Genomic DNA, 42,991 nt, shown 5'->3' with positions numbered 1-42,991 from the left:
AAAGTGGTCAACACATATCAGGGACGTACATATTTCCAATTTAAAATTCAACATATAGCATTCAACATTTTAATTTCGTTATTCGTTATTCGTTATTCGTTATTCGTTATTCAAAAATACTTTTACATTTAATATGTTACATTTTTAATTTGTTCTTTGTGGAATTGTGGAGTTAGTTGTTTGCTTATTTCTCAATACTCACTTCTCAATACTCAATACTAACTTCACACTTCAAACTACTAAAAACAAAAAAAGCATTGACACATGAACACGTATCAATACTTTTTTTATATGTAAGCTTATTTTATCTAAAAATGATATTTCCGTTTTTGGGTCTGCAACTTTCATATTCGGTAGGTGGTTGGGTGCTTGTTACTCCTCCATTGGTACTACAATCCGTAAAGTTTTGAGAGATGCATTGTAAAATGTTTGTTGGACAGTTTGTGGCATCTATTGTATTGGGAAGTCCAACATTGTTGTCCACTTGTGTTCCAAGAGTCTCCGTACCTCCTTTTGTACTGTGTAGCAGTGATAAATTGGAAATTCGGCTGGTATGCAATACTAGATTTTTTAGGTGCTTTTTTTTCATAATGATGTTGTTTAAAATTGAGTTAATTATAAAACATGAATATTTTGAGGAGATACTATATTGCTACTTCCTATCCACCAATACTATTTATATGACAGCCTTCGTACTCCGTTGGTGGTTCCGTTCTGTACGATCCGCCATTGGTACCACAGTTTTCTGGAATTTCAGACGGAGCTTCAGATGTTGTATTTGAACAATCGATAACGATTGATATGGTTCCTGGATTTGTTTCGCTAGCCGTTTCTGTGTCTGTTGTAAATATACCTCCTACTTTTTGATGCAATAACGCCAAGTTGGAAATTTTATAAGTGTGCAATTTTAATGATTTTAGCTTCTTTTTTTTCATACTAATTTTATATTAAATGTTAATGACCATGAAACAACAACATATAGCGCTAAAATAAAAGTTTGTGTATTGATGCTTTATGAATCATCAACATTTTAGGGTTCTTTTTTAAGGTTTTTCACATATTGAGAAGGATAAATTCCTGTGTATGCTTTAAAAGCTTTTGAAAATGTTTCTTGTCGTTTGAACCCAAATTCTTCTGCAATGGCTTGAATTGTGTATGATTGTATGGTTGTATCATTCTTAATTGTTACCAATGCCGTATTGATGCGTAATTCTGTGATGTAGGTCGTAAACGATTTTCCTTTGTATCGATTGATCGTTTTAGATAAGTAAGAAGTATTTGTCCCTAGTTGTTCTGCCATATATCCCAAACTACATTCTTGCTGTAAAAAGTATTCCTGTTTTTCAAACTCATTGATTTTCTCTAATAAGATTTTCATTTGATCGTCCGATACGTTTTGCTTCTTTACAACCGTTTTCTTTTCATCTTTTTGTTGTTCTAAGGTGTTGACTTTTTGTAATAGTATTTTGAACTTTTCTCGGGTGCGTTTTTCACGAATTCTATAATAAACAATACTACTTATAAATAATATCAATAACGCCAAGGAAGCAATGATAAAAGTATTCCGATTGCTGGTTTCTTTGGTAAGTTCTTTTCCCAATGTATCAATTTCTGATTGCAATGGAACTATGTCTACCAATTCATGGGTTTGATTGTTTATTTTTAAATCTTCTTCACTTTGTTTTTTCTCCAAGGCGGCATATTTTTTAAAGTGAAGAAATGATTTTTCCGCATTTCCGAGTTTATTGTAACCTAAAGCCAAATATTCGTGTAGTTCTTTTTCATTGACATCAACCTGTTCGGAAACGTTGATGCTGTCAATTGCTTTTTCAAGATATTGAATCGATTGTTGATAGCTTTGTTGTTTGTAAGCACTTTTACCCAAATAGAATAAAGTCGTTAGGTATAAGCTGGTTTTATGATTGGTTTCTGCGTATGTTTTTACGTCGTTTGTAATTGATTCACAAGCATCGTAGACTTCATTTTGATAGTGAATAATTGCGCTATTCATGAGTATTGGGTAATACATCCAAGCAGGTTGTTTGTCTGGACATAGTTCCAATGCGCTGTTATTGTATAGGGCAGCTTGCTCGGTATTTTTTAACCATAAATACGCATCTGCAATATTCATGAGCGCTGACAACTTGTAAATCTTTGTATTCTCGTCATTGGGAACTGTTTCAAGCTTTTGTAGAATTTCTTTGTTCAATGCTATAGCTTCCTGAAAATCTTTATGTACTTTTTTGATGAAGGCAATTCTAGACAATACAGGCAATTCATAAATTGGATTTTGTAGCATTTTTGCATATTCCATCGATTTTAAAAACCATACAAGTGCTGTGGAATCGTCTCCTAAGTCAGAATGGATACTGGCTTTTAAAAAATAGCTATTATACGCGGTAACCGTGTCGCGGAGTAATACACTTTTTGAAATTGCAATTTCTACTTCCGTGAGTGCTTTTTTATACGCTCCTAATCGGCTGTTCGACTTAGCAATATAATAATATGCCGTTGTCAATTGTTTTTGATTATTTTTAATCGTAGCAACTTCTTTAGCTTCCTGTATGTATGTCAACGCTTTGGAAGTGTCTTTGTACTGATATTTTTTATAGAGAGATAGTAATTCGTCATATGATTTTTCTGCGGAAGCATCTGTTTGACACACGGCAATACTAACAAAACACGAAAGAAAAAGGATCAATATTGATTTCATGAATAGATTCTTTTTAAGAAACGCATTAAATATACAGTTTTCATTAGAACACATCTACTTGAACGTTTGTTTTTCATAGTATTAAAACAATTGACTATTGTAATATCCCTTTCATAAAGATTTTTTTTTGGAAAAGGATGCATAAAAAAACCGCTTTACATGGTTGCAAAACGGTTTTAAATATATTATTTGTTGTATGATTATTCGCTTAAAAACATACTTACAATGTACCAGAATAGTAACATTAACGAAGCAAACAATCCTAAAGATGCTGCTACGTATTGATCTTCTTCATACTTATGAATCATGTTTGAAGTTTGATATAGTATAGAAGCTGCCGCTAATACGACCATTCCAGCGCAAAACCAGAATCCTAAGTGAATACCACCAATATAGGCTGCTAAAATAAGTCCGATAGCAATAAAACCGCCAATAGTAATAATTGATTTTAAGAATGAAAAGTCTTTTTTGGTAATGAATCCTACGACAGAAATTCCCGTAAATAAAGATAATGTTATTATAGCCGCTTGCCATAATACATTTTGGGTCGTTGCTTCTGAGTATTGAATTGCAATGTAAATTAAGGGTACAAATATCAAGGCTTCAAAAACCACATAGACGAACAATGCTAGGTATTGCGTGCTTTTGTCTTTAGATGTTGCTGCCATTCGTTCCACGAAGTTACTTGCAAACATGAATCCTCCTAAAACTAGTAACCATGCCCAACTTTGTATAAGCTGTATTCCTAGATTTACAATAAAATCTACTTGCAGTAATAAATATTCTACGACAATAAAAAGTAAAATTGCGAACGCTAGGTTGGTATATGTCTTTTTGTAAAAAGCTACTCTGCTGTCCTGATTTAAAGCACTTACAGGAACTGCTGGTTTAAATTCTTCCATGTGTTTTCGGTTTTTAATAAATTCAAATGTACTACTTAGTTTTTGTTTTTGCAATTTATATGTGGGTGTTTGGTTTTGGGCATTGGGCATTGGGTGTCTGGTCTTGGGTCTTGGGTTTTTGGGTTTTGGGTCTTTGTTTAGTTGAAATTGATCGTTTTACTTTTACATTTTTTATTTAGCATTTTACATTTATGATTAAAATTTGGGTCTTTGTTCTTTGTTCTTTGTTCTTTGTTCTTTGTTCTTTGTTCTTTGTTTAGTTGAAACTAATCTTTTTACATTCAACATTTATAATTTAAAATTTAAAATTCGGGTCTTGGGTCTTGGGTCTTGGGTCTTAGGTCTTGGCTCTTGGCTCTTTGTTCTTTGTGTAGTTGAAGCTGATCGTTTTACATTCAACATTCAACAATCAAATACATCATAAACGCAATTGCGACGTTAACGACATTCTCCGTATCTTTACAGAAAGAAATATAAAGAAATATGCTTACTTGGAAAGATATTATACATTATGCCACACACGGAAATAAAAAACCTGATACACGTGTAGAAAAAACTGAAGAAGAATGGATTGCACAGTTAACACCTGAACAATACCGAATTACACGTTTAAAAGGTACCGAACGTGCGTTTTCTGGCGAACATTGCAGTCGCTACGATCCTGGAGTGTACGCATGTGTCTGTTGCAATACTCCTTTGTTTGATTCGAATTTGAAGTTTAATTCAAGTAGCGGATGGCCAAGTTTTACAGAACCTGTGAAAGATAATGTCATCGATTACATCAAAGATACATCTTACGGAATGGTGCGCGTAGAAGTGACTTGTAGTACCTGTGATGCCCATTTAGGACACGTATTTCCTGACGGACCAGAGCCAAGTGGTTTGCGTTTTTGTATCAATTCGGAATCGTTGGTGTTGGAGGAATAGAAGACTGGACGTCTTAGATCTTTAGACGCACGTAAGTTTTTGATTATTAGATTTTGTCAATACTCTTGTGACATAAATCATTCGAACTAACACTTTAATGAGTTGTTGATTTGTTTATTTGTCAATTTATTATTCAATAGGTATAATAAGCATGGATTCCTGCCTACGCAGGAATGACAAAAGTGTATATGATAACCAAAGCGAAGCGAGCAAAAAGTAAAACGAGCAAAAAGCAAAGCGACCCAAGAGAGATTCCCGCCTTCGCGAGAACAGGCCCAAAAACAACTACCTAGGAATCTCAATAATAATGGAAGTTCCTTTGTTTTTGTAACTGTCAAAATTCATCGTGCCATGTATGGACTCAATTCTCTTTTTTATATTTCGAATGCCCAAGCCTTTGTCTTTTAAGAATACTTCTTCCGATATGCCAATGCCATTGTCTTCAACGATGATGGAAATCGTTGTTTTGTGTACTGTAATAGAAACATTCGCGGCTTTCGCTTTGGCATGCTTGATGATATTTGCCATTAGTTCTTGAATGATTCTGAATATAAAGATTTCCTTTGAAGCTTCTAGGCGCTGATCCAAGCCAAAATGTTGCAACTCAATTTGGATGCCATTGATTCCATTGTTGTTTTTAATGAGATTTTCAATGGCAGGTAATAGTGCTTTTTTTGCCATAATGCCACTGTTCTTCTGATATGCCATCGAATATACTTCATCATAGGCATTGTCCAATAGATTTTTAGTTTTGACAAATAGTTCTTCAACTTTTTTCTTGTCTTCACTTTCTAAACGTTCTGTAAGGTGTTCAAACTGCATTTTTGCCGCTGACAACAGTGCACAAACATTGTCGTGTAAATCGCTGGCAATGGCTTCTCGTTCTTTTTCTTGCCCTAAAATCATGGCATCAATAGCGGCGAGTTCTTGCTCTTTTTGGACTTTTTCAAGCTTCTGCCCTTCTATTTCCAATTGTTGTGCTATGATTCGTTGTTTGCGTTTTGTGTTTCTATAGTATAAGAAAACAATAATCCCACCAAGACTTAGCATGACAATCAATATGATAATGGCAAGCGATTGTTGTTTTGTTTTTTGATCTGAAATGACAAGCTTTCGTTGTTCTTCTTCTATTTCTGATCGCAATTGAAAATTTGTCAAACTAACTTCACTAACGCCAGATTTATTTTTTAAATCATTTGCTGCTAACAAGTCGCGGTACGCTTTTTCTGCATCTCCCAAACCTTCATAAAGTTTTGATCCATAATTTCTTATATGCATCCAACTTTTTATTGAATCGGATATATCGATATACTCTTTAGCCGTTTCTAAGTACTTAAGTCCTTCTGCAAATTTCTTTTCATTATGACTGATGGAAACTAAGTGAATGTAGGTTCTGAAAAATAAATATTTGTTTGTGGGAACTTGTTTTGTTTCCTTTAAAACCTTTAGATGATACGGTTTTGCTTTTGCTATCAATTTTTCGTTTTCGAGATAACTAGCTTTTATTGAATAGAAAATGACGTAAAAATTATGTCCTTTTTTTAACAAATTTGTGGCTTTTTCTAAGTCATTTATCAACACGTGTACTCTTCGTTCTTTTGGAAATACGTTTTCCAGCTTAAAATATGTACAATACCATAAGTACCAACAAGTTTCAATAGTAGTGTCTGCCAGTTTGCCAAATTCGTTTAGATAGGGTTCAAATTGATCTTGTGTTAATGAATATTGAAAGTGAAAAAACTCAAGCATGCCGTACAAACATAACTTTTGAAGTGATTCATTTTGAACCTGCTTTGAAGTATTGTATGCTTTAAAAAAGTATTTATAAGAATCTACCCTATTCGGATTGTGATACAATTCATCAAATCCTTTATGAAGCATTGCTATACAATAGACTACTGACTCTGACGCTTCTAATGTAGTTGTATATGGTGTATATATTTCTTCTTGTCCTGCATAATAAAGTGTATTTGCAAGCGATTGAAATTCTTGTACGAGTTGAGGATCATCAAAGTTTGAAGCAAAAGCATATGCTGACTTGTATTCTAAATTGAACACTTCGTCAACATATGTTTTGATAATTTTTTGATCTTGTCCAATTGCTGTTTGTATACAACACCAAAACACAAGAAATACCATGTTTTTATGCATTAAAATATAATTTTACTATACCCTTTTGGACATACGGCTCCTGGGGATCTTTTAATAGGTTCTGCACTATTCATTGCTATAATATTTCCGTTTACATCTAATAATTGACCTTGTGAATTTACAGTTGGATTTAATTTTTCTGCACTTCTATATTGTTTATGTTCTCCATCAAATTTATGAGGTGCTCTTAATCCATCACGATAATAAAACTCTGTATCAAAAACTCCCTTATCTCCAAAATTAATTCCTCTATTAGCTAAAGATACTAGTTTCCTATCAATTTCAAGATAGATACTTTTTTTATCAGTTTCTTTAAGATTGTAAGTAGGATTTATATCTAGCTTTATAGTATCGTTTGTATGTAAAGCTTTTATTTCTACATCAAAAGAAAGTACTCTAATAGTTTTGAAGCCAAATGGGACATCATAAATACTTGCATATTCCCTGGTGTAGTTCAATTTAACATTTACTAGGCCCAAATCAATTGCTCCTTTATAATTGAATATCTTAAACTCAACGTGCATTAACATATTAGTTGTTGAATCAAAATCGAATCTCCCATATATTTGAAAAAATGTCCCATATAAAACGCTTGAATATATAGTTTGCCAGCGTATTTTTGATTCGGGCTTAAAAGTAACTGTACTCGAAATACTTAATTCGTTCATAATATTTATTTTTTTGTTTGTAGTAACAAATATATGTTTGACAATATTTCAATAAAATCCTCTTTAATGGGTATTTTTTATATTGGATAGCTTCCATAGTTTTGATTAAAAATATTATTATAATGAAAAAAGCTATTTTATTATCTGTAGAATCTTATGGTAGTCAGCCTATCAGTCATCACTTAGAAGGTTGCCATAATGATACCCGTGAATGGGAAAAAGTTCTAATTGATTTTCAATTCGAAACCAATATAAAAAGGGATTTAACGGTATTTCAAGCATTAAATGAAGTAAGAACATTCATAAAAGAACTAAATGACAACAATGTAGATACTGGTGTCATTGTATTTTCAGGGCATGGATTTTCTCTCGCTGGGGAAGAAGGATTGATATTCTCTGACAAGGAAATATATGATTATCATATTTTGGGAGAACTAAAACGTTTAAACGAATCAACAAAAATGACAATTATATTAGATAGTTGTTATGCTGCAGGTGTACCGTACGCAACTAGACCATATATGCAACTTCTAGGCTATTCAGAAGAAATGACTAAAAAATTACCTGATGAAAACATTTTGCTTCCTTATCATTTATATAAAAAAGTTGCTGATTACAATATTACAAAAGCAAGAGAATCCAAAGCTCAAATATTAGATGCCATTATTGTTTATTCTCCAAAAGAACATCTTACATCATTAGGATATATAGACGAATCGATAAGAGAATTATCAGACGAAAAGACTCTATTGCCTTATCTTGCGTACGAAGAAATTGTAAATTTCCATACAATAAATATACAAAGGAAAAGTTCAGAAATTATTAACGTTGTTAAAGAGGTGCAAAAATCATCATTAGGAGTTATTGGTAATACAAGTTATTTTTCTCCAACTATAAAGTCACCGACTTTATTATCTCAAGAAAAAATGCAGATTGATAAAAATCGTATTCAAGAGAAATTTAAAGAAATAAAAGATATTACAGATGAAAATTCAAATATTACTTTTATGTTGGCTGTTGAAGATGCATCATATCAAGCATATGAAAGACTTTTTGAAGATGGAAATCATTATGGCATTTTCAGTTATTATACAACAAAAGCTATAATGAAAAAGAAAGATAGTACGTATAAAGAAATTGTTGAAATAGTAAATAAAACTATTAGTGATAATGAATTATTTGATACTACTAAAAAGCAACGCATATTAGTTTATCCATATGATGAAAACTCTTTGAACCGCAAACTATTCACATAAATCACCTTCCAAAAACTTTAAAACCTCAATCACAAAAGCCTATAAGATGATTGAGGTTTTGTGTATATTTTAGTTTTAAGTTGATACATCAAAGTTTATATTTCCAAAAAGCGAAGGTGGATTCCTGCTTACGCAGGAATGACAAAAGTGTATATAATAACCTAAGCGAAGCGACCCAAAAGCGAAGCGACCCAAAAGCGAAGCGACCCAAAAGCGAAGCGACCCAAAAGAGAAGCGACCCAAAAGAGAAGCGACCCAAAAGAGAAGCGACCCAAAAGAGAAGCGACCCAAAAGAGAAGCGACCCAAAAACAACCTCAAATCATTTAATTTTTGAATCTTTAAATTGAGCGAAGCGAAAAATTACGCCATTTCAAAAGCCTTCTGATAGATAAACTCATACACAGGCACAATTTTATTGATGTCAAACTGTAATGCTTGCTCCTTTGCTCCTTTTTTAAATTTTTCTAATTCAGCAGCGTCTTTTAGAATTTTTAATGCGTTTTGCGACATGTCTTGCACGTCTCCCACATCACTTAAGTATCCCGAAACGCCATGCACATTTACTTCTGGAATTCCTCCCGTATTGCTCGATATAACTGGAACTGATGAAATCATTGCTTCCAAAGCCGCCAAACCAAAACTTTCCGTTTCTGATGGCAATAAAAATAAATCAGAGAAACACAAAATTTTATCAATTTCGTTACTATTTCCAAAGAAGATGACTTTGTTCGAAATTCCTAATTCTTCACACAGCAATTCTGCGGATTCTTTTTCTGGTCCTTCTCCAACCATCATTAACTTTGCAGGAATTTCTTTTTGTATTTCATTAAAAATTTTAACCACATCACTGATTCGTTTTACTTGTCTAAAGTTACTGATATGCGTGACGATTTTCTCGTTTTCAGTGGCCATCAAACTTCGTTGACAGTCCGTAAAACCATGATCGTATTTTGAAGCATCTATAAAATTGGGTACTACATCTATTTCACGTTTGATATCGAATAAACGAAGTGTATCTTGCTTTAAGCTTTCAGAAACTGAGGTTACCACATCCGATTTGTTAATGCTAAACGTTACTGCCGATTTGTAAAACGGATGACTTCCCACAAGGGTAATGTCGGTTCCGTGCAACGTAGTTACCATAGGAATCGTAATGCCTTCTTCTGCCAACATTTTTTTTGCCATATATCCTGCATACGCATGCGGAATGGCATAATGTACGTGTAACAATTCTATTCCATATAGTTTTACCATATCAACTAACTTACTTGATAGTGCCAATTCATATGGTTGGTAATGAAATAATGGATATTCGGGTACAAATACTTCGTGAAAGTGAATGTTTTCGCCTAATAATGCCAAACGAACAGGCTGTTTGTAGGTAATAAAATGTACTTCGTGTCCTCGATTTGCTAAGGCAATTCCGAGTTCGGTAGCTACTACACCACTACCGCCAAATGTTGGATAACATACTATGGCTATTTTCAAATCAGTTAGGTTTACTCTTCAATAGCTTCGTATATGAGCTTTTGAATTTTGGTTCGTATATCAGTTTTTATAAGTTTTCTATTCGACATGGTCGGATAGGTTCTGTTGGATAGGAATACATATACTATTTCTTCGTCAGGATCTGCCCATGTGTACGTTCCTGTAAATCCTGAGTGTCCAAAACTTGTCATGGAAACACAACCACAAGTTGGTCCGACATCGCCGAGTTGCGGTTTGTCAAAACCTACGCCACGTCTGTTGTCATCAGCACAAAAATAACAGGTGTTGAACTTCGCTATCGTACTTGGATCAAAATATTTCTGATCGCCATAAGTTCCACCTTGTAAGTACATTTGCATCATTTTGGCAACATCATTGGCATTGCTAAACAATCCTGCATGTCCTCCTATTCCACCTTGCATAGCAGCGCCCATGTCATGAACGTAACCTTGCAATTTTTGATTTCTGTAATAGTCGTCTTCTTCCGACGGAACTATCATCCACTTTCCAAATTTTTCTAACGGATTGTACGTCGTGTAATGCGCACCCAACGATTTGTAGAAAAAATGTTGTGTAAGTTTGTTTAAATCCGATTTGTATTCGCCCTCTAAATAGTCTTTTAAGATGTAATATGGCAAGTCACTGTATTTGTAGCGATGCCTTTGTAGCAAATCACTATCAATAATACGTTGCATGATAGAATCTTTGTATTCTACATTCATAAACATATTGTTTGCCACTTTTATCGAATATTCTTTCGTTAGCGAATCACTGTACCATTTAGGTGACGGTTTTTTGGTAACACTATCCAAAGTATTTACATAGAAAGGAATCCAAGGTTTTAAACGTCCATAATGCGACAATACTTCTATGATGGAAAGTGTATCTTTGTTTGTGCCTTTGAATTTGGGTAGTATCTCTGCTAATTCCGTTTGTAATGTAATTTTTTTGTCTTCTTCCAATTTCATGACCAATGGCAACGTAGCGAGTATTTTAGTCATAGACGCTACATCATAGATATCTCGATCTTTTACACGGCGTTTTCGATTGTAAGTATGATAACCAAAATTTTTATTGTAGATGATTTTTCCTCTGCGCGCGACTAAAAGTTGTACACCTGGCGCCATTTTCTGAGAAACAACCAATTGGGCTAACGAATCAATTCTTTGTAATTTTTGCGAACTGATGCCAACCGATTCTGGTAAATCATATCCCAAACGTGGTAACACAGTCGTTTCAATGCCTGTTCCTACTGAAAATTCTTCCTTGATTGATACAGGCAATTTTCCCTGTGCTTTCAACGCTCCAAAAATAATTTGTGCCGAAATTTCCTGTGCTTCGTCACTGTTTTGATACGAAACTAAAATATTGTCAATATTGGTAAAGCTTTTGACTTGTAATAGACTGTATGGACTTGTAAATACATCTAAAATAACCGTATTGGTACGCGCAATTTCTTGCAACCAAACAATTTCTTTGTCTGTAAATTTGTAGCCTTTCCAAGGATTTGCATTCGATTTGTGAAAACCGACAATTACCGTAGTATATGGTTTTAATTTTGTGATTAAATCTGCTAAGTTTTTACCTTTTACAGATCGTACAGACGTATATTTTCGCAAGGTGTTTACAAACGTACTTCCATCTGCATCGCCCATAGATACATATGCAACTTTTTGTGTTTCTAAATTTTTGAGTGGTAATAAACTATCGGTAACTTTTACTGCTGTGATGGCATGTTTCAAAGCGTTTCTATGCAAAATATCATCTGCTACTGTGTGCAAATCTGCCACTAATGAATCTACCTTTATCGGTTCAAAAGTTTTGAGATTGTGTGTGTATTTAGCGCGTAATATATTTTTTACCGAATATGCCAATCGTTCTTCTGAAAGCGTTCCTAGTAATAATGCTTCTTCAAACGAAGCGACCGCTTTTGGCACATCTTGCGACATCAATAATACATCATTTCCTGCCAAGAATGCTTCTAATTCCACACTTACAATTGTAGAATCTTTCGCTACGCCAGCCATATTTAACGCATCTGTAAATACCAAACCATTATAGCCCATTTCGTGTCGAAGCTTTTTTGTCACAATATTATATGATAACGAAGCAGGTAATCCGTCATTGGCTTCCATACTTGGCACATTGAGATGCGCTACCATAATGCTTCCAATGTTGTCAGAAATGAGTTTTTTATATGGAAAAAGTTCAATACTATCAATTCGTTGTGCCGAAAACGCTACTGTTGGTAAGGTTTTGTGCGAATCGGAATCCGTATCGCCATGACCTGGAAAATGCTTTGCACACGCAATAACGCCTTCTTGTTGCATTCCACGTGTAAATGCTGCCGCTTTGTTGGCAACATTGATATAATCTTCTCCGTACGAGCGATTTCCAATAATCGGATTGTTTGGATTCGTATTTACATCTACTACAGGCGCAAAGTTGATATGTACGCCCAAGCGTTTGCAATGTGCGCCAACGCGTTTGCCAATTTGTTCAATAATAGAGTCGTTTTGAATCGCGCCAAGCGTCATATTCCAAGGATATTTGTAGGTTGAGTCGAGTCGCATCCCTAAATCCCATTCGGCGTCCATAGCGACCAAAAGTGGAATTTTAGCTAGTTTCTGATATGCGTTTGTCAGTTTCGCTTGTTTCGTTGGTGTTCCTTGAAAAAACGTTAATCCTCCAACATGATATTCCGTAATCATTTCTTTTACTTCGTTGACGTGCACCGAATCTTTATTGGAATATGCTGCAATATTAAACAGTTGACCAATGCGTTCTTTTGGCGTCATATTGTTGTACACACTATCAATCCATTGTTCTTGTACGGTGTAGTTTTGTGTATAAAACGGATGTTGCTGTTGTGCGCTTATTATAAATAGGGAAACGATTAAAACAATCGCTATCGTATAGTATTTCTTCATAGGGTAAAATCACGTTCATTGATATGGAGTTCCCAAACAACACCTTGCTACGCGGTGTTCTTCGGTCAGGCTATTCACTGTATCTTTTTGCTTGTTCTCGATACAAATTTGCGCTGCAAATTCACTCGAACTGACGCAAAAAGGATGCCGTTTCTATCCTTAACTCGAATATAGATTAAATGTACAGACTTTCTCGCATACAAAAAAGAGTTGATTGGATTTAAAAGATTAAAAAAGGAAAGATTGAATGATTTTAACATTCGTTAACAATTGTGTGTCGTGGATTTAGTTGTTGTTAGTTGTGTGTCATGGATTTGTTTTTTATGAAGGCGTATCAACTTAACAAACCACACATGCACAAATTAACGATACGGAATTTTAGATTGTGTAACGCTAACGTCTTTGTTGCCTTCTCTGGCGAGCATGGTTTTGTACCAAGCTACCCAATAACTTGCATTTTCAGCCTTTGGGCCAACCGTTACATTCCGAATACTTTTCAAGATACTATTTTGCACTTCAATATAGGTAGTTGGAGGCTCTAGGTTATTATCCCATTCTATTAATGGATAATCATCTTTTAACAATTCGTAATAACGAACTTCACGTTCTCCTTTATAAATAGCATTCTTAAATAAGTATTGAATTTCTACTACAGGTTCTAAGGCTTCTTCGTTTTCAATTTCTTCATTATCAATTAAAGGTTCTAATAAATTTTTAAGTTCATCAAGTTTCTTTTTTAAATCTTCCCTTACTACTCCATCTAACAAAATATTTTTATTATCATCTACATAAGCAATTCTATAAAGTTTACGTATATTTTTTTTACTATCGGAAGTTTCGCTACTGTTGTCATTGACTTCATTCTGCGTGTAAATATCTGTTAAAGCTTTCGTTTCCAAACAAAAAGAAAGACCTTTTCCATCAAGTCCATAAGCTCTCCATAACGGTAAAGCATTGTTATTATGACTTTCTACAAAACTTCCTATGAAGCCTGACAATCCTTTTCGTTCAATATCAGGCATGTTTAGAAAACTATACAATGTTTTTCCTTCTGTTGGGTCATTTACTAAGTTTGAATGTGAAAAGCGCAATTTACTTCCGTTACACAAAGCTCTAAACACCTCTATTTTAGTGTAATGACAGACTTGTTCTTCTTTATATTCTAGAAGTTCTTTAATGTCTTCAATAACCTGCGCAATTTCAGAACGTTTTTGATTTTGTTCATTTTTCTTTTGTTCCTCTAGTTCGGTTTCTGCTATTTCAATCCAATATTCTAAATCTTCTTTATAATCAGGTTCTAGTTCAATAGCTTTTTTATAGTCTTTAATTGCGTTATCGTATTCTTCTAATCTATAAAAAGTAAGTCCTCTATTATTATACGCTTTTACATAATTTTTATCTAAAACTATAGCCTTATCATACCATTCTAATGCTTTGTCATACTCTTTTAAATTACCATAAGTATTTCCTTTGTTATAATATACATGCAAATATTCTGAATCTAATGCTAGAGCTTTATCATACCATTCTAATGCTTTATCATATTCTTTTAAAGTATGATAAACAATACCTTTTCCATTATAAGCATGAACATATTCAGAATCTAATTCAATAGCTTTATCATAACATTGTAATTCTTCATCATAATCTATTAATTCATTATAAACATATCCCTTTATAGTAAAATAAAAATATTGCTCTTTTTCGGTTTCAATCAACGAACCACATTTTTTTAAAACTTCTTCATAATCTCCCTTAGATTCTGCTAACAACTGTAACATAAAAGCATATGGATTATTCAACTTATCATGCTCAATAATTGGTTGTACTAACTCAATTGCCTTGTCAAATTCATTGATTTTAATACATTTTTCTGCCTTTGTGCTTATTCTTTCAATCTCACTATACTTCATACCTACTTTTTTAATGGGAACTAAATGTATCATTTTTCCTTCTTAAATAAAAGTATTGTTCATGCAAAATGTAAGCTATTCAAATCATTGTATATACTAAATAAACACCTTTTTTGAATGACCTAAATCCTTTAATTTCGGGTAGCTTGTGTTTTTAATACCAATATTTATGCGTTGCTTCGTATCATTATTAACATAAAAATAAATTAAAATGAAAAAGAAATTCTCACGTTCATTATCGTTGAACAAAAAGTCAGTAGCTTCATTAGTAAACAATGCCAGTAACCGTATTATTGGAGGAAACAATAATGATACACGTAATGATACCATTTGTGAAACTTGTGAAATTAACTGTATTCCCGAAACCGAGTATCCTACATGCGGAGACACATGTCATACCGATTGTAATTGTACTGGAAGCTTTTGCTACTCAGATGGAGATCGAGGTTGGGGTTATTGCTCTTAAAAGAGTGCTAATTGCAAATAGAATAGACGCAATAAACCGTTGCGTCTATTTTTTATAATTATGAAAACAATCATCGTATATGCTGTAAAGGCTTTAAGAAGTTAGCTACGAATGTTAATTATGTGCTGTTATGAATTACAAATATTATTTACTGTTTTGAAAACGACCATGATTCCAAAAAAAGTACACGAAACAATTACTAATTTTGTTGCGAAACAGACTAAAGAAAGTACTGTGATTGGTATTTTTTTAGTCGGTAGTTATGCGACAGGTCAGTTTACGGAAACTTCAGATATTGATCTTAAAATTATCCTTAGTCCGTGTGTTCAAAAAAGAGTGAAAGGTGTTGAAATTAGCAATGGTTTTCATATTTCATATACAAGTTATTCTGTAATGGATGCGTATAATCATTTTTACACACAATTACGTACATATTCAAAGTTTCAAGCACGTATGCTCTCACAAGGAAAGATTTTGCATGATGCTACAGGAGAAATGAAACATTTGCAAAATGAAGCCACACTTGTAATGCAGCTCGATTTTATTCCACAAGCCAATACAACATTGCAATTGGAAGCGTATAATCTATGGAAATATAAAGATGCGTTGACACACACGTTTTTGAAACGATTTACTTTAAAAGAATTTCATGTGTTTTTGGATAAAATACTGATTTTGTATGCAAAACTTTTGGGTATAGAATGTGTGTTTCAGTATCCCTTTTTTAAGATGGAACAGTATATTTCTGATGCAACTTTTAGAGCCGCGTACGATATTCCTGAATTTCCAGATAAAGTATTTTTAAAAGCTTTCCAAAAAGGAATTACACAGACCACTAAAACGGATATAGCACATACAGTAATTTACCTTTTTGGTAGTATTGAAGCCAAGTTAGACATGAATTTTGAAGAATTTGAGATTGCTAATTAGTGAATTTATTTTTAACCATTATATCTAAATTTCCATAAATAGAAGTTTAGTCGTTCACTTGTGTTGAACAAAAAACGGTTGCTTCCTCAGCGAGCGACGTAAAAAAAATGTTGATGGAAACGATGGTTATATCAATGAAAGCTTTGGATAAATCGGATGGTAAGACTGTTCGTAATTAAATGTAACACCTAAATTATGTAGTCGCGATATATATTGTGCCTTTTTATATATGAAAGAAAAAATTTATCAACATTTAGAAAACATCTCTTTTTTCATACAATCATATCGTAATGAATCAGTTACGATAAATGGTGGTTTGCCTGGAATTATTATTTTCTATTTTCAATTGCATCAGGTTACTAAAGATGAGCAACAGTATGACATCGCTGTTCAGTATTTGGAAATTTTATACAATCAACTTGAAACCAAGATGCCAAATTCATATTTGTATTCACAAGGATTGGCAGGAATTGGATGGTTTTTAAATTATATTCAACGTTTTATAACGTTAGACAATGATTTTGATACGCCTGAGTTTGATACTGTTTTTTTCAAAATAGCTACTAATGAATTGAAGAGACGTAATTATGAATTTCTAAATGGTTTTAGTGGTATTTTATTGTATTTATTAAATAAAGAAAGTACAGCCGATTCGCTCCTTTCTTCCTTTGTTGATGCGGCACATACAGAGATTTTTCAATTAGAAAATCCTATTTCATTTTTTGAGCATACAGACGTAAGGCATAAATTTCCCAGTATTAATTTGGGTGTTTCACATGGAATTTACGGTTTTATTGCCGTATTGAATAAATTATATGCAAAAGGAATTAATTGCACAAAGTGTGAAGCTATCATGAGATTGGTTATCAATTTTACTTTTTTACATCAAAAAGATTTTACAACACATGGTACTTTTTTTCCCAATAGAATTGGAAATGGAATTACCGAAAGTACATTTAATAGATTGGCATGGTGTTATGGAGATTTGGGTATACTAACCGTATTACTTAACACAAGTATTGTTTTGAAAGATCTAAAACTAGAAGAAAATATACTTAAACTACTCATAAATACAACACACAGAAAGGATTTGCAAACAACCATGATGAATGATTTTTGGATCTGTCACGGTACATCTGGAGCGGCATATATTTTTCAACGCTTGTATAAAAAGACTCAAATTCCTGATTTCAAATTCGCTTCAAATTATTGGTATCTAAAAACATTGGAACAATTAGATCTTGGTTCCTCAGAAATTACACAAAATTACACTCAAATAGGAAGCTATGCTCGGAAAGACTTGACTGGTTTCTTGAGTGGTTATGCAGGATTAGGACTTGCCTTATTGAGTGCATTACAAACAGATGGTATGGATTGGGATGAAATGATACTGATGTCATAACAATCTATCTGTATATTTTACATTAAAAAAGCCTTACTAAAAGATAGCAAGGCTTAACTTTTATCCAACTAGCAGTAAATACTATAAATACTTTGATACCCACCCTAAATGGTATCAAACGCATAGATAGCTTTCCTTATAAACATATTGAGTGGGATAAAATTATACTTCGTGGCAAACGCGACACCCATTATGCCAAGTTCCAACTGCGGCACAAGTTTGATTAATCGTACGTCCACCTTTTACTTTTTCATATTCTTCATCAAAATTTGAGATTGACTTTTTGTTTAAGACTAAGTTTTTAAGATTTCTTTTTTTCATAGTTAAAATTTTTACATAAATATAAATGATATGATAATCAAACTGTTACGGTTTTACCATAGGAATGGTAATTGTAAAAGGGTTTTCGTTATGTTAAACGGGTTAAACTAAAACACCATGTCCTCCGCCAGCGCCACCTCTATCGTGTCTATCACGACGATCGAGCCAATCTTGCTTTTTCTTATCAGCTTTTGCTTGTCGTTTTTTTAATTTTAATTCCGCATTAATTTTAGCTAACTCCTGTTTGGTTTTGCCTTGTTTGCCTTTACTTTTGTCTCCGAAACCGTGTGCTATATTCGTTTTAACTTTTCTAGCTGCTTGTTGCTTCGCGGATGCATCTTTTTTAGAAGTTGTTTCATATTGTATAGATCTAAAAGCATTTCTATCCGCCCTACTTTGTTTTGATTTTTTTGCTGTAGCTGCTGCCCTTTTCTTTTTTTGTTGCTTTTTGTTGTTTTTACCAGTTCCTTTTCCTGAAAGTTGGGCAACTTCTGAACTGCTTTGATTCATCTGTTGAATCATTTGTTGTTGTATTACAGATTGAGGTCTATTGTCAACCAGTTGAAGTGTTGAATTATTTTTTGCTTGTGCAACAGGTGTTTGTGAAGTTTGTTTTTGCTTTTTTTCTACGTGTGTATTCATGTTTACTTAGATAAGTGAATTAGCAACAATGAATTAAGGTTAAGATAGTTTTGAGGAAAATACACACTGAATATACTGAAAAATAACGACAAAGAAGTGTTCTTGTATGAAAAAGAAGCTATCTGAAAAGTATAAGAACGCGTCATTCTGAGTTCAATTCAAAATCTCATTACACTGATTTTCAATGATGATGAGAAACCGAATCAAGTTCGATTTGACGAAAATTTAGCTTTTCAGACAGCCTTTTCTAATTTTTTAGAGTTGTGGACAATTACACGTCCAATCGCCTCGTGTTGGTGTTGGACACGGCCATTGTTTCGTAGGTCCTTGACAGTTAGAACAAGTGTCTTGTAATCCTGTACAAATGTCTGTTCTAAGTCCACCTTTAAGATTTTCTGTTTCTAGATTAGAGACTAAATCTTTTTGTAAGTTCAACTTTTTGTTTAAGTTTCTTTTTTTCATTGTACTAAAGTTTTGTGATTATGCATAGAAGTCTCATTACTTTAGTTTTGTTACCCATTGTATATGTAACTTTAATTTTTTAGTCCCAATTCTGTATTATTATTGCTGTTCACAAGCACTTTCACAGGATTCCCATTCGCTATACGCGCATTTTGGAGACGTTCCAAATCCGCCAAATAGCATTTGTACGTTGGTTGTTTCGGTAAGTTTTGAAATGATCGTTTTTCGTAGTTTGATTTTTTGTAGTGTTCTTTTTTTCATGAGATATTTTGTTTTGGTTTGAATTGAAGTTACGGAAAAAACGAATACCTGAAAAATTTATTAATACTAGCAACAAAAAAAGGCGTACTCATTAAAGTACACCTTTTATATATATGTTAATTGTTTTAGTTTAAGAAACGTCCGTGCCAGCTTTCTTTGGCAGGAACTTCCCAATTTTCTAAGAATTCCGCTTTAGTAGCTACCAAGTTGTTAAAAACGATTGTTTTTCCGGTAACAGCTTTGTCTTTTGCCATTTTTCGGAATGCTTTTAAGTCTTTATATGCAATGTATTCTCCTTGCTTGTACGAAACATTCATTTTGTCTAATAGATCGACATTGTACTCTTTTTCAAGTTGTTGAATGAAATGCACTGACGCATCAATAGAGCATCCTGTGGCAACTTGCTGCGTTTGATCTACCGAAAGGATTATGAAACGCTTGTATTTTATTTGAAAAGACGCCTGCAAGTCGCTTCCGTGTGCAGTCCATTGGGTGATGAAATTTGCCAATTTAGCATTGAGTTCTTCCAATTCCGTTTCGCTAAATGAACGATTCGCTTGGTAGATCCAAACTCTGGCTTCATCTGATAATTCATTAAATTCTACAAGCATAGTCTTTCTTTCTGTAATTTTTATAAGTTTTGTGCATTCGCAATCAGCTCTGCAATGTCTTGTACGATAATACTATCTTCTTTTTCTTTGAACTTAATTCCGTCCGTCATCATCGTATTGCAATATGGACAACCTGTCGCAATGATATCTGGATTGGTTTCTAAAGCATCTTCCGTACGTAATATATTGATATCTTTATCGCCTTTTTCAGGTTCTTTAAACATTTGCGCGCCGCCTGCTCCACAACAAAGTGCTGTTGATTTGTAACGCTTCATTTCTGTTAAGTTCGCATTTAATATGTTTAATACATCACGCGGTGCATCGTATACTTTGTTTGCTCTTCCTAAGTAACATGGATCGTGAAATGTAATGCGTTTTCCTTTGTAGGTATCGCCTACATTTTGCAAACGTCCACTATCAATCAGTTCTTTTATAAATTGTGTATGGTGTACTACTTCGTACGTTCCTCCCAAAGAAGGATATTCGTTTTTTAAGCAGTTAAAAGAATGTGGATCACAAGTTACAATTCGTTTTACTTCGTATGCATTGAGGATTTCAATATTCATCATAGCTTGCATTTGAAATAGAAATTCATTTCCTGCACGCTTTGCTACATCTCCAGTAGAACTTTCTTCTTGACCTAAAACCGCAAAATCTACATTTGCTTTGTTTAAAATCTTTACAAAAGCTTTGGTTATTTTTTTTGCTCTATCATCATAACTTCCAGCAGAACCAACCCAAAATAATATTTCTGGTTGTTTCCCTTCTGCCATGTATTCTGCCATTGTAGGTACTTTCATCTTCGTATATTTTTTAAGTTGTCTTTTAGTTTTCGTCTTTCCAGTTGAGTCTGTCCATTTGGTTGTACGGCCATGGCGCTCCATTGTTTTCAATATTCCCCATCATTACGTTTAGTTCTGTTGGAGCCGCCGATTGTTCCATAACTAGGTATTTACGCATTTCCATGATTATGGATAATGGATCAATACTTACAGGACACGCTTCTACACAAGCGTTACATGACGTACATGCCCATAATTCTTCCGTAGTAATGTAATCGTTTAGTAATGATTTTCCATCGTCAACAAAGGTTCCGTTGTTGGCATCAATATTTTTACCAACTTCTTCTAAACGATCTCTGGTGTCCATCATTATTTTACGTGGCGATAACTTTTTTCCTGTTAGATTTGCTGGACATTCACTTGTACAACGTCCACATTCTGTACAGGTGTATGAATTTAAGAGTTGAACCCAATTTAAGTCTTGCACATCCGAAGCTCCAAACTTTGCTGGCTCTTCTTCCTCTTCTCCTTCTGGTGGCGCCGCAAACGGATCTGCATTTGGATCCATCATAAGTTTTACTTCTTTCGTCACACTTGCATCATTTACAAATTGACCTTTCGGGTTTAAATTTGCATACCATGTGTTTGGAAACGCTAATAAAATGTGTAAATGTTTTGAATAATATAAATAATTAAGGAAGATTAAGATTCCTGCAATGTGAATCCACCATGCCGCTCTTTCTACAATATGTGCCATTTCTATATTTCCTTCAAATATTGGATGTAAGTATTGACTGATTACGTTTCCGATTTCTGCGTCTTGAAATTTTAAATCAGACGCATTCATGACTAAAAACAACGTCATTAAAACTACTTCAAAGTATAGAATAATGTTTCCATCGCTTTTTGGCCAACCTTTCATTTCGGCACTAAGGAAACGTTTTAGTTTGATAACATTTCTACGCAACCAAAAGATGATTACCGTAATTAAGACTGCTACAGCTAAGATTTCAAATGTTCCAATTAAGAAACCATAAATGGCATTTCCTAATACGTCTTTAAAAATTCTGTGTGTACCAAATAAACCATCAATGATGATTTCTAGTACTTCTATGTTAATGATGACAAATCCGACATAAACAACAATGTGTAAAAAACCTGCGATCGGTCTTTTGACCATTTTTGATTGTCCCAACGCAATCATTCCCATGTTTTTCCAGCGCTGTGATTTGTTGTCAGATCGATCTACATCTTTTCCTAACTTGATGTTTCGAGATAGTTTTTTAACATTTCTTGTAAAGTAACCTACGCCAGCAATGAGTAGTAAGGCAAATAAGATGTTTGGAATGTACTCCATGAGTAATGTATCTTTTTAAATGGTTAAGCGTTTAGTTTTTATTTGGTGTATTGTCCTCTTCTTTCGGTTTCTCGTATTGTTTCGCTCTTTTACCGAATAATGAGAAATGTACATATCGTTTCGGGTTTAGTTTCATGTCTTGCAGTAATTCTTCTAACTGTAAGGATGCACCTGTAAGATTATTGTATAAGGCTTCGTCTTTCAGTAGTTTTCCAACAGAACCTTCTCCATTTTCTATTCCAATAACAATCGCATCAAAATCACTGATGGTAGCTTGTAATTTTTTTATGGTTTTGTTTAATTCTAAACTCGCGAGCGAATCGGACACTTTTGAAAGATTTGCCGTTATATTATCGACATTTGCAAATGTATTGTCTAGCTTTTCTTTGTTGGTGTCTAAGATAGAATTTAAGGTGTTAGAAGCTCTTTTGAAGCTAGTAATTGTAGTATTGAGTTCACTGATACTATTTTTGATGTTGTTTCGAGTTTCTACATCTAAAATTGTATTTACTGCCGTAAGTAATGAATCGGCACTTACAATCATACGTTCCATTTTGGCTTGTAATGGTGTAAATTGATTTTTGAAGCCGTCAATCATTCCTACTTGCACTACAGATGGAAGCGTATCTCCTGAAACTGCAATGGCTGCATTGTCTTTTTTTAGAAGTATTGCCAACGATTTTCCTCCAATGAAACCATTTTCTTGCAATTGTACAATACTGTTTTTTGAAAATTGAAAATCATGTTCTAGCGAAAGCGTGACAATGGATTTTCCAGAAGGTTGTAATTGAATGTCTTGGATTTTACCAACGGCATTTCCATTAATTGAGACTTTTGTGGAAGGAACTAAGCCACCAACATCATTGTATTCTGTATAAAATATACGATCAGTGGAAAGAAGCGATTTGGACATTAAATAGCTGATTCCGACATATAATAGTATGGATGAAGTGATAACTAATAATGCTGTTTTAATTTCTCTGGATATTTTCAATTTTTTTGGAATTTGTGAACTGAACAAAATTAAAAAAAAATTCGTTAGAACGCGTCTAATTTACTCGATAATCGAGATTTAAAATACTCCGAGGTCAGCTTTGGTGTTTTATATGGATTTTGATTAAATATCTCTTGGCGTTTTCTTGCACAAATTCGTTCCTATTTTAGTGCTTCAGCTAATGATATTTTTGTTCCTTTTTTATAGGCTACTATGTAACAGTCTTTGTATCCTTTGCGAACGGCTTCTTCTTTCATGCGTTTTATTTCTTCGTAATCAGACGTTTTCCCGTAGAAATATCGATAGATTTTATTGACTTTTTCTCTAGAAATCTGATCTAAGCCTTTAAAATTGTATGATTTTGTCGCCATTTTTTTAGAGCTTGCCGCTAATTGTACTTTAAAGGTAATGCCTTTGTATACTTTTGAAGTCTTCACTTCTTCGGTTTCTTCTTCTGTAATTTCTTCCTCATTAGACGTATCCATGTGCAAAGAAATATACTTCTTTACAGCATTGTATAACGATTTGGTCATGACAGACTTTCCTTTTTTAGAATTTAGAAAGTCTTCTTCTTTTTTATGAGTTAAAAAACCAAGTTCAACCAAAACGCTTGGCATGTATGTTTTAGACAATACCCAAAATCCAGCTTGCTTTACGCCTCTATCTTTGCGTTTTCCTGTGGTTTTGAATTCTTTTTGAATGTACGATGCAATTTCAATACTTTGATCTAAGTATTCTTCTTGCATGATAATTAGGCTAATTAAGGATTCTGGCGAACTTGGATCAAATCCTCCATAGGTTTCTTCATAATTATCTTCCATCAAAATTACCGAGTTTTCACGCTTGGCAACTTCTAAATTGGCTTTGTTTTTACTTAAACCCAATACAAATGTTTCCGATCCGTAAGCAGTTCCTTTTTTACCAGGTTGTGCATTACAATGTATAGAGATGAATAAATCGGCTTTTTTCTTATTGGTAACAATAGCTCTGTTTTGTAAGGTTGGATACGTATCTTTTGTACGCGTGTAGATAACTTTTACATTCGGAATCTTCTTCAGCATTTTGCCCAACGCCAACGAAACATCAAGTGCAATGTCTTTTTCGGTTGTTTTGTAGCGTCCTGTGCCAGGTGTTCCTGTATCGCGTCCACCGTGTCCAGGATCAATCATAACTACAAATGCTTTTTTCTTTGTTGGCGGATCGTTTTTAGTCTTCGTATCCTCAGATGCACTGAGAAAATTTACCACACAAATAATCAATAAAATTGAAAAATAGTTCTTCATATATCCGATTTTCGTCATTTTATACACTAATAATGTTTTTTGAGTGTTTCTTATTGTGTTAATTATGATTAAATTATCATAAAAGTATGATAAAAATACACTTTCAGGTTTGGCACTTCAAATATTGAGCCATACTTTTACCACCTGATATTTGAAACGAAAATATAAAAGTTACTTGACTATTCATAAAAGAAATCTTTCTTTTGTGTTTTATAACGAATTTGGATTAGACCTTTGCAAACAAAAAAATTTTACATATTTATACAGCTATTACTGCTATTGATTAGTTCGTTTGCTATTTCACAAGAACTTCCAGAGAGGAAAAAGCTCCCTATAAAGCCAAAACAGGAAATGGATACGTTAAAGGTTTCCGTTGGCGATTCTATTAAAATTGGAACGCGTACACAGAAAGATCCTATTGAGAATGATTCCATTAAAAACGATTCTGTTCCAGAGAAAGCACCTGTTTTACTCGATTTGGTAAAGTATAAATCCAAAGATTATGTAAAAATTAGTCAACGTACCAAAAAAATCTATTTATATAATGAAGCAGAATTGTATTATCAGGATACAGAACTGAAAGCCGGAATTATTATTTTAGATTATGAAAAAAATGAAGTATATGCTGGTCGTTTAAAAGATACTGCTGGTGTATATTCACAAGCTCCTTATTTTAAACAAGGCGCAAGTATTGTGGAACCTGATTCTATCCGATTTAATTTTGATACAGAAAAAGCATTAATTTGGAATTCCAGAACCGAACAAAACGGAACTAAAATTGCTGGAGAGTTGACCAAAAAGGAAAATGATTCTGTCGTTTTTATCAGAAATGCAAAGTTTACCACTTCAAAAGATTTAGACAATCCTGAATATTACTTTTTAGCTCGAAAGATAAAATTGGTGCCAAATAAGAAAATTGTTTCGGGTTTTACCAATATGTACATTGCTGATGTTCCAACACCAATTGGAATTCCTTTTGCCTATTTCCCACTAACGGATGACAGAGCTTCAGGATTTATTTTTCCAACGTTTGGAGAAAACAACAGTCGTGGATACTTTTTTCAAAATGGTGGATATTATTTTGCCATAAGTGATTATTTCGATTTAGCTCTTTTGGGAGATTACTATACGAATGGAAGTTATGCCTTTCGTGGCGAAACCAATTATGCTTTGCGTTATCGATTTAGAGGAAATTTAAGTTTCCGTTTTGAAGCGTTAATCAACAGTCAACGTGGTTTTCCTGATTATAGCAAATCGAATATTTACAACATTCGATGGACGCACACACAAGATCAGAAAGCAAATCCTAACTCACGATTTTCAGCTTCTGTTAACTTGGGAAGTAGTCAGTTTTATCAGGCGTCTATCAACCAATTAAATACACCAAACTTTTTAAATAACACCTTAAATTCATCGGTTTCATATTCAAGAACATTTCCTGAATATCCTTCGGTAAATGTATCGGTAACGGCAACGCATCAACAAAATACTAATACGGAAAGTATCAATCTTACCTTACCAACGCTTCAAGCGAGTATGGAACGTATTTATCCGTTTGCCAAACGCGATGGCACAAAAAAAGGAATCATTCAGAACATTAACTTTCAATACAATTTAAGAGGAGAAAACAGAATTACGACTACAGATTCCTTGTTTTTAAAAAGAGAAATGTTTGACGATGCCAAAATTGGTATGAGACATAGTATTCCTATCAATACGAACTTTAAATTATTTGATTATTTAAGTGTAAGTTTAGGTGGAAACTTTGATGAAATTTGGACGTTAAGAACCACCAACAGAACGGATGCTGTAGAAAATCCAGAAGATCCAACAACACAAATTGATTCTGAAAAACAGACTGTGAATGGTTTCGATTCGTTCCGTCAATATAATTTTAGTGCAAACTTAGGAACCACCATTTATGGTACTTTTAACTTTGGAGAAGACAAGCAAATACAAGCCATACGACATACGTTACGACCTTCTATAAGTTATAGTTACAATCCTGCTTTTGATCAATATTACGATACGTACATTGTAGATGCAGATGGCGGAACTACAGAAGATTATACACGTTTCGAAGATGGATTGTTCGGGACACCAAGTAGAACCTTTGCCAGCTCTATAGGAATCAATGTTGCCAATACAGTAGAAGCAAAAGTACGTCCGAGAGATTCTACCGCCGAAAAAGCTGAAAAAGTAATGCTTTTAAATAGTTTTAACTTTTCGACTACATATAATATAGCGGCTGATTCGTTACCTTGGAATCCGATACGTATGACAGGAAGTACGCAGATTTTAAACAAAAAAATGAACATTAACTTCGGAGCTACTTTTGATCCGTATGCGATAGACAATAGCGGAAGACGTATTAATAAATTCAATATTAACAACGGAGGAAGTTTATTTCGTATGACGAGCGCAAACATGAATTTAAACTATTCATTCTCTAGTAAAAGTTTAGAAGGAAAAACCGATAATGGTAATATTGACAATACGCGTAGTGGAGGACGTGATGACGATTTATTCGGAAAAGCACAAGATTTCAGCGATAGTAGTAGTCCATTTGGCACTGATGAAGAAGATGATGAAGAAAAAGAAGATGTAGAAGCATATCGAGCCAAGATTCCCTGGGATTTGCGTCTCGCCTACTCCGTCACCTATTCCAATAACAACCGGCAGAATGAAATATCGAACAACTCGCTGATGTTTTCTGGAAATATAGAATTGACGCCGCAATGGAAAGTTGGAGTTTCCTCTGGATACGACTTTAAAAATAAAGGATTTACCTATACACAAATGCGTTTTGAACGTGATTTGAAAAGTTGGCGAATCAACTTTAACTGGGTTCCGTTTAGTACACGAGCTTCTTGGTATTTCTTTATTGGAATCAAAGCTTCTGTACTGCAAGATATCAAGTGGGAAAAACGAAGTGAACCTGATAGAAGTTTGTAGACTTTTGGTATTAGATAAATCAACTGGTTATTTAACAACTAACGAATCCACAAAAAACAGCTTAATAAACCAACAACCAACCATGGCAAAACAAATTATCACAACTCCAAACGCGCCAGCGCCAATTGGTCCGTACAATCAAGCAGTACTCATCAACGGAACATTATACACTTCTGGTCAAATTGCGATTGATCCAAAAACGGGAGAACTTCTCAAAGGTTCTATCAAAGAAGAAACGACACTCGTAATGGAAAATATGAAAGCGGTATTGACTGCTGCCAATATGACTTTTGAAAATGTGGTAAAAACGTCGATTTTTATCAGTGACATGCATAACTTTAATGAAATAAATGCAGTATACAGTCAGTATTTTGATGATGCAACCGCACCAGCACGGGAAACGGTAGAAGTTGCCAACTTGCCAAAATTTGTCAACGTGGAAATTTCTATGATTGCTGTGGAAGGTGCTTAAAATTTATATAAAAAATACAATATTAAAAAAGCAGGTTCAAAACGAACCTGCTTTTTCACATAATACTAACTTATAATTCAAAATGTATGTGCTATATTTTTTCAATAGCAACTGCCCATTGTTGAGAAGAATATTCTTTGAAATTTTGATCTTTTTTAAAGGCTGATTTACCATCTGCTATTACATCAAATGTAACTTGGCCGCCTCCAGCAAAATTACTTGCTACTGCAGTAAGAACAGCAGAATCACCTAAACCAGCCATCGTTTTAGTAAAATCTATAGTATCATTTACTCCAGTAGCAAAACCTGAAACAGAACGATTGTATATTTCAGCAAATTTTGATCCGCCTGGAACATCTTGATTTAAACTAACAGTTAATTCATTATCTACAGTTGTTACTTTTAGGACTATTGATTTTGAATAATTTATTGTTTCCATAATTTTAAATTTTTAATTGGTTTTCCTACTCATAAGGCTTTTCGGATTCCACCTCTATTATTAATCTTAACAGAAAGACCGTTTTTTTAAGTGAATGCTGCTTCACTATCTTTAGCTATCGATAGTGTAAAGGTGCAAAGAATGAGCATGCCTAGTAAGCGCAGAAAGAAGGATTTATAAATACAGTGTAAAGAATCTGTTTCATAAAAAAAGCAGGTCAAAAGACCTGCTTTACTTATAACCTAAATTATAAAGACAATTAACGAGATTGCACATAAGCATTAATAGCACCACTATTGTTTACTTTATCTGAATCCCAACAATACAGTTTCAATTGCGTATTATCACTTGTAATGCTTAATTCACAGATTGTTCCCACAGGAAAAAAGCTGTTTCCATCATCTATACTACCTACCATAGTTCCTAGGTTTATAGTTGTGCCATCTTTGGTGTATCTAGCGTGCGTATAATCGCTTACGCTTAATCCATCAGCGTTACAATCTAATCCTTGATTATCAGCCAAATACCATTGGTCTTCAGGATTACTTGTAATAATAACTAAACTTCCTCTTTGATAAGTTCCTGCTTCTTTACCTGTTCCATCAGTTACACTGTTTTCTTTTGCTTGTACTGAATATTCCATAATTTTAATTTTTAAATTGATTGTTCCTACTCATAAGGCTTTTCAGATTCCGCCTTTATCATTCCTCTTGATAAAAAGATCGTTTTTTAAAGTGAGTGCTGCTTCACTATCGTTAGCTATCGATGGTGTAAAGGTGCGAAGAATGAATACGTCTAGTAAGCGCAGAAAGAAGGGTTTACAAATTCAGTGTAAAGAATCTGTTCCATAAAAAAAGTAGGTCAAATGACCTACTTTTTAAAATTAACAAGATTTTTCATTATTTAACGTATGAATAAGCAATAAAAATACATACAATTTACTTTCATATTTTTATATTTTTCACTAAATTATGAATTTAAGAGGCTTATTATGTATATAAGGCTCACTAAATTAAATTTAATTATCATTTAAAAATTATGGAAACACAAAGAAAAACAGTTACTAATCCTAGAAATATTGGTCAAGCAATTACAAAAAATGATTATAACCTTTTAAAAAATAATTACAAGAAAGTTTATAACGATGAGACTAGCTTTATAATTCCCAAAGCTCTTGTTGAGAAAAATTTAAACTTTCATAAAGATGTAGTAGGAATTCGATTTATGTATGGATTAAAAGATTCTTTAAATCCAAATTCTAAAGTTTTATTTTTAATTCCATGCTCTAGTTTGTCTAAAAATCTTTCAACAGAATCCATGTTAAGAAAAGAAGGTTATCAAGACCATGAAGGAAATTTCTATACCTTTCAAGAAGTTTTATTATTTATGTCCCAATACATAATAAATGTATCAAAAGATCATCCAGAATTTATCTATAAAGAAATAACTAGAGGTAATTTTTATGGAAAAGATAGTTTGAAAAGTATATTAGTTGATAATTCTAAATTTGTTCAATATGATTTAGGTTATAATGGAGATCATATAAGCCCTGTCATTAAAGCTTTAGATATAAGTTACGTCCCTGTTAATGAAATCTATATGGATTTGACAGATCCTTGCCCTAATATGTGTGGTGGTTCAGAAATTTGTATTACAACTCTTGCCGTAGAAAAATTTGCAGATCATGAGGATGAATTAAATGTTTATCGAGCTTTTAGAGATTATCTCATGCTAGATATAGAAGGTGGAGCACGATTGTTTGAAATGTACTATTTTGTTTCTCCAGTAGTCGCTAAAATTATTTCTAACAGTAATACAGGAAATGACGAAATTGCGCTGAATAATTTTTATAAAAATGAAATTATTCCTTTTAAACTATTATTGAAAAATAAACAATACGACAAGGCTTTGGATGCTCTAAAAGATACTTTACACAATTTGTTTGATCAATATGAGTATTCTAATTTATTTGCATAATACAATCTTATATTCTTATTGTAATTTGGAATAAAGAAATAAGTACAATAAGTGTTAAATGAATTAAAAGTAAAGCAGATCTTCTGACCTGCTTTACTTTTCTGATTAGTTATATACTATTCTTAAAAGTTATATAGCTTCTACAATATTGTGTTTTATGGCATACATTACCAATCCGCTAATATTACGTGCGCCCGTTTTTTGCAATAAATTATTGCGATGTCCATTGACTGTTTTGGTGCTGATAAATAGTTCATTTCCAATCTCTTCTGCCGTTTTCTGTTGACAAATTAGTTGTAATACTTCTATTTCTCTGCGCGTCAAAGCTTCGTGTGTTTTTGGCGTTTTTAGTTTTCCTGTCAATTTGCTTTGTATCGCTTTTAATGATCTTTCATTAAAGTAAGATCCTCTTTCAAATACAGCAACAATAGCATCATATACTTCTTGTGGCGTACTTTCTTTTACAAGATATCCGTTGGCGCCTTCTTCTATTAATTTGGCTATGAGATAACGTTCATCATGTGCTGAGAGAATGAGTATTTTCATTTCTGGATAGTACTCTTTTAAGACCTGAACAACTGTCCAACCGTTAAATTCTTCATTACCATGTTTAGGTAATGTCAAATCTACCAACATCACATCGGGCACTTGTTGACTATTTTGTAAACGATCGAGCATGGAAAAACCATCTGGAGATTCGAATACAAAATTTATCCGCTCCCAAGCTTCTAATATTGATTTAATTCCTTCTCTAAATAACACTTGATCTTCTACGATTCCTACTTTAATTATTTCTTGCATGGTAGTTTTATTTTAAAATTATTTTTGATTATTTGTTTCTATGGGAACTATGATTTTACAGTAAAATCCGCCTTCATCACTGTTTCCAAATTCTAATTTTCCGTCTAATGTTTGTACTCTACTTTCTATATTTTTTAAACCAAGACCTTTATGAAGTAGTTTTTCAGGAATTCCTTTTCCATCATCTGCATAGCGACAAAATAGTTGGTCAGATTTGCGCAAAATACTAATGTCAATTGTGGTAGCTCCTGCATGTTTTAAGGTGTTGTTAATGAGTTCTGAATACATTCGATACAGCGTAACTTCAATAATCCACGGCAACTCATCACAGTTACTACTCATCGCCATATTTGTTTGTATGGGTTGAACGCTTTCCGCTTTTTCTAATAAACTCAGCAACGCTTTTTCAAACCCTAATCGTGATAATTGCAAAGGCATTAATTCGTGACTAATACGTCGTGTGGAAGCCAATGTGGTCTGCAACAACTCACGTACTTGTGCTATTTTTTGTGGATTGAACTCTTTTTCATCTTCTAATTGTGTCAATTGCATATAACCAATAGACAACGCTGCGGCTAACTCGTCATGCAAATCGCTTGCAATACGTTTGCGTTCATCTTCCTGAACGCGTATGGTAGTGTGTAACAATTCTTTTTGATATTGATTTTTAATTTCTTCACGCTCCAATTGTTGGCGAATGATGTTTTTTCGAAATTGCTGGTACATAAAAATCACACCCAAAACAATCAAAAAGATGATTCCCGCCAAGGGCAATAATATGTTTAAAAAATTTAGTTCTTCGGATGTTTCCATAAGCCAATACTAATACAGATAAATTGAACAATGTAAATAAATGAGTGAAAAAGCCAACTGATTTCAAACCGCACTTTTGAAAAACGAGTCAGCAAATCGCCAAAGTAAAAAATGAGCAATCCAGACGTATAATAGATTAAAATCCCAGCGTTGATCCATCGTAAACTCGACAAAATTTCTTTTTTCTCTATTCGAACAGATTCATTTAAAAGCAACGCAAAAAGTGACAACGAGTAAATAATAAGCAATACACTCTCCAGCGAAAGCGCATATGAATTGAACGTTTCAATAGTTTGCCAATACAGTGAATTTAGCAAGCTAAACACCACAAACAAACACATAATCAACCACAACACATAACGGTTTAAAAAGCTTTCAAATACTTTTTGATAGAAAATAGAAAAACATATGAAACTAATAGGAACAAAAAAGTGTAATAAGTATAAATTATTTACTTTTTGAAAAGCCAAATACTGAGAACTAGATTGAATTATAACTGATAAAAAGACATACCATGAAATTACCTTCAATTCTTTTGGGAATTGAAGGTAATTTCTGAGAACTATTACAAAGGCAATAAATAATGAGAAGTTTGTATACAAAAAAACTATGTCTTTATAATCCATTTGATTTAGTCTGAAATACCATTAATCTTTTTTAGTTAAACATGATATAGATATTGATTCATATCTTGATTTCAGAGGTGGATAGTACAACTCAGAGTCTTTATCACATAATTTAGGACATGGATGTGTCAAGTCCAAGGCGTTCTTTACAAGGTTGTGATCAATTAAATGATCTTTTAAAACAGAGTCTTTCAAAATTTCGTTATATACTTTATTAGTTGGCACTACAAATAAATGAGATTCCATAGAATCTAAATTTAGCTCTTTAAGACCTCTTATTCCTATATAAACATTAATACCATCAGCGTTTGGTAATGACTCAAATGATTCTCTAATATCTTCTCTACTGATGAAATATGATGTATTTAATCTGCTATGAAATGGAAAATAACAGTATGAGTATTCTTTAGAGTTAATGTCTTTTGGTTTATTTCCTAAAAAAGGGGCAATATACCCATTTAGAATTTTCCAATCTTCCGCATCTATTTCTCTAGGATGGAAATTAATTTTAACTTTTTTGGAATTTGAAGTATCAAATGAAACTGTTTTAGGTAAATATTTTAACCACATTTGATACGCTGCTATTTCATGCTGAGCTTCTTCAAGACAAACCTTATTAGATAATTTAGGCTCAGAAGGATTGGATATCGATGTAGTTTGATTAGATGGTAACATTTTTGGAGAAAAAGAAAAAATAAAGGCTGATAATATTCCTCCTAGAACAACAAGCCCAATTGATTTAAAATATTTTTTTTTCATGGTAGTAGTTTTTAATTAGTTATTTAGATTAATTCTGAAACGAATATAAAATAAATTCCTACTCAAAAGTCATGAGTCACTGTAAAACAGGCAGATATACTTATGCTATTTTTGAAACCAGACAGAAAGACCTGTTTTTCGTTTTTTATTATATGTCTGAAAATGGCAACATGAAGTCTATAAAAGTGATAAAACGTATTATAATTTGGCAATGTGGAAATTTCTATGATTGCTGTGGAAAGTGCTTAGATAAGAAATTACTTTTGATAATTTTCTAAAAGTATCATACTTGTGGTAGCTGAAGAATGAATTCAATAAAAAAGCGAACCCGAAAGTTCGCTATCTTATTTTGAAATACTTTGATTAATCAAAAATATCACATAAAAAATCTGTCCATTTACATGGTACATCCCAAGATGATCCGCACAAACCAACCCAAGAATTTGTTCCTGCTGCTGCTCCTGAAACTGAATGCTTGTGTAAGTTTGAAACAGTCTTTTTTCTTAATTTTAACGATTTAATACTTCTTTTTTTCATGCTGATAAAAGTTATGGTTAACAATTACTTCCAAGATAAGAATTAAAATTCTTACCTAAATATGGGAAGTATAGTAAATAAAAAAGCGAACCCAAAAGCTCGCTTCAAAACATTTAATAAACTCTTAGAGCTCTCGAATCGGACCTTGCCATGGCGCTTCACAACACAAACAGTGACCTTGTGGATGTAAATGATCATTCCCATTACAACCATTCCCAAACACTAAGTATGGTCCAGTTGGACAAGTATAACCATCGACATTTCCTCCTTTTAACTTTTGTTGTTCTTTCTTAGAAAGATGTTTTGTTCCTTGTAAATTCCTAATTTTCTTTAACATACATTTTTTTTTATGATTAGTAATATCTTAAAATTAATCATATTTTAAAGAAAAAGACTACGGTTTTACCATAAAAGAAAGAAAAAACTTATTTCGTAACATTTTTGTGTAGGTTTTGAATTTGAAAAACTCTAAACATTTTTTCGTAGTTTTAAGCAAAACTCAAAACTGTGAAGAAAGTCGCCAAAATCATCGGAATCCTTTTAGTTGTTATCATTATTATAGGATTCTTCTTTTACAGATCATTACTCCCAACGTACGACGGAACACTTGATATTGATAATCTTCAAGAAGAAGTTACGATTCATTACGACACGTACGGAATTCCGCATATTTACGCCAACAACGAAACTGATGCGTTTACTGCTTTAGGCTATGCGCATGCACAAGATCGATTGTGGCAAATGGAACTCATTCGCAGAATTGCTCCAGGACGCTTATCGGAATTATTTGGAGAGAATTTAATTGAAACCGATCGCTTTTTTGTCGCTTTAGGAATTGATGAAGCTTCCCAAAACACAGTTGAAAATCTTGATAAAAACACAAAAAGCTACCAACTCGCACAAGCATATCTCAACGGAATTAACGAATTTGTTGCTAATGGAGCAACGCCCATAGAATTCTATCTCACAGGAATCGACAAAACAGAATTTACACTAAAAGACATTCATAATGTGTTTGGATACATGGCGTTTAGCTTCGCAATGGCACACAAAACAGATCCGCTATTAACAGAAATTCAACAAAAACTTGGCAACGAATACTTAGCCGATTTAGGTTTGCATGTTGATCCGAAAACTACACTATTACATAACTATCCTGAAAAAGAAAAAGATACTACGCAACTAAAAAGTACACTTGTTTCTTCAGTTTACAAAGCCTTAGATCCATTGCCAGTTCCACAATTTATCGGAAGCAATAGTTGGGTTGTTGCACCCAAAAAAACAGCGACAGGAAAAGTACTATTTGCCAACGATCCACATATTGGATTCTCCCAACCTTCAGTTTGGTATGAAGCGCATATACATACACCAAATTACGAAATGTACGGTTATTACTTGGCTGGAACGCCGTTTCCCATGTTAGGTCACAACCGAAATTACGCCTACGGAATGACCATGTTTGAAAATGATGACATAGATTTCTATTGGGAAGAAAACAATCCGAATGATGCCAATTCGTACAAAACAGCAAACGGTTGGAAAACCTACACAACACGCACCAAAACCATCAATATAAAAGATGGAGAAGCAATTACAGAAACCTTCAAAGCGTCGCAACATGGACCTATTTTAAATGGAATTGCAGACGGAATCAACTTTCAACAACCTGTTTCCATGTCGTGGATTTACTTGCAACAAAAAAATCAACTCTTAGAAGCCTGTTATCTCATGTCGCATGCAAACAGTCAAGCTGAATTTGAAAAAAGTTTATCTAAAATTCACGCGCCAGGTTTAAATCTCATGTATGGAGATGCCAAAGACAATATTGGTTGGTACGCAGTCGGAAAACTATTTGAACGTCCTGCACATGTAAACTCAAAGTTAATTCTAAACGGATCTTCTGGAAAAGATGAACCAATTCGTTTCATGGAAGCCAATGAAAATCCAAGTGCTGCGAATCCACCTTGGAATTATGTCTATTCTGCAAACAATCAACCAGATAGCATTGCAGGAAACTTATATCCAGGCTATTACTTGCCTGAAAACAGAGCGCAACGCATCAAAGAATTATTAGAAGAAAAAAACAACTGGAGCAAGCAAGATATAATGAACATGACCTTAGATACCAAGTCAAATATCAATGTTGCGGCAATGCAAGAAGTACTAAATACCATTGGCAAAAACGAATTCTCAACTCTTGAAACGGAAGCTATCAACACTTTACGCACATGGAATGGCGAAAATCGTTTAACGGATATCGCGCCAACCATATTTCACCGCTTCATGAATCAATATCTAAAAAATACCTTGTCGGATGAGTTGAGCAAAGAAGCGTACGCACAACTCATTAAAACACACATTGCCAAGCGTTTTGAAACGCCACTACTCTATCAAGAATCAATTTGGTACGATGATGTCAATACCACTTCCGTAGAAGAAACTCGGAAAGACATTTTGCTAAAATCGTTCAAAGAAGCTGTTTCGTTGCTTGAAAATCAATTGGGAAGTAACACAAATGAATGGACTTGGAATAAAGTACACACCATGGAACATCCACATCCGATGGGCAAAGTAGAAACCTTGCGTCCGTATTTCAATGTGGGACCTTTTGAAGCTTCAGGAACACGAGAAGTGATCAATAACTTAGGATTTCACTATGAAGGCTCAGGAGAATACAACATCTATTTTGGACCTTCTACACGACGAATCATTGATTTTTCAGATGTTGAAAATAGCATGAGTATTTTACCTACAGGACAATCAGGAAACCTGTTCAGTCCTCATTATCAAGACCAAGCAAAAATGTACGCCGAAGGACGTTTTCGTAAAATGATGCTAAATACAGAAGAAATCAAACAGAACGCAAAAAACACACTTACATTAAAATAAAAGTAGTAATTTACAATCGTATTCTAAAATAGTACCAATGAAGAAAACGATACTGATATTGAGCTTTTTACTCTTCTTTTCTTGCGGAAGCTATTACAAAATGGCTAACTTTTACAATGCACATAAGAATGATGACAAGGTAACTGCCGTACAAGTACCTCGTTTTATGTTTGCCGTATTAAAAGGACTTTCGCCAGAAATGAATTCAGTTTTAGGAAATGTCAACGATTTACGTTTCATACAATTGCAACCGCTAAACCAATCGGATGAAAAGACAATTCAAGGAGAAATAAATCAACTGACCAACGAACGTTTTACAGATATTTTTAGAAAAAATGACGAATACAAACGTACGCTCGTTTCCGTGCGTGAAGTTGGAAGTTCCATCAAAGAAGTCATTGTTCATAAAACTTCAGGTGGAAAACACACCGTTTTATATTTAAATGGAAATTTCAATCCGACAACCATTCGCGATTACGCCGAAACTGGTAAATTTGACAACTTAACACAATCGATTACACAACAATATTTATGGAATACAACTGCTCCGAAATCGTACTAAATCAACAAAAGTTTTTTGCTACAGGACGCACTAAAAACGTTCATTTTCGAAAAACTGTCTTGAAAAAGTTACTAAAAGAAGTACAAAAACGTGAAAACGATATTTGTGATGCGTTGTATGCTGATTTCAAGAAACCTAAATTTGAAGCAGTTATGACGGAAACAGGCATTATTATTTCCGAATTACGATTAACAATCCGCAAATTAACATCATGGGCAAAAGCAAAACGTGTATTTCCGTCCATCTTAAATTTCCCATCAAAAGATAGAATTCACTCAGAACCTTACGGAACTACTTTAATCATTTCTCCTTGGAATTATCCGTATCAATTGGCTATAGCACCACTAATTGGTGCTGTCGCAGCAGGAAATACCGTCGTTTTAAAACCTTCTGAAGTAACCCCAAACACATCAGCTATTTTAGCAGAAATCATCTCTGAGGTATTTGATGAAAATCATGTCACAGCTGTACAAGGTGGCGTTCCTGTTTCTGAAAAACTACTTGCCGAACGTTGGGATTATATTTTCTTTACAGGAAGTGTGCATGTTGGAAAAATTGTAGCCAAAGCAGCCGCGCCAAATTTAACACCTGTAACTTTAGAACTTGGTGGAAAAAATCCGTGTATTGTTGACATTCATTCAGATTTTAAGTTAGCCGCAAAACGCATTGTTTGGGGAAAATTTTTAAACGCGGGACAAACCTGTATTGCGCCTGATTATTTAATTGTACAAGCGCAAGCAAAGTTTGACTTTACAAAAGCGCTCAATGAAGAAATTAAAGCAGCTTTTGGCGAAAATCCACAAGAATCATCCGATTTTGCAAGAATTGTTAGTAAAAAACATTTTGATCGTTTGGCTTCTATGATTAAAGCTGACGAAGTATTGATTGGTGGCGAAACCGATGAAGACGATTTGTACATTGCGCCTACGATACTTGACGAGCCAGCGTTGGACAGTGAAGCAATGAAAGACGAAATTTTCGGACCTATCTTGCCAATTCAAGTATATAATTCGTTGGAAGATATTAGCAATATGATTGCAAATTATGAAAAACCACTAGCTTTATATGTGTTTTCAAATGATGACAAATTTGCAAACCGAATGATCACAAGTCATTCATTTGGTGGCGGCGCTATCAATGACACCGTAATGCACTTTGGAAATCATAGACTTCCTTTTGGTGGTGTTGGCGAAAGTGGTATAGGTGCATATCACGGGAAACATAGTTTTGATACTTTTTCTCATAAAAAATCAGTCATCAAAAAGGCAAATTGGTTAGATATTCCACTTCGATATGCGCCCTACAAAGGAAAAATGAAACTTTTAAAGTTTTTTCTAAAGTATTTTTAGTATTTTTTCATCAAAATTTACGGTATTTCCCACGTACTATAATTTCTATTTGAGAAAAATTCATATTTAACTAAACAAAATTTTCATTGAAGAAAAAACTATTATTTATAGTAGTTACACTATGTGCGATTTGTAATTACAATACTCTAGCGGCAAGCAATTTTCAAGAATCTAATGATTTACAGTCGCTTACAAACACTGAACTTATCAAGCAAATAGATATATGTCTCCGATCGGATATCGAAACAACAAAGCATTATATTGACATTTTGCATGAACGTGCTTCAAAGGAATTGAACAATTTAAATAGTGTAAAAAGCTATTTTTATTACGCGTATGCGGCAGATGTGGAAGGCAATTATCAAAAAACCTTAGATTACATTTACAAAGCACTCAAAATAGATTTGAATCTCGAAGAAACGGAGTTTTTACTCAGAGTATATTCACTTCGAGGAAAAGCGCATGAACAATTTGGTAACGACTCATTAGCTTTAATGGATTTTAGAACTTCTTTAGACATTTCAAATAAATATGATAATGATTTTGGAAAATCGATTGCGATTGCAAATTTTGGAAAATTGCGACGAAAAGCCAATGAATACCAACAAGCCTTAGCGCATTATAAAACGGCGCATGAAATTGCCATGAAACCTAATTATGAGAAGGAAATTGCTAGAATTAACATCATTATGGGACTTGGCGGCACGTATTTACGACTCAAGCAACCTGATTCTGCACTAATTTATATTGACAATGGCATTAAAAGAAGTCGTGATTATGGCGATTTAGAAGGCGTCAGCTACTTTTATGTTGATTATGGCATTGCATATTTATTGAAAAAGCGATATGCAAGAGCACTACAATATCTGGAAAATGCTGAAGAAATCATTAAAAATTTTACCAATGAAAAACGGCTCATTGAAGTGTATTATTACATGGCAAAATGTTACTATGATTTGGATGCGTATGAACAATCTATCGTTGCTATTGACAAAGCCATTGCAATCATTAACGAAGAAAATAAAGCGCGAGCCAAAGAAAAAGCGTTCATTCCATACAATTACGTTGATATTTTGAAATTACTCATCAAAAATCATGATCAACTCAACAATACTGATGAATTAGCGCGTTATACCAAAGAATTTCTAAAAATTGAAGAGCAAGTAGCGAAAAAAGATGCGCAAATCCGTAATGAACTCTATAATTTTTTAACAGATGCAGAAGTCAATAAATTTGAAAAAATAGTTTCTGAACAGCAAACCTCTATTCAACAAAACAAGAGATTTAAATTTGCATTTTTCATTGTAATCGGTATTCTTGGCGCAGGATTTTTCCTTTTTTACAGAAATCAACGAACAAAAAAGGTGCGTTTCCGTGAATTAAACATGAAAATTGCGGCATTGAAATACGAACAACGTTTACAAAGTACAAAACAAACCCAACCAGCACAGGAGGAAGATGCTTCGCTTCCTAAAAAAGAAGTGGTTATTACTGATAAAAAAGTCACAGCTATCTTGGAAGCGTTGAAAAAGTTTGAACAACAAGAACATTATTTGGATACCAATTGCAATTTGCGTTTTGTTGCCAAAAAAGTAAAAACAAACGCGACTTATTTGTCTAAAATCATCAATACTGATAAAGGAATGAGCTTTAATGAGTACATTACGGACTTGCGAATTCAATACACGTTGAAACGTTTACAAACCGATCCGTTATTTAGAGCATATTCGGTAAAATCGATTGCGCAAGAAGTAGGTTACAAAAGCGCCGATTCCTTTACGAAGCACTTTAAAAACTACACAAAGCTCTATCCTTCTTACTACATCAAGAACTTAAAAAAGAACATCTAATTACAACCCTATTTTGTTTAGTTTAGGTTGCGTAAATTATAAAATTTGCGTTGATATATTTATGTTTGATGCATCATAATTCACAAAAAATCATTAATTAATCATTAAAATCAAATTCGTATGAAAAAAGTTATTCAAAGAAAAGGGCTTACATTAAAAAAGGTAAACATTGCTAAAATTGACAGTAAAAGTTTAGCAAATATTAAAGGTGGTACACGTTCTACAGCTTCAGGTGACGGACAGACCAACGAAGGCGAACACACGTGTGTTTTATTCTAACTTTTAAAAGTACATTTTACACAACTGCATGCATGGTAACTATTATTTATCGCATGCAGTTTTTTTATGTAATAATGTTTCGGACAATACGATTTTGCTAGCTGTGATTTGAAGTCCCATTTCGTTTAAATTGGGTTTCAACTATTTTTTTTCTATAAAAAAGCCTGTTAATATTGTTCTCAGATCGATCACATACTGGGAAAGCCGAAACCCTAAATAGTAGGCATTACATTAACATTAACTTTTATTATGAAAAAACAAAAAATCACAAAATTATCATTAAGAAAAAATACGGTTTCCTCTTTAGAAGCATCAAATTTAAGTGGAGGAACAGGAACATATGACTGTTTTACATTTGCACCGCCATGCGTTAGCTTTACGGAGCCGCCAGAAGATCCAACGTATATCTGTCCAGGTACGGGAACAACTCCTCCTCCTGGTTCAAATGGTTGTCCTACAAATCAGAGTTGTAATTATACTTGTGGTCCAATTTGTGATCCTGGCGGAGGAAGTAATACATGTCCTCCAAATTAATTTTCATGATTTATATATTTTAGGTTAAACGTAAAAGAGAATGCAGTAACATGTGTTCTCTTTTTTTATGTAATTCATATGGAGATGCGTTGAAAAGCATAATTTGATAGATTTTGGCGTCATTTTTGATGCATTTTCACATAGAAACTTTGATACATCTCAAAGTGCATAACATTAACATTAAAACAAAAATCTTATGAAAAAATCACCAAACAAGAGCATCAAATTAAACAAAGTAAATGTATCAAAATTAAGTACTGAAACTGTAAAATTAATTTTAGGTGGTGACTCTAGATCTACTGTTGATTTTGGCACCAAAAACAATTGCTAAAAAAGTTACAAACGTATTTAGTAGTATACTAAAATATTTGACAACCAGAGAAGTTCATTTCTCTGGTTTTTTTGTTCGCTATAAGATTGTTAAGTTTGTACATGACCTCAGAAAAAACAGTAACCGAAGCTATTCAATACAGACGCTCTGTACGCGTTTTTGATAAAGACATTGAAATTGATACAGAAAAAGTTAAAAACTGCCTTAAAAATGCTGTATTAGCACCTACTAGCAGTAATTTACAATTATGGGAGTTTTATCATGTAACCGATGAAGAGGTATTGCAACAACTCACAAAAGCTTGTTTGGATCAAAATGCTGCAAAAACTGCCAAACAATTGGTTGTTGTCGTAGCTCGAAAAGATTTATGGAAACAACGCGCCAAAGCAAATATTGGATTTTACGAAAAACTGTTTGGTAATAAATCCAAAGAAGAATATTCTAAAAGAGAAAAGTTTGCCATTAATTACTATAAAAAGCTTATTCCTGCTATTTACCCAGATTTTTTAGGTATTTATGGTTGGTTAAAATATGCTTTTTTCAATATTGTTGGATTGTTTAGACCTATTTACAGACAAGTTCGACTGAGCGATTTACGCATTGTAGCACACAAAAGTGCCGGATTGGCCGCACAAAACTTCATGATTAGTATGGCTGCTATTGAGTATGATACTTGCCCAATGGAAGGAAGCGATACTTTATTAGTAAAAAAGATTTTAAAACTTCCTCGTGCTGCTGAAATTAATATGATTATTGGTTGTGGCGTTCGTTCTGAAAAAGGAATTTACGGACCACAATTTCGAGTTCCGTTTGAAACAACTTATAAAGAGGTTTAATGGGTTGGGTTTTGGGTTCAAGGTTCAAGGTTTTGGGTTCAAGGTTCAAGGTTCTAGGTTCTAGGTTCTAGGTTCTAGGTTCTAGGTTCTAGGTTCTAGGTTCAAAAATATTTCTTCTAATTTCAAATTGAAATGTAAACTAATAAACTTCGTTAGTTGTTCTTCATTTGATTGCAACTAATCGTTTCAACATTCAACATTCAACATTTAACATTTAGCATTTCTGAGTTCGGTCTTGGGTTTTGGGTTTTGGGCTTTGGGTTCAAAAATATTTCTTCTAATTTCAAATTGAAATGTAAACTAATAAACTTCATTAGTTGTTCTTCATTTGATTGCAACTAATCGTTTCAACATTCAACATTTAAAATTTAGCATTTCTGAGTTCGGTCTTGGGTTTTGGGTTTTGGGTTCTAGGTTCAAAACTACCTTTTACACTCTATTTTCTTGGCTCTATCTTCTCTTTTCTATTCTCTTGGGTCTTGGGTCTTGGGTCTTGGGTCTTGGGTCTTGGGTCTTTGGTTG

The 42,991-nt window shown here is 33.6% G+C and carries 41 protein-coding genes; 16 read left to right on the top strand and 25 right to left on the bottom strand.

Going from position 1 to position 42,991, the window contains the following annotated elements; genetic code table 11:
• Nucleotides 1-304 precede the first annotated feature (304 nt).
• The 4 genes from AA089_RS18670 to AA089_RS18655 form a co-directional block, all read right to left on the bottom strand.
• Nucleotides 305-589: a hypothetical protein gene (locus tag AA089_RS18670; RefSeq protein ID WP_046758510.1), complete on the bottom strand. Its 285-nt coding sequence runs from the start codon at nt 587-589 to the stop codon at nt 305-307.
• A gap of 70 nt (nt 590-659) precedes the next feature.
• A complete protein-coding gene (locus AA089_RS18665; protein WP_046758509.1) occupies nt 660-935 on the bottom strand; it encodes a hypothetical protein in 276 nt (91 codons plus the stop codon).
• A gap of 95 nt (nt 936-1,030) precedes the next feature.
• Nucleotides 1,031-2,713: a helix-turn-helix domain-containing protein gene (locus AA089_RS18660; protein WP_046758508.1), complete on the bottom strand. Its 1,683-nt coding sequence runs from the start codon at nt 2,711-2,713 to the stop codon at nt 1,031-1,033.
• 200 nt (nt 2,714-2,913) lie between these two features.
• The gene (locus AA089_RS18655) at nt 2,914-3,615 is read right to left on the bottom strand and encodes a Bax inhibitor-1/YccA family protein (RefSeq protein ID WP_046758517.1); all 702 of its coding nucleotides are present in this window, start codon (nt 3,613-3,615) and stop codon (nt 2,914-2,916) included.
• Between the two features lie 483 nt (nt 3,616-4,098).
• On the opposite strand from AA089_RS18655, the gene msrB reads away from it, so the two are divergent.
• The gene (msrB, locus tag AA089_RS18650) at nt 4,099-4,542 is read left to right on the top strand and encodes a peptide-methionine (R)-S-oxide reductase MsrB (RefSeq protein ID WP_046758507.1); all 444 of its coding nucleotides are present in this window, start codon (nt 4,099-4,101) and stop codon (nt 4,540-4,542) included.
• A 285-nt stretch (nt 4,543-4,827) separates the two neighbouring features.
• On the opposite strand, the gene AA089_RS18645 is transcribed toward msrB, so the two are convergent.
• The gene (locus AA089_RS18645; protein WP_046758506.1) at nt 4,828-6,693 is read right to left on the bottom strand and encodes a sensor histidine kinase; all 1,866 of its coding nucleotides are present in this window, start codon (nt 6,691-6,693) and stop codon (nt 4,828-4,830) included.
• Nucleotides 6,693-7,361 carry a hypothetical protein gene (locus AA089_RS18640; protein WP_046758505.1) on the bottom strand — a complete coding sequence of 223 codons (669 nt, stop codon included), beginning with the start codon at nt 7,359-7,361 and terminating at the stop codon, nt 6,693-6,695. The genes AA089_RS18645 and AA089_RS18640 overlap by 1 nt, the downstream gene beginning before the upstream one ends.
• 122 nt (nt 7,362-7,483) lie before the next feature.
• Here AA089_RS18640 and AA089_RS18635 point away from each other — a divergent pair, with 122 nt between their 5' ends.
• A complete protein-coding gene (locus tag AA089_RS18635; protein WP_046758504.1) occupies nt 7,484-8,617 on the top strand; it encodes a caspase family protein in 1,134 nt (377 codons plus the stop codon).
• Between the two features lie 361 nt (nt 8,618-8,978).
• On the opposite strand, the gene bshA is transcribed toward AA089_RS18635, so the two are convergent.
• From bshA to AA089_RS23895, 3 genes are all read right to left on the bottom strand, one after another.
• Nucleotides 8,979-10,106, bottom strand: a complete 1,128-nt coding sequence (bshA, locus tag AA089_RS18630; protein ID WP_046758503.1) for an N-acetyl-alpha-D-glucosaminyl L-malate synthase BshA — start codon at nt 10,104-10,106, stop codon at nt 8,979-8,981.
• Nucleotides 10,107-10,117: 11 nt separating this feature from the next.
• Nucleotides 10,118-13,036: a glycoside hydrolase family 3 N-terminal domain-containing protein gene (locus tag AA089_RS18625; RefSeq protein ID WP_046758502.1), complete on the bottom strand. Its 2,919-nt coding sequence runs from the start codon at nt 13,034-13,036 to the stop codon at nt 10,118-10,120.
• A 362-nt stretch (nt 13,037-13,398) separates the two neighbouring features.
• On the bottom strand, nt 13,399-14,982 hold the full coding sequence (locus AA089_RS23895) for a tetratricopeptide repeat protein (protein WP_082113331.1): 1,584 nt from the start codon (nt 14,980-14,982) through the stop codon (nt 13,399-13,401).
• A gap of 178 nt (nt 14,983-15,160) precedes the next feature.
• On the opposite strand from AA089_RS23895, the gene AA089_RS18615 reads away from it, so the two are divergent.
• The 3 genes from AA089_RS18615 (at nt 15,161) to AA089_RS18605 (ending at nt 17,747) form a co-directional block, all read left to right on the top strand.
• Nucleotides 15,161-15,415 (top strand): class I lanthipeptide, encoded by a 255-nt coding sequence (locus AA089_RS18615; protein ID WP_156169126.1) that lies wholly within the window; start codon nt 15,161-15,163, stop codon nt 15,413-15,415.
• 168 nt (nt 15,416-15,583) lie between these two features.
• Nucleotides 15,584-16,345: a nucleotidyltransferase domain-containing protein gene (locus AA089_RS18610; protein WP_046758500.1), complete on the top strand. Its 762-nt coding sequence runs from the start codon at nt 15,584-15,586 to the stop codon at nt 16,343-16,345.
• Nucleotides 16,346-16,574: 229 nt separating this feature from the next.
• The gene (locus AA089_RS18605) at nt 16,575-17,747 is read left to right on the top strand and encodes a lanthionine synthetase C family protein (RefSeq protein WP_046758499.1); all 1,173 of its coding nucleotides are present in this window, start codon (nt 16,575-16,577) and stop codon (nt 17,745-17,747) included.
• 162 nt (nt 17,748-17,909) lie between these two features.
• Here AA089_RS18605 and AA089_RS24980 read toward each other — a convergent pair whose 3' ends face one another.
• The 9 genes from AA089_RS24980 to AA089_RS18570 form a co-directional block, all read right to left on the bottom strand.
• Nucleotides 17,910-18,068, bottom strand: a complete 159-nt coding sequence (locus AA089_RS24980) for a hypothetical protein (RefSeq protein WP_156169124.1) — start codon at nt 18,066-18,068, stop codon at nt 17,910-17,912.
• A 102-nt stretch (nt 18,069-18,170) separates the two neighbouring features.
• Nucleotides 18,171-18,710, bottom strand: coding sequence for a hypothetical protein (locus AA089_RS18600; RefSeq protein WP_046758498.1), 540 nt, complete (start codon nt 18,708-18,710; stop codon nt 18,171-18,173).
• 255 nt (nt 18,711-18,965) lie between these two features.
• Nucleotides 18,966-19,172, bottom strand: a complete 207-nt coding sequence (locus AA089_RS18595; RefSeq protein ID WP_046758497.1) for a class I lanthipeptide — start codon at nt 19,170-19,172, stop codon at nt 18,966-18,968.
• A gap of 99 nt (nt 19,173-19,271) precedes the next feature.
• Nucleotides 19,272-19,433, bottom strand: a complete 162-nt coding sequence (locus AA089_RS24975) for a hypothetical protein (protein WP_156169122.1) — start codon at nt 19,431-19,433, stop codon at nt 19,272-19,274.
• A gap of 125 nt (nt 19,434-19,558) precedes the next feature.
• Nucleotides 19,559-20,044 carry a hypothetical protein gene (locus tag AA089_RS18590; RefSeq protein WP_046758496.1) on the bottom strand — a complete coding sequence of 162 codons (486 nt, stop codon included), beginning with the start codon at nt 20,042-20,044 and terminating at the stop codon, nt 19,559-19,561.
• A 20-nt stretch (nt 20,045-20,064) separates the two neighbouring features.
• Entirely contained in the window at nt 20,065-20,844 is a 780-nt protein-coding gene (locus AA089_RS18585) for a (Fe-S)-binding protein (RefSeq protein WP_046758495.1), read from the bottom strand.
• Between the two features lie 25 nt (nt 20,845-20,869).
• Nucleotides 20,870-22,183, bottom strand: a complete 1,314-nt coding sequence (locus AA089_RS18580) for a (Fe-S)-binding protein (RefSeq protein ID WP_046758494.1) — start codon at nt 22,181-22,183, stop codon at nt 20,870-20,872.
• Between the two features lie 31 nt (nt 22,184-22,214).
• Complete coding sequence (locus tag AA089_RS18575) at nt 22,215-23,177, bottom strand: MlaD family protein (RefSeq protein ID WP_046758515.1); 963 nt, start codon at nt 23,175-23,177, stop codon at nt 22,215-22,217.
• A gap of 161 nt (nt 23,178-23,338) precedes the next feature.
• Nucleotides 23,339-24,460 carry an N-acetylmuramoyl-L-alanine amidase family protein gene (locus AA089_RS18570; RefSeq protein ID WP_046758514.1) on the bottom strand — a complete coding sequence of 374 codons (1,122 nt, stop codon included), beginning with the start codon at nt 24,458-24,460 and terminating at the stop codon, nt 23,339-23,341.
• Between the two features lie 351 nt (nt 24,461-24,811).
• Between AA089_RS18570 and AA089_RS18565 the strand changes: the two genes are divergently transcribed.
• The gene (locus AA089_RS18565; protein WP_241480014.1) at nt 24,812-27,415 is read left to right on the top strand and encodes a putative LPS assembly protein LptD; all 2,604 of its coding nucleotides are present in this window, start codon (nt 24,812-24,814) and stop codon (nt 27,413-27,415) included.
• A gap of 82 nt (nt 27,416-27,497) precedes the next feature.
• Entirely contained in the window at nt 27,498-27,887 is a 390-nt protein-coding gene (locus AA089_RS18560; RefSeq protein ID WP_046758513.1) for a Rid family detoxifying hydrolase, read from the top strand.
• 91 nt (nt 27,888-27,978) lie between these two features.
• Here AA089_RS18560 and AA089_RS18555 read toward each other — a convergent pair whose 3' ends face one another.
• The gene (locus AA089_RS18555) at nt 27,979-28,326 is read right to left on the bottom strand and encodes a hypothetical protein (protein WP_046758492.1); all 348 of its coding nucleotides are present in this window, start codon (nt 28,324-28,326) and stop codon (nt 27,979-27,981) included.
• Between the two features lie 259 nt (nt 28,327-28,585).
• Complete coding sequence (locus AA089_RS18550; protein WP_046758491.1) at nt 28,586-28,969, bottom strand: hypothetical protein; 384 nt, start codon at nt 28,967-28,969, stop codon at nt 28,586-28,588.
• Nucleotides 28,970-29,364: 395 nt separating this feature from the next.
• Here AA089_RS18550 and AA089_RS18545 point away from each other — a divergent pair, with 395 nt between their 5' ends.
• Nucleotides 29,365-30,303, top strand: a complete 939-nt coding sequence (locus tag AA089_RS18545) for a hypothetical protein (protein ID WP_046758490.1) — start codon at nt 29,365-29,367, stop codon at nt 30,301-30,303.
• Between the two features lie 129 nt (nt 30,304-30,432).
• Here AA089_RS18545 and AA089_RS18540 read toward each other — a convergent pair whose 3' ends face one another.
• From AA089_RS18540 to AA089_RS18520, 5 genes are all read right to left on the bottom strand, one after another.
• On the bottom strand, nt 30,433-31,104 hold the full coding sequence (locus tag AA089_RS18540; protein WP_046758489.1) for a response regulator: 672 nt from the start codon (nt 31,102-31,104) through the stop codon (nt 30,433-30,435).
• Nucleotides 31,105-31,122: 18 nt separating this feature from the next.
• The gene (locus AA089_RS18535; RefSeq protein ID WP_046758488.1) at nt 31,123-31,917 is read right to left on the bottom strand and encodes a sensor histidine kinase; all 795 of its coding nucleotides are present in this window, start codon (nt 31,915-31,917) and stop codon (nt 31,123-31,125) included.
• Nucleotides 31,918-32,564: 647 nt separating this feature from the next.
• Nucleotides 32,565-33,302, bottom strand: a complete 738-nt coding sequence (locus AA089_RS18525; RefSeq protein WP_046758486.1) for a hypothetical protein — start codon at nt 33,300-33,302, stop codon at nt 32,565-32,567.
• Nucleotides 33,303-33,665: 363 nt separating this feature from the next.
• Nucleotides 33,666-33,839 (bottom strand): hypothetical protein, encoded by a 174-nt coding sequence (locus AA089_RS24970; protein ID WP_156169120.1) that lies wholly within the window; start codon nt 33,837-33,839, stop codon nt 33,666-33,668.
• Between the two features lie 124 nt (nt 33,840-33,963).
• A complete protein-coding gene (locus AA089_RS18520) occupies nt 33,964-34,176 on the bottom strand; it encodes a hypothetical protein (protein WP_046758485.1) in 213 nt (70 codons plus the stop codon).
• Between the two features lie 170 nt (nt 34,177-34,346).
• Between AA089_RS18520 and AA089_RS18515 the strand changes: the two genes are divergently transcribed.
• The 8 genes from AA089_RS18515 to AA089_RS18490 all read left to right on the top strand — a co-directional run bounded on the left by AA089_RS18515 (nt 34,347) and on the right by AA089_RS18490 (nt 42,469).
• Nucleotides 34,347-36,728 carry a penicillin acylase family protein gene (locus AA089_RS18515; RefSeq protein ID WP_046758484.1) on the top strand — a complete coding sequence of 794 codons (2,382 nt, stop codon included), beginning with the start codon at nt 34,347-34,349 and terminating at the stop codon, nt 36,726-36,728.
• A 37-nt stretch (nt 36,729-36,765) separates the two neighbouring features.
• Nucleotides 36,766-37,290 carry a DUF4252 domain-containing protein gene (locus AA089_RS18510; protein WP_082113325.1) on the top strand — a complete coding sequence of 175 codons (525 nt, stop codon included), beginning with the start codon at nt 36,766-36,768 and terminating at the stop codon, nt 37,288-37,290.
• Entirely contained in the window at nt 37,260-38,639 is a 1,380-nt protein-coding gene (locus AA089_RS18505; RefSeq protein ID WP_082113322.1) for an aldehyde dehydrogenase, read from the top strand. The genes AA089_RS18510 and AA089_RS18505 overlap by 31 nt, the downstream gene beginning before the upstream one ends.
• 86 nt (nt 38,640-38,725) lie before the next feature.
• The gene (locus tag AA089_RS18500; RefSeq protein WP_046758483.1) at nt 38,726-40,489 is read left to right on the top strand and encodes a helix-turn-helix domain-containing protein; all 1,764 of its coding nucleotides are present in this window, start codon (nt 38,726-38,728) and stop codon (nt 40,487-40,489) included.
• Between the two features lie 120 nt (nt 40,490-40,609).
• A complete protein-coding gene (locus tag AA089_RS24965) occupies nt 40,610-40,768 on the top strand; it encodes a hypothetical protein (protein WP_156169118.1) in 159 nt (52 codons plus the stop codon).
• Nucleotides 40,769-41,017: 249 nt separating this feature from the next.
• Nucleotides 41,018-41,302, top strand: coding sequence for a hypothetical protein (locus AA089_RS18495; RefSeq protein ID WP_046758482.1), 285 nt, complete (start codon nt 41,018-41,020; stop codon nt 41,300-41,302).
• Between the two features lie 196 nt (nt 41,303-41,498).
• Entirely contained in the window at nt 41,499-41,633 is a 135-nt protein-coding gene (locus AA089_RS25700) for a hypothetical protein (protein WP_262495031.1), read from the top strand.
• Between the two features lie 101 nt (nt 41,634-41,734).
• Entirely contained in the window at nt 41,735-42,469 is a 735-nt protein-coding gene (locus AA089_RS18490) for a nitroreductase family protein (protein WP_046758481.1), read from the top strand.
• The last annotated feature ends 522 nt before the right edge of the window (nt 42,470-42,991 follow it).

This window comes from Kordia jejudonensis (assembly GCF_001005315.1).
GTDB classification, from domain to species: domain Bacteria; phylum Bacteroidota; class Bacteroidia; order Flavobacteriales; family Flavobacteriaceae; genus Kordia; species Kordia jejudonensis.
This window is presented reverse-complemented; position numbering and strand designations above follow the sequence as displayed.

Bases quoted from the DNA above. Each gene is read 5' to 3' on its own strand.
- AA089_RS18670 (WP_046758510.1), bottom strand. From the start codon at position 589: ATGAAAAAAAAGCACCTAAAAAATCTAGTATTGCATACCAGCCGAATT.
- AA089_RS18665 (WP_046758509.1), bottom strand. From the start codon at position 935: ATGAAAAAAAAGAAGCTAAAATCATTAAAATTGCACACTTATAAAATT.
- AA089_RS18660 (WP_046758508.1), bottom strand. From the start codon at position 2,713: ATGAAATCAATATTGATCCTTTTTCTTTCGTGTTTTGTTAGTATTGCC.
- AA089_RS18655 (WP_046758517.1), bottom strand. From the start codon at position 3,615: ATGGAAGAATTTAAACCAGCAGTTCCTGTAAGTGCTTTAAATCAGGAC.
- msrB (WP_046758507.1), top strand. From the start codon at position 4,099: ATGCTTACTTGGAAAGATATTATACATTATGCCACACACGGAAATAAA.
- AA089_RS18645 (WP_046758506.1), bottom strand. From the start codon at position 6,693: ATGCATAAAAACATGGTATTTCTTGTGTTTTGGTGTTGTATACAAACA.
- AA089_RS18640 (WP_046758505.1), bottom strand. From the start codon at position 7,361: ATGAACGAATTAAGTATTTCGAGTACAGTTACTTTTAAGCCCGAATCA.
- AA089_RS18635 (WP_046758504.1), top strand. From the start codon at position 7,484: ATGAAAAAAGCTATTTTATTATCTGTAGAATCTTATGGTAGTCAGCCT.
- AA089_RS18625 (WP_046758502.1), bottom strand. From the start codon at position 13,036: ATGAAGAAATACTATACGATAGCGATTGTTTTAATCGTTTCCCTATTT.
- AA089_RS23895 (WP_082113331.1), bottom strand. From the start codon at position 14,982: ATGATACATTTAGTTCCCATTAAAAAAGTAGGTATGAAGTATAGTGAG.
- AA089_RS18615 (WP_156169126.1), top strand. From the start codon at position 15,161: ATGAAAAAGAAATTCTCACGTTCATTATCGTTGAACAAAAAGTCAGTA.
- AA089_RS18610 (WP_046758500.1), top strand. From the start codon at position 15,584: ATGATTCCAAAAAAAGTACACGAAACAATTACTAATTTTGTTGCGAAA.
- AA089_RS18605 (WP_046758499.1), top strand. From the start codon at position 16,575: ATGAAAGAAAAAATTTATCAACATTTAGAAAACATCTCTTTTTTCATA.
- AA089_RS24980 (WP_156169124.1), bottom strand. From the start codon at position 18,068: ATGAAAAAAAGAAATCTTAAAAACTTAGTCTTAAACAAAAAGTCAATC.
- AA089_RS18600 (WP_046758498.1), bottom strand. From the start codon at position 18,710: ATGAATACACACGTAGAAAAAAAGCAAAAACAAACTTCACAAACACCT.
- AA089_RS18595 (WP_046758497.1), bottom strand. From the start codon at position 19,172: ATGAAAAAAAGAAACTTAAACAAAAAGTTGAACTTACAAAAAGATTTA.
- AA089_RS24975 (WP_156169122.1), bottom strand. From the start codon at position 19,433: ATGAAAAAAAGAACACTACAAAAAATCAAACTACGAAAAACGATCATT.
- AA089_RS18590 (WP_046758496.1), bottom strand. From the start codon at position 20,044: ATGCTTGTAGAATTTAATGAATTATCAGATGAAGCCAGAGTTTGGATC.
- AA089_RS18585 (WP_046758495.1), bottom strand. From the start codon at position 20,844: ATGAAAGTACCTACAATGGCAGAATACATGGCAGAAGGGAAACAACCA.
- AA089_RS18580 (WP_046758494.1), bottom strand. From the start codon at position 22,183: ATGGAGTACATTCCAAACATCTTATTTGCCTTACTACTCATTGCTGGC.
- AA089_RS18570 (WP_046758514.1), bottom strand. From the start codon at position 24,460: ATGAAGAACTATTTTTCAATTTTATTGATTATTTGTGTGGTAAATTTT.
- AA089_RS18565 (WP_241480014.1), top strand. From the start codon at position 24,812: ATGGATACGTTAAAGGTTTCCGTTGGCGATTCTATTAAAATTGGAACG.
- AA089_RS18560 (WP_046758513.1), top strand. From the start codon at position 27,498: ATGGCAAAACAAATTATCACAACTCCAAACGCGCCAGCGCCAATTGGT.
- AA089_RS18555 (WP_046758492.1), bottom strand. From the start codon at position 28,326: ATGGAAACAATAAATTATTCAAAATCAATAGTCCTAAAAGTAACAACT.
- AA089_RS18550 (WP_046758491.1), bottom strand. From the start codon at position 28,969: ATGGAATATTCAGTACAAGCAAAAGAAAACAGTGTAACTGATGGAACA.
- AA089_RS18545 (WP_046758490.1), top strand. From the start codon at position 29,365: ATGGAAACACAAAGAAAAACAGTTACTAATCCTAGAAATATTGGTCAA.
- AA089_RS18540 (WP_046758489.1), bottom strand. From the start codon at position 31,104: ATGCAAGAAATAATTAAAGTAGGAATCGTAGAAGATCAAGTGTTATTT.
- AA089_RS18535 (WP_046758488.1), bottom strand. From the start codon at position 31,917: ATGGAAACATCCGAAGAACTAAATTTTTTAAACATATTATTGCCCTTG.
- AA089_RS18525 (WP_046758486.1), bottom strand. From the start codon at position 33,302: ATGAAAAAAAAATATTTTAAATCAATTGGGCTTGTTGTTCTAGGAGGA.
- AA089_RS24970 (WP_156169120.1), bottom strand. From the start codon at position 33,839: ATGAAAAAAAGAAGTATTAAATCGTTAAAATTAAGAAAAAAGACTGTT.
- AA089_RS18520 (WP_046758485.1), bottom strand. From the start codon at position 34,176: ATGTTAAAGAAAATTAGGAATTTACAAGGAACAAAACATCTTTCTAAG.
- AA089_RS18510 (WP_082113325.1), top strand. From the start codon at position 36,766: ATGAAGAAAACGATACTGATATTGAGCTTTTTACTCTTCTTTTCTTGC.
- AA089_RS18505 (WP_082113322.1), top strand. From the start codon at position 37,260: ATGGAATACAACTGCTCCGAAATCGTACTAAATCAACAAAAGTTTTTT.
- AA089_RS24965 (WP_156169118.1), top strand. From the start codon at position 40,610: ATGAAAAAAGTTATTCAAAGAAAAGGGCTTACATTAAAAAAGGTAAAC.
- AA089_RS18495 (WP_046758482.1), top strand. From the start codon at position 41,018: ATGAAAAAACAAAAAATCACAAAATTATCATTAAGAAAAAATACGGTT.
- AA089_RS25700 (WP_262495031.1), top strand. From the start codon at position 41,499: ATGAAAAAATCACCAAACAAGAGCATCAAATTAAACAAAGTAAATGTA.
- AA089_RS18490 (WP_046758481.1), top strand. From the start codon at position 41,735: ATGACCTCAGAAAAAACAGTAACCGAAGCTATTCAATACAGACGCTCT.